Here is a 47,980-nt window from a genome sequence, read left to right as displayed (position 1 = left end):
CCGCACGTCAACGTTGGCACCATTGGTCACGTTGACCACGGTAAAACCACTCTGACCGCTGCTCTGACTCGCGTTTGCTCCGAAGTTTTCGGTTCCGCAGTTGTTGACTTCGACAAGATCGACAGCGCCCCGGAAGAGAAGGCTCGTGGTATCACCATCAACACTGCACACGTAGAGTACGATTCGAACATTCGTCACTACGCGCACGTTGACTGCCCGGGTCACGCCGACTACGTAAAAAACATGATCACCGGTGCTGCCCAGATGGACGGCGCGATCCTGGTTTGCTCGGCCGCTGATGGTCCGATGCCGCAAACCCGTGAGCACATCCTGCTGTCCCGTCAGGTAGGCGTTCCGTACATCGTGGTTTTCCTGAACAAGGCTGACCTGGTAGACGACGCTGAGCTGCTGGAACTGGTCGAGATGGAAGTTCGCGACCTGCTGTCCACCTACGACTTCCCGGGCGATGACACTCCAATCATCATCGGTTCGGCTCGTATGGCGCTGGAAGGCAAAGACGACAACGAGATGGGCACCACTGCCGTCAAGAAGCTGGTAGAAACTCTGGACAGCTACATCCCAGAGCCAGAGCGCGCTATCGACAAGCCGTTCCTGATGCCAATCGAAGACGTATTCTCGATCTCGGGTCGCGGTACTGTTGTGACCGGTCGTGTTGAGCGTGGCATCGTCCGCATCCAGGAAGAAGTTGAGATCGTTGGTCTGCGCGATACTCAGAAAACTACCTGCACCGGCGTTGAAATGTTCCGTAAGCTGCTCGACGAAGGTCGTGCTGGCGAGAACTGCGGCGTTCTGCTGCGTGGCACCAAGCGTGACGACGTTGAGCGTGGTCAGGTTCTGGTCAAGCCAGGTTCGGTTAAGCCGCACACCAAGTTCACCGCAGAAGTTTACGTTCTGAGCAAGGAAGAAGGCGGCCGTCACACTCCGTTCTTCAAAGGCTACCGTCCACAGTTCTACTTCCGTACTACTGACGTGACTGGTAACTGCGAGCTGCCAGAAGGCGTTGAAATGGTAATGCCAGGTGACAACATTCAGATGACTGTCACTCTGATCAAAACCATCGCGATGGAAGATGGTCTGCGTTTCGCTATCCGTGAAGGCGGTCGTACCGTCGGCGCTGGCGTCGTGGCCAAAGTTATCGAGTAAGACTCTTTTAGAGTCTGCTTGATGAGTTGAAAAAGCCCCCGCTCAGCGGGGGCTTTTTTATTGGGTTGACACCTATATGGGGCGTCTATAGAATTGCGCCTCCTTTTAACGGGCGTATTGCGCCCGGTGGGAATAGCAGCCGGAGTCTGAAATCCAATGCAAAATCAGCAAATCCGTATCAGGTTGAAGGCTTTTGACCATCGCCTGATCGACCAATCAACCCAGGAAATCGTGGAAACCGCGAAACGTACTGGTGCTCAAGTGCGTGGTCCAATTCCACTGCCTACCCGTAAAGAGCGGTTCACCGTTCTGGTTTCCCCGCACGTCAACAAAGACGCGCGTGACCAGTACGAAATCCGCACTCATAAGCGCGTTCTGGACATCGTCCAGCCAACGGATAAAACCGTTGATGCACTTATGAAGCTTGATCTTGCGGCCGGTGTGGAAGTGCAGATCAGCCTCGGCTAAGACTCGGTCTTGGTCGTGTAACGCTCTGAAATGGGCGGCCATAGCGGGTGAAAGCCCCGTACACTCATGAGGTTTACAACATGACTATTGGTGTAGTCGGTCGTAAATGCGGTATGACCCGTATTTTCACCGAAGAAGGTGTCTCCATTCCGGTCACGGTCATTGAGATCGAGCCGAATCGCGTCACCCAGTTCAAAACTGAAGAGACCGATGGCTATCGTGCAGTGCAAGTCACTGTCGGCGAGCGTCGTGCTTCGCGTGTAACAGCTGCTCAGGCTGGCCACTTCGCCAAGGCGAACGTTGCCGCTGGTCGTACCGTAATGGAATTCCGCCTTGAAGAAGGCGAGTACCAGGCCGGCGATCTGATCAACGCTGAAATCTTCGCTGCTGGTCAACTGGTTGATGTAACCGGTCAGTCCAAAGGTAAAGGCTTCCAGGGTACGATCAAGCGTTGGAATTTCCGCGGGCAAGATAACACCCACGGTAACTCCGTATCCCACCGCGTCCCAGGCTCTATCGGCCAGTGCCAGACTCCTGGTCGTGTATTCAAGGGCAAAAAAATGTCCGGTCATATGGGCGCTGAGCGCGTGACCGTGCAGTCCCTGGAAGTAGTGCGCGTGGACGCTGAACGCAATCTGTTGTTGGTCAAGGGCGCTGTTCCTGGCGCTACTGGCGGCAACCTGGTTGTACGTCCAGCAGCCAAGGCTCGCGGTTAAGGGGAAGCTGACATGCAATTAAATGTAAATGACGCTCAAGCGATCGAAGTTTCCGAACTGACATTTGGCGGCGAGTTCAACGAGACGCTGGTTCACCAAGCAGTCGTGGCCTACATGGCCGGCGGCCGTCAAGGTAGCAAGCAGCAGAAGACCCGTTCCGACGTTCGTGGTGGCGGCAAGCGCCCATGGCGTCAGAAAGGTACTGGCCGTGCTCGTGCCGGTACTATCCGTAGCCCAATCTGGCGTGGCGGCGGTACCACTTTCGCAGCTCGTCCACAGGATCACTCCCAGAAGCTGAACAAGAAGATGTATCGCGCAGCAATGCGTTCCATCCTTGCTGAGCTGGTGCGTACTGATCGTCTGGTCGTGGTTCAGGATTTCGCAGTCGAAACTCCGAAAACCAAAGATCTGCTGGGCAAACTGAACAACATGAGCCTGACCGACGTTCTGATCGTGTCCGACGCTGTTGATCAGAACCTGTACCTGGCTGCTCGCAACCTGCCGCACGTAGATGTACGTGATGTGCAAGGTTCCGATCCAGTTAGTCTGATCGCATACGACAAGGTGTTGATCACCGTGTCGGCCGTGAAGAAATTCGAGGAGCTGCTGGGATGAACCAGGAACGCGTATTTAAAGTTCTGCTTGGCCCGCACGTTTCCGAGAAGGCTACGGTTCTGGCAGACAAGAAAGGCCAGTTCGTTTTCAAGGTTGCTACCGACGCAACCAAGCTGGAAATCAAGAAGGCCGTCGAAAGCCTGTTCAGCGTGAAAGTTGAGCGTGTTACTACCCTGAACGTTCTGGGTAAGAGCAAGCGCACCGCTCGCGGTCTGGGCAAGCGTAATGACTGGAAGAAGGCAGTTATCTCCCTTCAGCCAGGCCAAGATCTCGATTTCAGCAGCAGTGCTGAGTAAGGAAGGGGTGCATCATGGCAATCGTTAAATGCAAACCGACTTCCCCTGGCCGCCGTTTTGTGGTCAAGGTGGTCAACCAGGAGCTGCATAAAGGCGCTCCTCACGCACCGCTGCTCGAGAAAAAATCGAAGTCTGGTGGTCGTAACAACAATGGCCGTATTACCACTCGTCACATCGGTGGTGGTCATAAGCAGCATTACCGTATGGTCGACTTCCGTCGCAACGACAAAGATGGCATCGCTGCCACTGTCGAGCGTATCGAATACGATCCAAACCGTACTGCTCACATCGCACTGCTGTGCTACGCAGACGGCGAACGCCGCTACATCATCGCCCCTAAAGGCGTGAGTGCTGGCGACCAGCTGATCGCGGGTGCTCTGGCTCCAATCAAGCCAGGCAACGCTCTGCAACTGCGCAACATTCCGGTTGGTTCCACTGTACACGGCATCGAATTGAAGCCAGGTAAAGGTGCACAGATCGCTCGTTCCGCTGGTGCTTCGGCTCAGCTGATCGCTCGTGAAGGTGTGTACGTTACCCTGCGTCTGCGTTCCGGTGAAATGCGTAAAGTCCTGGCTGAATGCCGTGCGACCCTGGGCGAAGTCTCGAACTCCGAGCACAGCCTGCGTTCGCTGGGTAAAGCTGGTGCCAAACGCTGGCGTGGCGTTCGCCCAACCGTTCGTGGTGTTGCCATGAACCCGGTTGACCACCCACATGGTGGTGGTGAAGGTCGTACCTCTGGTGGTCGTCATCCGGTATCGCCATGGGGCTTCCCGACTAAGGGCGCGAAGACTCGTGGTAATAAGCGTACCGACAAAATGATCGTCCGTCGTCGCAAGTAAATAGAGGGATACGACAGTGCCACGTTCTCTGAAAAAAGGTCCTTTTATTGATCTTCACCTACTGAAGAAGATCGAAGTGGCGGCGGAGAAGAATGATCGCAAACCAGTTAAGACCTGGTCGCGTCGTTCCATGATCCTGCCACAAATGGTCGGTCTGACCATCGCAGTACACAACGGTCGTCAGCACGTCCCAGTTCTCGTTAACGAAGACATGGTCGGCCACAAACTGGGCGAGTTCGCCGGTACCCGCACTTATCGCGGGCACGTGGCAGACAAGAAAGCCAAGCGTTAAGGGGTAAGGAAATGGAAGTAGCCGCTAAGTTGTCGGGCGCTCGAATCTCCGCCCAGAAAGCCCGCTTGGTCGCCGACCAGATCCGCGGGAAGAAGGTGGGCGAAGCGCTCAACCTGTTGGCTTTCAGCAGTAAGAAAGCCGCCGAGATCATGAAAAAAGTGCTGGAGTCGGCCGTAGCCAACGCCGAGCATAACGAAGGCGCAGACGTTGATGACCTGAAGGTCAGCACCGTATTCGTCAACGAAGGGCGTTCGCTGAAGCGCATCATGCCACGTGCGAAAGGCCGTGCTGATCGCATCGTCAAGCGGTCTTGCCATATCACTGTCAAGGTTGCTGACAAGTAACGGAGTCGAAGAGATGGGTCAGAAAGTACATCCCATTGGCATTCGCCTGGGAATCGTCAAGGAGCACACCTCCGTCTGGTACGCAGACGGTCGGACTTATGCGGACTATTTGCTCGCAGATCTGAATGTGCGTGAGTACCTCCAAGACAAACTAAAAAGCGCGTCCGTAAGCCGTATCGATATCCATCGTCCGGCTCAAACTGCACGCATCACCATCCACACCGCTCGTCCAGGTATCGTTATCGGGAAGAAAGGTGAAGATGTTGAGAAACTGCGTCAGGACCTGACCAAGCAAATGGGTGTGCCTGTGCACATCAATATCGAAGAGATCCGCAAGCCGGAACTCGACGGTATGCTGGTTGCCCAGAGCGTAGCTCAGCAGCTGGAGCGTCGTGTGATGTTCCGTCGCGCCATGAAGCGCGCCGTACAGAACGCCATGCGCATTGGTGCCAAGGGCATCAAGATCCAAGTGAGCGGTCGTCTCGGCGGTGCTGAAATCGCACGTACTGAATGGTATCGCGAAGGTCGTGTGCCACTGCACACCCTGCGTGCCGATATCGACTATGCCACCTACGAAGCTCACACCACTTACGGTGTGATCGGTGTAAAGGTTTGGATCTTCAAAGGCGAAGTAATCGGTGGTCGCCAAGAAGAACTGAAGCCACAAGCACCAGCGCCTCGTAAAAAAGCTGCTAAGTAAGGGGTACGCAAAATGTTGCAACCAAAGCGTACGAAGTTCCGCAAGCAGATGACCGGCCACAACCGTGGTCTGGCACTGCGCGGTAGCAAAGTCAGCTTCGGCGAGTTCGCGCTGAAGTCTGTTGCTCGTGGTCGTCTCACCGCTCGTCAGATCGAGTCGGCACGTCGTGCTCTGACCCGTCACGTAAAACGTGGCGGCAAGATCTGGATCCGTGTATTCCCGGACAAGCCTATTTCCAAAAAGCCTCTCGAAGTTCGGATGGGTAAAGGTAAGGGTAACGTCGAATACTGGGTTGCCCAGATTCAGCCAGGCAAAGTCCTGTATGAAATCGAGGGTGTTTCTGAAGAGCTGGCGCGTGAGGCTTTCGCCCTGGCTGCTGCAAAGCTGCCGCTCGCCACCTCCTTTGTTAAACGGACGGTGATGTGATGAAAGCGAATGAACTTCGTGAAAAATCCGCACAGCAGCTGAACGAGCAACTGCTCGGCCTGCTGCGCGACCAGTTCAATCTGCGCATGCAGAAAGCAACTGGCCAGTTGGGGCAGTCTCATCTGCTCTCGCAAGTTAAGCGTGACATCGCTCGCGTGAAAACTGTGCTCAACCAGCAGGCAGGTAAGTGATCATGGCTGAAGCCGAAAAAACTGTCCGTACGCTGACTGGCCGTGTTGTCAGCGACAAGATGGACAAAACCATCACCGTTTTGATCGAGCGTCGCGTTAAGCACCCGATCTACGGTAAATACGTTAAGCGTTCGACTAAGCTGCACGCGCACGACGAAACCAATCAGTGCCACATCGGCGACAAAGTCACTATTCGTGAAACTCGTCCGATGGCCAAGACCAAGTCTTGGGCGCTGGTTGAAGTTGTCGAACGCGCTGTGGAAGTCTAAGGGCTAAGGGTCGGAGAAATTATATGATTCAGACTCAATCCATGCTCGATGTGGCCGATAACAGCGGCGCTCGCCGCGTTATGTGCATCAAGGTGCTGGGTGGCTCCCATCGTCGTTACGCTGGTATCGGTGACATCATCAAAGTTACCGTTAAGGAAGCAATTCCTCGCGGTAAAGTGAAAAAAGGCCAAGTGATGACTGCTGTTGTAGTCCGCACTCGTCACGGCGTACGTCGTGCTGATGGCTCCATTATCCGCTTTGATGGCAACGCTGCTGTTCTGCTGAACAACAAGCAAGAGCCGATCGGCACCCGTATCTTTGGGCCAGTGACCCGTGAACTTCGTACTGAGAAGTTCATGAAGATCGTCTCGCTCGCCCCAGAAGTGCTGTAAGGAGATCCGACATGCAAAAGATTCGTCGTGACGACGAGATCATCGTGATCGCCGGCAAAGACAAAGGTAAGCGCGGTAAGGTGCTGAAGGTTCTGGCTGACAACCGTCTGGTTGTTGGTGGTCTGAACCTGGTCAAGCGTCATACCAAGCCTAACCCGATGTCGGGCGTACAGGGCGGTATCGTCGAGAAAGAAGCGCCACTGCACGCTTCCAACGTCGCCATCTTCAACGGCGAAACCAACAAGGCTGACCGCGTTGGTTTCAAAGTAGAAGACGGTAAAAAAATTCGTGTCTTCAAGTCGACCCAAAAAGCGGTTGATGCTTGAACACTGCTAGGTAGAAGACCATGGCACGACTAAAAGAGATTTACCGGAAGGAAATCGCACCGAAACTTAAGGAAGAACTTAAGCTTTCGAACGTGATGGAAGTTCCGCGCGTTACCAAAATCACTCTGAACATGGGTCTGGGCGAAGCGATCGGCGACAAAAAAGTCATCGAGCACGCTGTTGCTGACCTGGAAAAGATCACCGGCCAGAAAGTCGTTGTGACCTACGCTCGCAAATCCATCGCAGGCTTTAAAGTCCGCGAAGGTTGGCCGATCGGCGTCAAAGTGACCCTGCGCCGTGAGCGTATGTACGAGTTCCTGGATCGTCTGCTGTCGATCTCCCTGCCTCGGGTTCGCGACTTCCGCGGCCTGAATGCCAAGTCCTTCGATGGTCGTGGCAACTACAGCATGGGCGTGAAAGAGCAGATCATCTTCCCGGAAATCGACTACGACAAGATCGATGCTCTCCGCGGTCTGGACATTACCCTGACCACCACTGCCAAGAACGATGACGAAGGCCGCGCTCTGCTGCGTGCTTTCAAATTCCCGTTCCGCAACTGATTGGAGTAGGAAAATGGCCAAGAAGAGCATGAAAAACCGTGAGCTGAAGCGTCAGCTCACTGTTGCCAAGTACGCCGTCAAGCGTGCAGCGCTGAAAGCTATCATCGTCGATCTGAACGCAAGTCCAGAAGCACGTTGGGAAGCTACCGTAGCTCTGCAGAAGCAACCACGTGACGCAAGCGCTTCGCGCATGCGTAACCGTTGCCGTCTGACCGGTCGTCCGCACGGCGTTTACCGCAAGTTCGGCCTGGGCCGTAACAAACTGCGTGAAGCGGCAATGCGTGGTGACGTTCCAGGTCTGGTTAAAGCCAGCTGGTAATCGCTGTCAAAGTCTCGACGGTCTGGCTCGCAAGAATCTGACCGTCGGTGCCTTGAGCTTGAATCAAGCCCCTTTTGGGGCTTGATTCATTTCTGGGGTATGTCTAGAATGACCGGCTCGCCTGAGCCCGTGTTTTTTGTACCCGGAATTTCTCGGCGACAAGTAGTAGCCGCAAGGCTAATTTTTCTGTTTTAGGAGCGTCTAGCCCATGAGTATGCAGGACCCGTTAGCGGACATGCTAACTCGAATCCGTAATGCCCAGATGGCTGAAAAGTCCGTCGTAAGCATGCCTTCTTCCACGTTGAAGGTGGCTGTAGCAAAAGTCCTGAAGGACGAAGGTTACATCGCGGGTTTTCAGATCAGCAGCGAATCCAAGCCACTGCTGTCCATCGAGCTGAAGTACTTCGAAGGCCGTCCGGTCATCGAGGAAGTGAAGCGCGTTAGCCGTCCAGGCCTGCGTCAGTACAAGTCCGTTGAAGATCTGCCAAAAGTACGTGGCGGTCTCGGCGTGTCTATCGTCTCCACCAACAAAGGTGTGATGACTGATCGTGCTGCGCGCGCTGCCGGTGTCGGCGGCGAAGTTCTTTGCACTGTGTTCTAAGGGGGGATAAGCATGTCTCGCGTCGCTAAGAACCCCGTTAAGCTGCCAGCCGGTGTCGAAGTCAAATTCGCAGGCCAACAGCTTTCGGTGAAGGGTGCCAAGGGTACTCTTGAACTGAACGTCCATTCGTCCGTTGAGATCGTTGAAGAAGCCGGTGAGCTGCGTTTTGCTGCTCGCAATGGCGATCAACAGACTCGTGCGATGGCTGGTACCACTCGTGCGTTGGTAAACAACATGGTCCAGGGCGTAAGCCAAGGCTTCGAGCGCAAGCTCCAGCTGATCGGTGTTGGTTACAAAGCGCAAGCAAAAGGTCAGGTGCTGAACCTGGCTCTTGGCTTCTCGCACCCAGTGGATTACGAACTGCCGGCAGGCATCACCGCTGAAACTCCTAGCCAGACCGATATCCTGATCAAGGGCATCGACAAGCAGCTGGTAGGTCAAGTGGCCGCCGAGATCCGCGACTTCCGTCCACCAGAGCCGTACAAAGGCAAAGGTGTGCGCTACGCGGACGAAGTCGTCCGTCGTAAAGAAGCCAAGAAGAAGTAGGGCATAGCAAATGACCGACAAAAAAGTTACTCGACTGCGTCGCGCTCGCAAAGCACGCCTGAAAATGCACGAACTCGAAGTCGTGCGTCTCTGCGTGTTCCGCTCTTCGCAGCACATCTACGCCCAGGTCATTTCGGCCGACGGCAACAAAGTCCTGGCAAGCGCCTCGACTTTGGATAAAGAACTGCGTGATGGTGCCACTGGCAACATCGACGCGGCCACTAAGGTTGGCAAGCTGGTAGCTGAGCGTGCGAAAGCCGCCGGTGTATCTCAAGTTGCCTTTGACCGTTCCGGCTTCAAGTACCACGGCCGCGTGAAAGCGCTGGCTGATGCTGCTCGTGAAGGCGGACTGGAGTTCTAAGTTATGTCAAATAACGACCAAAAGCGCGACGAAGGCTACATCGAGAAGCTGGTTCAAGTTAACCGCGTAGCAAAAACCGTTAAAGGCGGCCGTATCTTCACTTTCACCGCGTTGACCGTGGTTGGTGATGGTAAAGGTCGTGTTGGCTTCGGCCGTGGCAAGTCGCGTGAAGTGCCTGCTGCGATCCAGAAGGCAATGGAAGCTGCTCGCCGCAACATGATCCAGGTTGATCTGAACGGCACCACTCTGCAGTACGCAATGAAGTCCGCCCATGGCGCTTCGAAGGTGTACATGCAGCCTGCTTCTGAAGGTACCGGTATCATCGCTGGCGGCGCTATGCGTGCTGTTCTCGAAGTTGCTGGCGTTCAGAACGTCTTGGCCAAGTGCTACGGTTCGACCAACCCTGTAAACGTGGTTCACGCCACTTTCAAGGGTCTGAAAGCCATGCAATCTCCTGAATCCATTGCTGCCAAGCGTGGCTTGCGCGTTGAGGAGATCAAGTAATCATGGCTACCGTTAAAGTTACGCTGATCAAAAGCATGACCGGCCGCATCCCTAACCACAAACTGTGCGTTAAGGGTCTGGGTCTGCGTCGCATCGGTCACACTGTAGAAGTCCAGGATACTCCCGAGAATCGCGGGATGATCAACAAGGCTTACTACATGCTGCGTGTCGAGGGTTAATCGATGAAACTCAATGATCTGAGTCCAGCGCCGGGTTCCCGTCGCGAAAAGCATCGTCCGGGCCGTGGTATCGGTAGTGGTTTGGGTAAGACTGGTGGCCGTGGTCACAAAGGTCAGACCTCCCGCTCCGGTGGCACCATTGCTCCAGGCTTTGAAGGCGGTCAACAGCCGCTGCATCGTCGCCTGCCGAAATTCGGTTTCGTTTCCCTGAAAGCCATGGACCGCGCAGAAGTGCGTCTGTCCGAGCTGGCCAAAGTGGAAGGCGACATCGTCACCGTGCAGTCCCTGAAAGATGCCAACGTGATCAACGTCAACGTACAGCGTGTGAAAATCATGCTGTCCGGTGAAGTGACTCGCGCTGTCACTATCGGCAAGGGAATCGGCGCCACCAAAGGTGCGCGTGCGGCTATCGAAGCAGCTGGCGGCAAGTTCGAGGAATAAATGGCTAAGCAAGGTGCTCTCTCTGCGCTCGGCAAAGGCGGTATGTCTGAACTCTGGGCTCGTCTGCGTTTTCTGTTCCTGGCGATTATCGTCTACCGAATAGGCGCACACATCCCGGTTCCAGGTATCAACCCTGACCGACTCGCGGACCTGTTTCGACAGAATGAGGGGACCATTCTTAGCTTGTTCAACATGTTTTCCGGCGGTGCGCTGGAGCGGATGAGCATCTTTGCACTGGGGATCATGCCGTACATTTCGGCATCGATCATCATGCAGCTGATGACCGCCGTCAGCCCACAGCTGGAGCAGTTGAAGAAGGAAGGTGAAGCTGGCCGTCGCAAGATCAGCCAGTACACCCGCTACGGCACCGTCGTCCTCGCTCTCGTTCAGGCCATTGGCATGTCCATTGGTCTGGCGGGGCAGGGCGTTGCGTTCACTGGTGACTTTGGCTTCCATTTCGTCGCGGTATCCACGTTTGTGGCTGGCGCGATGTTCATGATGTGGCTGGGTGAGCAGATTACTGAGCGTGGTGTAGGCAACGGTATCTCGATGTTGATTTTTTCGGGTATCGTCGCCGGTCTTCCGAGAGCAATCGGGCAGTCTTTCGAGTCTGCGCGTCAGGGTGATATCAACATCTTCGCCCTGGTTGCCATCGGTTTGCTGGCAGTAGCGATTATCGGTTTCGTGGTGTTCATTGAGCGTGGTCAGCGTCGTATCGCTGTTCACTACGCCAAGCGTCAGCAAGGCCGCAAGGTTTTTGCTGCGCAGACTAGCCACTTGCCGCTGAAGGTGAACATGGCCGGTGTTATTCCGGCTATTTTCGCGAGCAGCATTTTGCTGTTCCCGGCTTCGTTGGGTGCCTGGTTCGGTCAGTCTGAAGGTATGGGCTGGTTGCAGGACATCTCGCAGTCGATCGCTCCTGGTCAGCCGTTGAATATTCTGCTGTTTAGTGCAGGGATTATTTTCTTCTGCTTCTTCTATACGGCGTTGATGTTCAATCCGAAAGACGTAGCGGAAAACCTGAAGAAGTCCGGTGCCTTTATTCCGGGCATCCGTCCAGGTGAGCAGTCTGCGCGCTACATTGATGGCGTCCTGACTCGCTTGACCATGTTCGGTGCTCTTTACATGACGGCCGTGTGCCTGTTGCCCCAGTTCCTGGTGGTTGCAGCAAACGTTCCGTTCTACCTTGGCGGGACCTCGTTGCTGATCGTGGTCGTGGTTGTGATGGACTTTATGTCCCAAGTACAATCGCACCTCGTTTCGCACCAGTACGAATCCCTGATGAAGAAAGCCAACCTGAAGGGTTACGGCAGCGGCATGTTGCGCTGAGTACCCATAAGGTTCGAGGAGTTGGTGATGAAAGTTCGTGCATCGGTGAAAAAGCTGTGCCGTAACTGCAAGATTATTCGCCGCGAAGGTGTTGTTCGAGTAATTTGCAGCGCGGAACCGCGTCACAAACAGCGCCAAGGCTGAGTGTGATTGTGCTTCAAGCCCGGCAGCTAGTGTGCTGCCGGGTTGATTATTTGTTATTACAGCGATATTATCTCGCGCCCTATTTCTTGGCTTCCGGGGCGTAGGTAGCTGTCAATTGGAGTCCCACTGAATGGCCCGTATTGCAGGCGTTAACATTCCAGATAACAAGCATACTGTTATCTCGCTGACCTACATCTATGGTGTTGGTCGCACTACCGCACAGAAAATCTGTGCAGTGACTGGGGTAAACCCAGCTGCAAAGATCAAAGATCTGAGCGACGAGCAAATTGAACAGCTGCGTGGCGAAGTGGCGAAGTTCACCACTGAAGGTGACCTGCGTCGCGAAATCAACATGAAAATCAAGCGCTTGATGGACCTCGGTTGCTATCGCGGTCTGCGTCATCGTCGTGGTCTGCCAGTACGCGGTCAGCGTACCAAGACTAACGCGCGTACCCGTAAAGGTCCGCGTAAGCCGATCCGCAAGTAATCGCCCCAGCGAATCGACAGGAATTTAATCATGGCAAAACCTGCTGCTCGTCCTCGTAAAAAAGTTAAAAAGACAGTGGTTGATGGCATCGCCCACATCCATGCTTCTTTTAACAACACCATCGTGACCATCACCGACCGTCAAGGTAACGCTCTTTCCTGGGCTACCTCCGGTGGTTCGGGTTTCCGCGGTTCCCGCAAGTCCACCCCGTTCGCTGCTCAAGTAGCTGCTGAGCGTGCTGGTCAAGCTGCGCTGGAATATGGCCTGAAAAACCTCGACGTAAACGTCAAGGGCCCAGGTCCAGGTCGTGAATCCGCAGTCCGCGCTTTGAACGGCTGTGGCTACAAGATCGCCAGCATCACCGACGTGACGCCAATCCCGCACAACGGGTGCCGTCCGCCGAAGAAGCGCCGCGTGTAATCCAGGAGATCGTAAAGAATGGCTCGTTACATTGGTCCAAAATGCAAACTCGCTCGTCGCGAAGGCACCGATCTCTTCCTGAAGAGCGGCGTGCGCGCGATCGAATCGAAGTGCAACATTGAAGCTGCACCTGGTATCCACGGCCAGCGCCGCGGTCGCCAGTCCGACTACGGCACCCAACTGCGTGAAAAGCAGAAGGTCCGTCGTATCTACGGCGTTCTCGAGCGTCAGTTCAGCGGTTACTACAAGGCTGCTGCCAGCAAGAAAGGCGCAACCGGTGAGAACCTGCTGCAACTGCTCGAATGCCGTCTGGACAACGTTGTATACCGTATGGGCTTCGGTTCGACTCGTGCCGAATCCCGTCAGCTGGTATCGCACAAGTCGATCAGCGTTAACGGTCAGACCGTAAACGTTCCGTCCTTCCAGGTTCGTGCTGGTGACGTGGTTGCTGTTCGCGAGAAGGCAAAGAACCAACTTCGCATTGTCCAAGCTCTCGAGCTGTGCGCCCAACGTGGCCGCGTAGAATGGGTAGAGGTAGATGCTGAGAAGAAGTCGGGCGTTTTCAAGAACGTTCCTGCTCGCAGTGATCTGTCCGCCGACATCAACGAAAGCCTGATTGTCGAGCTCTACTCCAAGTAAGTAAGGGCTAGAAAATAGGTGCATCCATGCAGATTTCGGTAAATGAGTTCCTGACACCCCGTCACATTGACGTGCAGGTTGTCAGTCCAACCCGCGCCAAGATCACTCTCGAGCCTCTCGAGCGTGGTTTTGGCCACACCCTGGGCAACGCGCTGCGCCGCATCCTGTTGTCCTCAATGCCCGGCTGCGCAGTAGTCGAGGCCGAGATTGACGGTGTGCTCCACGAGTACAGCGCCATCGAAGGTGTACAGGAAGACGTAATTGAAATCCTGTTGAACCTTAAAGGTCTGGCCATCAAGCTGCACGGTCGTGACGAAGTTACGCTGACCTTGTCGAAGAAGGGTTCGGGGGTGGTTACCGCTGCCGATATTCAGCTGGATCATGATGTCGAGATCGTTAATCCCGATCACGTAATCGCTAACCTGGCGTCTAACGGCGCCCTGAACATGAAGCTCACCGTAGCTCGTGGTCGTGGTTATGAACCAGCAGACTCGCGTCAGAGCGATGAAGATGAAAGCCGCAGCATTGGTCGCTTGCAGCTCGACTCTTCGTTCAGCCCGGTTCGCCGTATCGCATACGTGGTGGAAAACGCCCGTGTCGAACAGCGTACCAACCTGGACAAGCTGGTTATTGATCTGGAAACCAACGGTACTCTGGATCCTGAAGAGGCTATCCGTCGCGCTGCAACCATCCTGCAACAGCAGTTGGCTGCGTTCGTCGACCTCAAGGGTGACAGTGAACCAGTGGTTGTCGAGCAGGAAGACGAGATCGATCCGATCCTGCTTCGCCCGGTTGACGATCTGGAACTGACTGTACGTTCGGCTAACTGCCTTAAGGCGGAAAACATCTACTACATCGGCGACCTGATTCAGCGTACCGAAGTAGAGCTGTTGAAGACTCCGAACCTGGGCAAGAAATCCTTGACTGAAATCAAGGACGTTCTGGCCTCCCGCGGTCTGTCCCTCGGCATGCGCCTCGACAACTGGCCGCCTGCAAGTCTTAAGAAGGACGACAAGGCGACTGCCTGATCGTCGTAATCACCGAACGTAGTGTTTGGTAAGGAATGAACCATGCGTCATCGTAAAAGTGGTCGTCACCTGAGCCGCACCAGCTCGCACCGCAAGGCCATGTTCCAGAACATGGCGGTGTCGCTGTTCGAGCACGAGCTGATCAAAACTACTCTGCCAAAAGCCAAAGAACTGCGCCGCGTTGCCGAGCCGCTGATCACTCTGGCCAAGACAGACAGCGTTGCTAACCGTCGTCTGGCTTTCGACCGTACTCGTTCGAAAGCTATCGTTGGTAAGCTCTTCAACGACCTGGGCAAGCGTTACGCTACCCGTGAGGGTGGCTACCTGCGCATCCTCAAGTGCGGTTTCCGCGCTGGCGACAACGCGCCTATGGCGTACGTCGAGTTGGTTGATCGTGCTACCGGCGGCGAAGCTGTATCTGCTGAGTAAGACGTCAGTCTGAAACAAAAAGCCGGGCCTAGTGCCCGGTTTTTTGTGCCTGTAAGAAAAGCGCTTTTTGTACAAGCGTGCGACGCCATTCTGTTGTCACCATGTGTTGGGAGTCATCATTAGTAATTTTCTATCGATACCTGAAAATTAATGAATTTGTAGGTGTCACATTGATGATCAATACTCCCAACCAAGCCGACTAGCCGGCAGTTCAAGACCGACAGAGGAAGATGATCGCATGAGCCAAAACAAGACGCTTACGACAGCCAGCGGTGCACCCGTCGCTGACAACCAGAATTCTCGTTCCGCCGGCCCGCGCGGGCCGCTGTTGCTCGATGATTTTCATCTGATCGAGAAACTTGCCCACTTCAACCGTGAAAACATTCCTGAGCGCCGCGTCCACGCCAAGGGCTCGGGTGCCTACGGTACGTTCACCGTAAGCCGTGACATCACTCAATACACCAGTGCCAAGCTGTTTTCCGCTGTCGGCAAGCAGACTCCGACGTTCCTGCGCTTCTCCACTGTGGGCGGTGAGCGTGGTTCGGCTGATACCGAGCGCGATCCTCGTGGTTTTGCCCTGAAGTTCTACACCGAGGAAGGCAACTGGGACATCGTTGGTAACAACACGCCGGTGTTCTTCATTCGTGACCCGCTGAAGTTTCCAGACTTTATCCACACCCAAAAGCGCCTGCCGCAAAGCAACCTGAAAAGCGCGCAGATGATGTGGGACTTCTGGTCGCATTCGCCCGAGGCGCTGCACCAGGTAACTATTCTGTTCTCCGATCGCGGCATTCCTGACGGTTACCGTCACATGCACGGCTTTGGCAGCCACACTTACAGCCTGATCAACGCTCAGGGCGAGCGTCATTGGGTCAAGTGGCACTACAAGACCCTGCAAGGGATCAAGAACCTTGCACCAGCCGATGCGGCGCGTCTCGCCGGCACTGACCCGGACTACGCTCAGCGCGATCTGTTTGAAGCCATTGAGCGCGGTGACTTCCCGAAATGGAGTGTGTGCATCCAGATCATGACCGAAGCCCAGGCTGCGGCTCACTACGAGAACCCGTTCGACGTGACCAAGACCTGGTCGCAGAAGGAGTTCCCGCTGATCGAAGTTGGCGAACTGGAGTTGAACCGTAATCCGCTGAACTACTTCGCCGAGGTCGAGCAAGCTGCGTTTGGTCCGAGCAACATGGTGCCAGGTGTCGGTCTGTCGCCGGATCGCATGCTGCAGGGCCGAGTGTTCGCGTACGCCGATGCCCATCGCTACCGTGTAGGCACCAATCACCAGCAACTGCCGGTCAACGCCCCGCGCAGCCCGGTGAACACCTACCAGCGCGATGGTTCGATGGCGTTCGGCAGCAATGGTGGTGCGACGCCGAACTATGAGCCGAACAGCTATGTGGAGTCGCCGAAACAGGCACCGCACTACGCAGAGCCAGCCCTGGCGTTGAGTGGTGCAGCAGATCGTTACGATCACCGTGAGGACACCGACTACTACAGCCACACAGGTGCGTTGTTCCGCCTGATGAGTGCCGAGCAGAAAGCGCTGTTGGTCAGCAACATTGCTGGTGCCATGGCTGGTGTGTCGAGTGATGTGATCGACCGTCAGTTGCAGCATTTCCACAAGGCCGACCCGGCGTATGGAGAAGCAATCGCAAAGCTGCTCAACGTACAGCTTAACGAAGTCTAAACGAGAAGCAGAACCGCCCTCATTAGGGCGGTTTTTGCGTTATTTAGGCTGCTTTTCTCAGAATATCTTCGCTTTTATTGCGCGAAGTGAGTGACCTTATGGTCAGGTTGGTTCAAACTACAGACTTTCAGGCAGGGAGATGTAGGGCGATGCAAGGCCACCCAGACGTTATCGATTACCTCAACACGTTGCTGACCGGCGAGCTTGCCGCGCGTGACCAGTATTTCGTTCACTCGCGGATGTATGAGGACTGGGGATTCACCAAGCTCTACGAACGAATCAACCACGAGATGGAAGAAGAAGCCGGTCACGCTGATGCGTTGATGCGCCGGATTCTGATGCTTGAAGGCACCCCGCGCATGCGTCCGGATGACCTGGATGTCGGCACCACGGTGGAAACCATGCTCGAAGCGGATCTGCGCCTTGAGTACAAGGTTCGCGCCGCACTGTGCAAAGGCATCGAGCTTTGCGAGAAGCACGGCGACTATGTCAGCCGCGATATTCTCAAGCTGCAGTTGCACGACACCGAAGAAGATCACACTTACTGGCTGGAAAAGCAGCTGGGTCTGATCAAACTGATCGGTATCCAGAACTACCTGCAGTCGCACACTTCCTGATTTCATCAGGTACAAAAAAGCCCCTGTCACTGACAACGTGACAGGGGCTTTTTCATGCCTGGCGATCAGGCCCGATCGCGGATCAACAACGGTTTGAGGTAATGACCGGTGTGAGATTGCTTCATCTCGGCGACTTCCTCCGGTGTCCCGGTCGCAATGATCTGCCCGCCCTTGGAGCCACCCTCAGGCCCGAGATCCACCAGCCAGTCGGCGGTCTTGATCACATCGAGGTTGTGCTCGATCACCACCACGGTGTTGCCGTGGTCGCGCAGGCGATGCAGGACGTCGAGTAGTTGCTGGATATCCGCGAAGTGCAGGCCGGTGGTCGGCTCATCGAGGATGTACAGGGTCTTGCCGGTATCGCGTTTGGACAGCTCGCGGGACAGCTTGACCCGTTGCGCCTCGCCGCCGGACAGCGTCGTGGCTGACTGGCCGAGCTTGATGTACGACAGACCGACATCCATCAGCGTTTGCAGCTTGCGCGCCAGCGCCGGCACCGCATCGAAGAACTCCCGGGCTTCCTCGATGGTCATTTCGAGGGTTTCATGGATGCTCTTGCCCTTGTATTTGATCTCAAGGGTTTCGCGGTTGTAGCGCTTGCTCTTGCACACGTCGCAAGGCACGTAGATGTCCGGCAGGAAGTGCATTTCCACTTTGATCAGGCCGTCACCCTGGCAGGCCTCGCAGCGCCCGCCCTTGACGTTGAACGAGAAACGCCCCGGGCCATAACCGCGTGAGCGCGATTCCGGCACGCCCGCGAACAGTTCGCGGATCGGCGTGAACAGCCCGGTGTAGGTCGCCGGGTTGGAGCGTGGCGTACGCCCGATCGGGCTCTGGTCGATGTCGACGACCTTGTCCAGATGTTCCAGGCCCTTGATGCTGTCGTGGGCGGCGGCTTCGAGGGTGGTCGCGCCGTTCAGTGCGGTGGCGCTCAGCGGGAACAGCGTGTTGTTGATCAGCGTCGATTTGCCCGAGCCGGACACGCCGGTGACGCACGTCAGCAGGCCGATCGGAATTTCCAGGTCGACGTTGCGCAGGTTGTTGCCACGCGCGCCCTTGAGCGCCAGAACCTGCTTCTTGTTGCGTGGGGTACGCTTGGCCGGCACTTCGATCTTGACCCGTCCCGACAGGTATTTGCCGGTCAGGGAGTCCGGGTGAGCCATGACTTCATCCGGCGTACCCTCGGCCACGATCTGCCCGCCATGCACACCGGCGCCCGGGCCGATGTCCACCACGTAGTCGGCCAGACGAATCGCGTCTTCGTCGTGCTCGACCACGATCACCGTGTTGCCGATATCCCGCAGGTGCTTGAGGGTGCCTAGCAGGCGGTCGTTATCGCGTTGGTGCAAGCCGATCGACGGCTCGTCGAGGATGTACAGGACGCCGACCAGGCCGGCGCCGATCTGACTGGCCAGACGAATCCGCTGGGCCTCGCCGCCGGAAAGGGTGTCCGCGCTGCGATCGAGCGACAGGTAATCGAGACCGACGTTGACCAGAAATTGCAGGCGTTCGCGGATTTCCTTGAGAATCTTGTCGGCGATTTCGCCACGGCGGCCGGTCATCTTCAACTCGCCGAAGTAGTCGCAGGCATCGCCGATCGGCAGGTTGGTCACCGCCGGCAGGGTTTTCTCGCCGACCCACACGTGCCGCGCTTCGCGACGCAGACGCGTGCCCCGGCAGTCCGGGCATGACTGGGTGCTGAGGAACTTCGCCAGTTCTTCGCGCACGCTGGCCGACTCGGTTTCGCGGTAGCGCCGCTCGAGGTTCGGCACGATGCCTTCGAACGGGTGCGAGCGTTTGACGATGTCACCCCGATCATTGAGGTATTTGAAGTCGACGTTCTGCGAGCCACTGCCGTGCAGGATGTACTTCTGCTGATCGGCAGGCAGTTCGTTGAACGGCTTCTCCAGGCTGAAGCCATAGTGCGAGGCCAGGGAGCCGAGCATCTGGAAGTAATAGACGTTGCGCCGGTCCCAGCCGCGAATCGCGCCTTCGGCCAGGGTCAGGTCCCCGTTGACCAGGCGTTTGATGTCGAAGAACTGCTTCACGCCCAGGCCGTCGCAGGTCGGGCAGGCACCGGCCGGGTTGTTGAAGGAGAACAGCTTGGGTTCGAGTTCGCTGATCGCGTGGCCGCAGATCGGGCAGGCGAAGCGCGCGGAAAAGATCATTTCCTCGCCCGGTTCGTCGTCCATCGGCGCGACCAGAGCGATGCCATCCGCCAGCTTCAGCGCGGTTTCGAAGGATTCGGCCAGACGCTGCTGCAGATCGGCGCGTACCTTGAAGCGGTCGACCACGACTTCGATGGAGTGCTTCTTCTGTTTATCCAGCTTCGGCAGTTCATCGAGTTCGCATAGCCGGCCATTGACCCTGGCGCGGACGAAGCCCTGGGCGCGCAGTTCTTCGAAGACCGACAGATGCTCGCCCTTGCGCTCGCGGATTACCGGAGCCAGCAGCATCAGCTTGCTGCCTTCCGGTTGTGCGAGCACCAGGTCGACCATCTGGCTGACGGTCTGCGCTTCCAGCGGGATGTCGTGATCCGGGCAGCGTGGCGTGCCGACGCGCGCATAGAGCAGGCGCAGGTAGTCGTAGATTTCGGTGATGGTGCCGACCGTGGAGCGCGGGTTGTGCGAGGTCGACTTCTGTTCGATGGAGATTGCCGGCGACAGGCCTTCAATGGTGTCGACGTCGGGTTTTTCCATCATCGACAGGAACTGCCGGGCATAGGCCGACAGCGATTCGACATAGCGGCGCTGACCTTCGGCATACAGCGTGTCGAAGGCCAGGGAAGACTTGCCGGATCCGGACAGGCCGGTGATGACGATCAGCTTGTCCCGTGGCAGGGTCAGGTCGATGTTCTTCAGGTTGTGGGTACGGGCCCCACGTATCAGGATCTTGTCCAAAGTGGCCTCGCTCGGCGGGCGTCGAAAACGTAGGAGTATACGACCAACTACTGGATGGATGCACACTATCGAATGAAGGTTTTTTTGCCGTTCATGAAGAGAGTTTCATCTGTACGCGTCAAAGCGTCGCGATATACCCCGTCTTCCGATGGGACTGGTAGAATCGCCGCCGGTTCACACGAGGTTTTTCCATGCACGATCCCCACAGCGAACGCATGAGTGGCAGCGAGACCCGCGCGGCGAGCGGTCTGGCTCTGGTGTTCGCTTTCCGTATGCTTGGCATGTTCATGGTGTTGCCGGTGCTGGCGACCTACGGCATGGATCTGGCGGGAGCGACCCCGGCCCTGATCGGGCTGGCGATTGGCGCTTACGGCCTGACCCAGGCGATTTTCCAGATTCCGTTCGGGATCATTTCCGACCGCATCGGCCGGCGTCCGGTGATTTACCTGGGGCTGATCGTCTTCGCGCTGGGCAGTGTGCTGGCGGCCCAGGCCGACTCGATCTGGGGCGTGATCGCCGGGCGGATCCTGCAAGGTGCCGGGGCGATTTCCGCGGCGGTCATGGCCCTGCTGTCCGACCTGACCCGCGAACAGCACCGGACCAAGGCGATGGCCATGATCGGCATGACCATCGGCCTGTCGTTTGCCGTGGCGATGGTGGTCGGCCCGCTGCTGACCCGCGCGTTCGGTCTGTCCGGCTTGTTCCTCGCCACCGGCGGCATGGCGCTGTTCGGCATCGTGATCGTGATGTTCATGGTGCCCAAATCCACCGGGCCTCTGAGCCATCGCGAATCCGGCGTGGCCCGTCAGGCGTTGATGCCGACGCTCAAACATCCGGATCTGCTGCGTCTGGACCTGGGCATTTTTGTGTTACATGCGATGTTGATGTCGAGCTTCGTCGCCTTGCCTCTGGCGCTGGTGGAAAAGGCCGGCCTGCCCAAGGAGCAGCACTGGTGGGTGTACCTCACCGCGCTGCTGATTTCGTTCTTCGCCATGATCCCTTTCATCATCTATGGCGAGAAGAAACGCAAAATGAAACGAGTTTTGCTCGGCGCCGTGCTGACGCTGATGCTCACTGAGCTATTCTTCTGGCAGTTCGGCGACAGCCTGCGGGCTCTGGTGATTGGCACGGTGATCTTCTTTACCGCGTTCAATCTGCTGGAAGCCTCCTTGCCGTCGCTGATCAGCAAGGTTTCACCGGCGGGTGGCAAGGGCACGGCCATGGGCGTGTACTCCACCAGTCAATTCCTCGGTTCGGCACTCGGCGGGATTCTCGGCGGCTGGATGTTCCAGCATGGCGGTCTGTCGGTTGTGTTCCTTGGATGTGCGGGACTGGCTGCACTTTGGCTGGCCTTTGCTGTTACCATGCGCGAACCTCCCTACGTGACGAGCCTGCGCCTGCCGTTGTCGCCTGAAGCGATACGCGAAGCGGGTCTGGTCGAGCGCCTCAAGGCCCTTGTAGGGGTAACGGATGCTGTGATTGTTGCCGATGAAGCGGCCATCTACATCAAACTGGACACCGAATTAATGGATCGCACCACTCTTGAACGCCTGGTGAACAACCCGGCGCAGACTGCGTGCGAAGCCTAGGAGAACGTTATGGCCCGTGGGGTTAACAAAGTCATCCTGGTCGGCACTTGCGGCCAGGACCCCGAAGTACGCTACCTGCCTAACGGTAACGCCGTGACCAACCTGAGTCTGGCGACCAGCGAGCAGTGGACCGACAAGCAGACCGGTCAGAAGGTCGAGAAGACCGAATGGCACCGTGTATCGATGTTCGGCAAGGTTGCCGAAATCGCCGGCGAATACCTGCGCAAGGGTTCGCAGGTCTACATCGAAGGCAAACTGCAGACCCGCGAGTGGGAAAAAGACGGTATCAAGCGTTACACCACTGAAATCGTGGTCGACATGCAAGGCACCATGCAACTGCTCGGCGGCCGTCCACAACAGGGCGACCAACAAGGTGGCGGCAACAACTATCAGCAGCAGGCGCCACGCCAGCAGGCTCCGCGTCCGCAGCAGTCGGCTCCGCAACAGCGTCCTGCGCCGGCTCCACAGCAGGCCGCACCGCAACCGGCTCCGGATTTCGACAGCTTCGATGACGATATTCCGTTCTGATCCGGCGCTACCGCCGATCTGAATGAAAAAGGCCCGTCGTTCGCACGACGGGCCTTTTTTGTGGGCGAGGTTTTTTCAATCCAGAATCAGATGCGGCAAAAACCGGCTCGAATCCTTGGTGATCAGACTGTTGTCCTCGCGCACGCCAATCCCCGCCGCCTGATCGCCAATCACCCAGGAACCGATCAGGGTGTAGCTGTCATCGAACTTCGGCAGCGGTGCCAATTCCTGCAGGATGAAGGGCGCGTCGGTGTAGGGGCCATCCTCTTTCACCGTCAGACCTTCGGCCGTCTGCAATTCGATGTTGGCGCCTTCCCGGGAGAAATACGGCTTTCGCACCCAGCCATTGGGTACGGAAGAATCAGGGTTCGGATCGAGATGCGCAGCGAGCAGGTTTGGATGGCCCTTGTGCATTTCCCACAACAGCGGCAGAACGCCCTTGTTCGACAGGATGGCTTTCCATGCCGGTTCAAAAAACTGTGTATCGCACTGGGCGATCGCCGGGCCGAACGGTTCGTGGAAGATGAACTCCCAGGCATGCAGCTTGAACAGGTGCGGGATCCAGCGGTCTTCGAGGTCGACGAAGCGCCCTTCGGCGGTCAGGCCGATGTCTTCGATGTCGATGTGGCGTGATTCGATGCCGACGGCTTCTGCAATCAGTCGCAGATAATCCGTGGTGCCCTTGTCTTCGACCGAGCCTTTCATCGAGGCGAAGTAGAACGGCCGCTTCAACTGCAACTCGGCGAAGGCCTGATGCAGCTTGGTGTCGATGCTGTTGAACTGATCGGCGCGGGCCGGCAGCAGGCCGCGTTCGATGCATTGTTCCAGCCAGCCCCACTGGAATGCCGATGCTTCGTAGAGGCTGGTCGGCGTGTCGTAGTTGAGTTCCAGCAGCTTGGCCGGGCCATTGCCGCTGTAGGAAAAGTCCATGCGCCCGTACAGATGCGGATGACCTTCCAGCCAGGATGTGCGGATCATGTCGTAGTACGGTGCGGGGATGCTCAGGCGATCCAGCAGTTCCTCGCTGTGCACCACGCGGTCGACCAGATCCATGCACATCTCATGCAGTGCGGTGGTCGGATCCTCAAGATCGTTTTCAATCTGCGCGAGCGAGAACTGGTAGTAGGCGCGCTCGTCCCAATACGGCTCGTTATCGATGGTGTGGAACATGAAACCGAGGCTTTCGGCGGTCTGCTTCCAGTCGTGGCGTTCGGCACAGGGTATCTTTTTCATGGTCAGCTGCTCGAGCGGCCCCAGCCACCCCAGCCGCTGCGGGCACTGGACTGGCTGCCAAAGCCGCCACGGGACGTCGAAGAGGCGACGTTGACCGGTTTGCTTTTGCTGCTCTCGTAATCCTGGCTGCGCGGTGCCGATTCGATTTTTCGGTATTGGGTCGAGGTGTTGTAGGTCTGGCGGGTATCGCGGTCACGATAAACCGTGCGGTTCGAGCTGTTATTGCTCATCGCATTGCCAATCAGCCATCCGGTCAGCCAGCCGCTGCCGGCACCACTGGAGGAGTGCGAGGTGCTCTGTGTGGTCTGGGTTGTTTGCGCGGCACTGGTATCGCCCGCCGGCATTTGCGCATCGGCGATCGCGTCGAGATCCTGCGCAGGCTCACCGTTCTGCGGGATCTTGAAGCCGCCGAGTTTCGGCACGAAACGGCCGGCGGAATTTTTCTGACACCAGTCGGCGGCAAAGTCCGCGTCGCACGCAGCCTTGTCGTCGTAGGCCGGCGCGACGCGCCGATGTTCGGCGAGGGCGGCGACGTAGGCGTTGGAGCAGACGTCGGCCGCGACCTCGGCATCCACGCACTGTTCCACGCTCTGGAAGCTGCGCTGCTGCTCCTGCGCTGCCGCTTCGCCGGAAATCGCCAGCGCCACCGAAGCGGCCAGCGACAGTTGAACGTATTTGCTTCGTTTCATCACAGGCTTCCTGCCGGTCAGTTGGACGGTGTCATGCACGCGGCATTGAGCATGCCGACGCTGATTGCCACGGCCGCAACGTAGATGCCGGAAGCGACCTCACCGTTGGCGATACGCTGAGAGGTGCCCTTGAGTACCAGCCCGGTCGCGAGGAATGCCAGCAGTTGCACCACGGCAGCGATCACCGCCCACAGCACGAAATCGAGGACGTTGATCGAGTAGGCGATCACGTTGCTCGCCGGAATCGCGAAACCGATGATCGCGCCGGACAGGGCGATGGCGGCGGCGCTGTTGCCGGAGCGGATCAGCTCGAATTCCTTGTGCGGGGTGATGCGGGTGTAGACGAACTGAAACAGCATGAACAGCGCAACGGCGCCGATCAGGTAGACGACAAAACCGACCAGCGCGGTCTTGTTCAAGGAGACGGCAAGCATTTCCAGCATGAAAAACTTCCTTATTCAAATGGTGCTCAGGTCGGTCGTGTACAGCGAAATGCCCAGCGAAGTGCTCAGGCTGACCGTGCCTTCTTCGTCCTGTTCGACCGAGAACAACAGCAATTCGCGGCGGTCGGTCAGGCCGCTGTCGCGGGCATAGAGCATCGAATGGTGTTCGATGGTGTAGGACTCGTCCGGGTTGATCACCTGTTCGGTCAGCGGCACCAGTTCGGTCTGGCCCTGTTCGGTGCCCCATTCGCGCGTGAACACAACGCCATCGTGGGTGTAGGAGGGCAGGCCGATCAGGCTGTTGGGACCGGCCAGGCGCTGCAATTCGGCGTCACTGTTGACGGTCACGTAGCTGAGGTAATTGAACAGCGTCACCGACTCGACCTGATCGTCACCGGTGACATGGATCTGCACCCAGAAATCTTCGTTGTTCAGGTAGTAGCGATGCAGTTTGTTCGACTGGCCGAGGTCGATCCAGCCTGCGCTCCAGATGGCCTGGGCGTCGGGAACCTGTACCGATGTGCTGCCGTCGAGCAGCAGGCCCAGGGTCGAGTCGAACCGGATCGCCTTGCCTTGCGCCAGGCCGAGCGGGCCACCGGCAACCTCGGGTGTCGGCGCGGAAGTCTGCCAGTTGCTGGTGCCCAGCAAGTCTTTAAACCATCCCATGGGTACGTTCCTTGAAGCGGGTGGAGGTGTTCGTCGGCAAAAACGCCGCTAGTGTACCGGGCGGCGGGCTGAACGAGCAGCAGGATTTGCGCGATGGAAAGCAAGTGGGAGCGGGCTCGCCCGCGAAGGCAATTTATCGGCCGACAGGAATGTCGACTGACGCACCGCCTTCGTGAGCAAACCCGCTCCCACAGACTTTTCCTTCCAGTGATTACTGGGCGGACTTTTGCTTCAGACGCTCAAGGATCGCGTTGGCGCTGCCTTCGTTCGGGGTGATGCCGGCTTCGCGCAGTTTGCGGTCCAGGTCATTGCCGGTCGAGGCATCAGCCAGTTCGTCCGCAGCACTCAGTTCGGCGGCGCGTTGCTGTTGCTTGGCTTGCAGACGGTTCAGGGTGCCGACGGCGGTTTCCAGTTTGCCGTTGGCACCGCCGCTGGCGATGGAGGCACTGACCTGGGCTTTCTGCACGCTTTCACGGGCCTTGGCCATGTCCACTTGCTGGCGCAGGCTCTTGATGCGCGCTTCGGCCTTGTTGATGTCCTTGCGCATGTTTTCGGCGTAGGTGCCGAACTCGTCGCTCTGCTTTTTCTCGGCGTCGAGGTCGTTGGTCAGGGTCGAAATCGCTTCGGCCACTTCCAGCGCCAGGTCTTCGCGGCCGGCGTTCAGGGCGGAAACAGCCTTGGCTTCCAGGTCCTTGATCTTGGCGTCGTACTCGCTCACGCGGTCGGCGGACAGCTTGTGCTTGGCCATGATGGTGACCAGTTCGCGGCGGGCGTTGGAGAGTGCGCCGTCGGCGTCGCGGATTTCCTGGTCGAGGATGCGCAGGGCCTGTTGGTCGACGATCGCTTCGCCGACTTCATTGGCGCCGCCGCGCAGTGCGGTGAACAACTTGCTCCAGATGGACTGAGTCATTGGATTTTCCCTGTTGATTACTTGAAGAAGTGTTCGAAGGCTTCGCTGGCGCGCTGCACGTTGTCGACCAGGGTTTTGACCTCTGTGACCACGTTGGTCAGGCTCGAATCTGCGCTCAGCGCGCCGAACATGTTGTAGACGGTCTGGCCGTTGGGCATCGACTCGATGCCGATCGACGACAGGGGGAACATTTCCCGGCTGCGCAGCACGGCGTCGTTGAAGGCGCGCACGTCGGAGATCGAATCGATGTCCACCAGCACGGTGTCGACGATGATCTGCTGACCGGCGATGGCGATGTGAATCGGCAGGCCGCCGAATTCGTTCATCTCCAGTTTCAGGCTGGGCTCGGAACTCTGGATCAGGGACAGCGTGATGTCTTGCGAAGCCACCTCGTCCAGCGCCTTGAGTGCGGTGTAGAGGCTATCGATGTTCCAGTTGTTGCCTGCGCTCATGTAATTCTCCGACATGAAAGAGCCAGCCAGAATCGGTTGGCGTAGCTGTTGCTCCATTTGCTTGAGCAAGCTTCGGTTTTCGGGAAGCACCCAAGTTTCGTGTTTCACATAACCGGCGGCCGCCAGGCCCGCGCGCATCTGCTTCATATAGAAGCTCGACGGTTTTTTCGCGGACGGTGTCGAGCGCACTCCCTTCGGGTTGTCTGACGCAGCGGCCGGGGAGCGGCTTTTCATGGCAATGACTCCGTTATGAACATCTCACGCGTGGGCCACACTACAACCAATCCAAAACCTCAGCAATGACTCACGCGTGAGATTTTTATGACACACGCAAAAAGGCCCGCAGCGAGGCGGGCCGGAGGTGTTGCGAAGTTTTTCCAAGCCGTGATTAACGGCTGGCGGCGAGGAATTCCCGGGTGGAGACCACGCTGGCGTAAGCAAAACCCAGAGCCGACATGAACGCGGCGTGAACCTGAGCAGCGGGTACGCTGACGCCGTTGAATTCCAGATCACGGGTGGCGCAGGCATCGTGGATCACCGTGACGGTGTAACCCAGATCCGCCGCCGCCCGGACGACGCTGTCGACGCACATGTGGCTCATGCTGCCGACCACCACCAGTTCCTTGATGCCTTGCTCGTCGAGGATCGCTTGCAGCTCGGTCTCGCGGAACGAGTTGACGAAATGCTTGAGCACCACCGGTTCGTCGGCCCGGTTGAGCACTTTGGGGTGCAGCTTCGCACCGTCGGAGCCGGGGGTGAAAAACGGTGCATCCGTGGAGGTGAATTCGTGGCGGATGTGAACCACTGAATCACCTGTCTCACGGAAGGCTGCGATCAGGTGCGCGGCGTTGTCGGCGGCGGCATCGGCGCCGACCAGCGGCCACTTGCCTTGGGGGAAGTAGTCGTTCTGGATATCGACTACGATGAGCGCTTGCTTGGCCATGGGTGTGTCCTCGAAGTGTGGATGGGTGTGGCGCCAGTATTGGCGCCGGTCGCTGTTTCGAGGATTGGCCGCACCGACAATAGACAGGGGAAAACTGACAATGGGCGCAGAAAGGGCCGTTGCCGAACTGGGCGTGCTGATTTATCCCGGCGCGCAGATGGCGGCGGTGCATGGCTTGACCGACCTGTTCGGGGTGGCCAACCGGATCGCTTCCGAGCACGAGGCGGCGCAGTTGCCGTTGCTGCGGATCAGTCACTGGCAGGTCGAAGGCGATCAGCCGCCGGTGCGGGTCTACGACAGTCATCCCGCTACGGAAACCGGTTTGCTGGCGGTACTGATTCCGCCGTCCATCGCCGGGTTTTCCGCTGCGCACATGCCGGCCGGTCTGGTGCCCTGGCTACGCGAGCAACACGCTCGGGGCGCAACCCTTGGCGGGGTTTGTGTCGGCTCGTGGCTGCTGGCCGAAAGCGGTCTGCTCGACGGCCGCAGCGCGACCACTCACTGGACCTCGGTCAAGGCCTTCGCCGAGTGTTATCCGAAGATCCACCTCAAGGCCGATACGCCGATAGTCGATGACGGCGACCTGATCACCACCGCCGGGCTGATGGCCTGGTCGGAGTTGGGATTGCGTCTGGTCGACCGCTTGCTCGGGCCGAGCATCGCCAGCGGCACCGCGCGCTTTCTGGTGGTGGAACACAGCGACAGCGCCAGCGAGTGCGGGAGCAATTTTGCGCCGATCCTCAACCATGGTGACGGGGCGATTCTCAAGGTTCAGCATTGGCTGCAAGGCACCGGTGCGACCGATGTTTCGCTGACGGCCATGGCCGAGCGGGCAGGGCTGGAAGAACGGACGTTCCTGCGCCGCTTCCGTGCCGCGACCGGCCTGAAACCCACCGAGTATTGCCAACACCTGCGGGTCGGCAAGGCGCGGGAGCTGCTGGAGTTCACCAACGGCACCATCGACCACATTGCCTGGACGGTGGGCTATCAGGATCCAGGGGCGTTTCGCGCGACGTTCAAGAAAATCACCGGGCTGGCGCCGAGTGATTATCGCGGGCGGTTTGGCGTGACTCCGTCGAAGTCCTGAATGGACTGCACTGGTGTGAGCGTTTTGTACATCAGCCGGATCGTGCAAATTGCCGGAGTCCTGCGTCCGGTCGTGCAGATTGAAACAGGCGCGATGCCATCAGGATTTTGCCAAGCGATTGATTCGCTGACGTTTTCCACAGATTCCCGATTGGCCTGATCTCTGCACCCCTCTTCCCACATTCATCAAGCCGCTGGAAGGGGGACGCATGACCCCGACATCCCGCAGGAAACTGGTGGTAGCGCATTCGGTGCGTGCCGACGCGCCGCAGCATGAAGTGCAGACCAACAAAGCCCTGGCCCGTTGGCTGGCGCAGATTCTCGGGCTCAACTTCGGCGGCCGTTACGAGCCGGAAAAACATCGCGGTCGCGAGCTGTATCTGCTGCCAACTCAAACCATTGTCGGCGCGGCCCACGCGAAAGCGCTGGGCATCAACGGCCCGGACGACTTGTGGGGCGGTTACGTCGAGCACGATTTCATCTGCACCAAGGCCATCAGCCACGGCCTGCGAAGTTATCAGGCCCGCGCGCCGCAAGGCTGGTCGCCGCTGTTTTCCGAGCGGGTACGCAATGTGGTGCTCGACGGCCTCAGCGTATTTGCCCTGGAGGACGCGCGGCCCGCTGCCGAGCATCTGTTGTACAGCGGCCCGATCCGGCTCAAGCCGATTCACGCCTGCGCCGGTCGTGGCCAGGAAGTGATCGACAGCCTCGACGCCTTCGACGAAATCCTCGCCCGCCCGGACGCTGAAAAACTGTTCGGCAACGGCGTGGTGCTGGAGCAGGATTTGCGCGAGGTGGTCACGCACAGCGTCGGTCAGTCGTTCATCGGCGATCGGGTGTTGAGTTACTGCGGCGATCAATACCTGACGCAGGACGGGCAGGGCGAAGAGGTCTATGGCGGCTCCAATCTGCTGGTGGTGCAGGGTGGCTATGCCGAGCTGCTGGCGCTGGAGCTGCCCGACGACGTGCGCCTGGCGATCGAGCAGGCGCAGGTGTTCGACAGCGCCGCCGATGAGGCCTACCCGAATTTCTTCGCCTCGCGCCGCAACTACGACATCGCCCAAGGCCTGGACAGCGACGGCAAACCGCGCAGCGGCGTGCTCGAACAATCGTGGCGCATGGGTGGCGCCAGCAGCGCGGAAGTCGCGGCGCTGCAAAGTTTCGTCAACGACCCGGCGATGCGCGCGATCCGTGTGTCGTCGGTGGAAACCTACATCGACGAGTCCCTGCCGGCCGATGCCATCGAGGTGTATCGCGGCCCGGCCGAGAACAGCGAATTTCTCCTCAAATACGTAACGGTCAAATCCTATGACGGCTAGAAGCGAAAGCGTTCAAATCGACATTGATGACGAACAGATGAGCGGGACGTTTCTCAGTCCCAAATCGAAAGTCCCCGGCGTGCTGTTCGTACACGGTTGGGGTGGCAGTCAGGAGCGTGATCTGGAGCGGGCAAAAGGTATCGCCGGTCTGGGTTGCGTGTGCCTGACCTTCGACCTGCGCGGGCACACCGGCGGCACCGGGATTCCGTTGACCCGGGTGACCCGCGAGGACAATCTGCGTGACCTGTTGGCGGCCTATGATCGACTGCTCGCGCACCCGGCGCTCGACACTTCGGCCATCGCCGTGGTCGGCACCAGTTATGGCGGTTACCTCGCATCGATCCTCACCTCGCTGCGTCCGGTGCGCTGGCTGGCGTTGCGGGTGCCGGCGCTGTATCGCGACGAACAATGGCACACGCCCAAGCGTGATCTGGACAAGTCCGACCTGCGCGACTATCGCGGCACTCTGGTGCGCGCCGACAGCAATCGCGCGTTGCACGCCTGTTCACAGTTCACCGGGGACGTGTTGCTGGTGGAGTCGGAAACCGATGACTACGTGCCCCACGCGACGATCATGAGTTACCGCGCGGCGTGCCAGCAGACCCACTCGCTGACCCACCGTATCATCGACGGCGCCGACCATGCGCTGAGCGAACCGGTATCGCAGCAGGCCTACACATCGATTCTGGTGGACTGGATCACCGAGATGGTGGTGGGCGAGCGGTTGAGCATCATTCAAGCCCAGTGACGGCAGTCGTGGGGGCTGGCTCGCTCGCGAGGGCGCTCGCGAAGGGCGCCGCGATCAGCCGGGTTTCTTCTCGATGCGCAACGCCTTGGCCTTGGCCTCCACCAGCAGATACATCACCACCGTGATCAGCAGCGGCAGCAGAAAATAGATCGCCCGATACGCCAGCAACCCGGCCACCAGGCTGCCCCGCGACGCCTCGTGTTGCAGCAGCGCGACGAACACCGCTTCCAGCACCCCGAGGCCCGCCGGAATGTGCGTGATGACTCCGGCGATCGCGCTGATCAGCAGCACGCCGAGCACCAGCGGATAATCGAGTTTGCTCGGCAGCAAGGTGAAGATCACCGCCGCCATCAATGACCAGTTCAGTGCGCCGAGCAGCAATTGCAGCACCGCCATGCGCAGCGACGGCAGGTTGATTTCCACGCCGCGAATCGACCATTCCCGACGCCGGGAAAACCGGCACGCCGCGAGATAGCCGGCACTGAGCAACAGCAACAGCACGCCGATTCCCTGCAACGCCGTGCTGTTGATTTTCCACCCCGGCGGCATGCTCACCAGACCACTGGCGAACACCGCCCCGGCGATGGTCATGTAGCCGAACCAATTGGTCGCCAGACTCAGCCCGAGGATCTTGGCGATGTTGCTTTTGCTCACTCCGAGCCGCGAGTACAGGCGATAACGCATGGCGATCCCGCCGACCCAGGCACTGAGGTTGAGATTGAACGCGTAGCTGATGACGCCCACCGGCAGGATCTGTTTCCAGGTCAGATCCTGGCGGATGTAGGTGCGGCCGATCAGGTCGAAACTGGCGTACACCAGAAAACTCACCAGGGTCAGGCTGGAGGCGATGATCAGCGTGCGCACCTTGAAGTCGGCGAGGGTCTGCAACACTTCGGCCCACTCGATGCGCCGGGCAAACATCGTCAGCAGCACGATCAGCGCGAGGAAAAACAACAGGGTCAGCGGCCGCTTCCAGCGGCTCCAGCGCGAGTGGCTGGTCGCCGGTGAATGGGCGGCGGCACGGGCTTCGGAACGGCTCATGAAGGATCACCCCCTGCAGCACGGAAAAACGGTTTCAGCCGAGGTTTATGCGCCGGCAGCCAACCGGCCATGGCCGGAAAGTGACGCAGAAAGTGGAACACCAGAAAGCCCACCGTCATGTGCCAGATCCGCCCCCGTGGCGCGCTGGCCGGGTCCATCGCCTTGCAATGATTGAGGCTGAGGTCTTCCAGGCGTTGGAACAGTTGGCGGTTGAATGTGCGATCGCGGATCAGCACGTTGGCTTCCAGGTTCAGCGCCAGGCTCAACGGGTCGAGATTGCTTGAGCCGACCGTGCTCCATTCGTCATCCACCAGCGCCACTTTGCCGTGCAATGGACGGTCGCAATATTCGTAGATCCGCACCCCGGCCTTGAGCAGATAGTCGTAGGTCATGCGCGCCGCGAGTTTGGCCACCAGCATGTCCGGCTGGCCTTGCAGAATCAGCCGCACATCGACGCCACGCCGTGCCGCGTTGCGCATTTCGCGCAGCAATCGGTAGCCGGGAAAGAAGTAGGCGTTGGCGATCACCACCCGGCGTCGGGCGTTGCGCAGCACCTGCAAATACACGTCCTCGATGTCGGTGTTGTGCTGGTCGTTATCGCGAAACACCAGGCGTACCTGGCCGTCGTGATCGTCGACGGCCATCTGCTCCCGCCGCTGGCGCCGACGCTGCCACCAGAACCGCGCCCGGCCGGGACGGCCGCTTTGCAGCAGGGCGAAGTGGTGGATGTCGGTCACCGCCGGACCCTGGACTTGCACCGAGTAATCCTGCTTGGCCTCGGGGCCGAAATCGGCCAGGTGGTCGCCGGAAAAATTGATCCCCCCAATGAACGCGACGAGGCCGTCGACCACCACGATCTTGCGGTGCAGGCGGCGGAACCAGTTGGTGCGAATGCCCAGGTGTTTGGGCGCCGGATCGAAAATTTGCAGATGCACCCCGGCGTCGCTCAGGGCAGTGAGGTAACCGGCGCTCAATTCGCCGCAACCGAAGCCGTCGAAGCTGACGGTGGTGCGCACGCCGCGCCGGGCGGCGTCGATCAGGATCTGCTGCAATTCGCGGCCGACCTTGTCTTCGAAAACGATGAAGGTTTCCAGGAGGATTTCACTCTTGGCCGCGCGCATCGCCTCGAACACCCGAGGGAAATATTCCTCGCCATTTTCCAGCAGCTCGACCCGGTTGCTGCCGTGCCAGCCGTATTGGACATCGACGTGTCCCGGCTCGCGGATCGGCGGGGTAATGGTCAGCGGTTCCCCGGCGGATTTTTCCAGCGGTGCGCTGCTCATATTTCGATCTCCACCGATAACGGCGCGTGGTCGGAAAGGTGCGACCACGGTCGGTTCGCCAGGACTTTCGGCTGACGGGCCTTGAGGTTGCGCACGTAGATGCGGTCCAGCCGCAGGGTCGGCAGGCGCGCCGGAAAACTGCGTGCCGGTTTGCCCTGATGGGCCGCGAACACTTCGCGCAGACCGCTAGGTTTGAGCAAGGCATCGGCGCGCTGGCGCCAGTCGTTGAAGTCACCGGCCACGATCACCGGGGCGTCATCCGGCAGCTCCGCCAAGCGTTTGCCGAGCAGTTTCAGTTGCGCGTTGCGGTGGCTCTCGCGCAGGCCCAGATGCACGCAGATCGCGTGCAGCTCGCGGTCATCGCCCGGCAGTCGCAACACGCAATGCAGCAGGCCACGGTTTTCGTGTCCACTGATCGATACGTCGAGATTGTCGTGGCGGATGATCTGGAATTTCGACAGCAGCGCATTGCCGTGATCGCCATCCGGATACACCGCGTTGCGCCCGTAGGCGAACTGCGGCCAGAGGCTGTCGGCGAGGAATTCGTATTGCGGCATCGTCGGCCAATTGAGGTAGCGCTTGGGATGGTGTTCGTGGGTGCCGTGGACTTCCTGGAGAAACACCACGTCGGCGGACACGCTGCGCACCGCTTCGCGCAGTTCCGGCAGGATGAAGCGCCGGTTCAGCGCGGTGAAACCCTTGTGGGTGTTGATCGTCAGCACGGTGAAACGGTTGATGGTGCTGATGACTTCGGTTTGCTCGTCGGTGACGCCGATGGGCTCGCGGATGCTCATGACAGCACTCCTTCGTTGGCCGGCTCGCCGGGGGTGGTGGCGAGGTCTTTATCGAGGTCGAAGCGATGCAGCAGGCTGCGGGCATCGAAAGGCGCGCGGACTTTGATGTCGTTGTCGAAGTAGCAGAACACCTCGCGGGATTGGCGTGCCCGGGGTTTCAGGCGTGGTGCGATCAAGTGTGCATCGCGGGGCTGCCGGCCGTGGTGCCAGGCGTCGATGCGCTCGGCCCAGCTCTTGAGTGCTGTTTCCGAGTAGCCGCTGGCGTAGAGCTCTTCGGCACCGTGCAGGCGCAGGTAGACGAAGTCGCTGGTGAGGTCTTCGCGGTACGGCCACTTTCCGGCGGTGTCGGCGATCACCAGGGCGGTGTTGTAGCGTTTGAGCAGGCGCACGAAATCAGTATCGAGAAAACTGTCGTTGCGGATCTCAACGGCGTGGCGCAGCGGTTTTTTTCCGTACGCCTTGAGGCTGGCGTGGCCGTGCAGATGCGAGTCGTGCTGGCGGGCGAGGGCGGCAGCCGCTTCGGTGTCGTGGGGCAACAGAGCGAGGAAGTGTTCGAACAGTTCGGCGTCGAATTTGAAACTCGGCGGAAACTGCCAGAGGATCGGCCCGAGTTTTTCTTTCAGTTCCAGCACCCCGGAGGCGAAAAAGTTGGCCAGGGGTTTCTCGATGTCGCGCAGGCGACGGATGTGCGTGATGAACCGCGGAGCCTTGACGCTGAAAATGAAGTCGTCCGGGGTTTCGGCATACCACTGGGCGTAGCGTTCCGGCCGTTGCAGGGCGTAGAACGAACCGTTGATTTCGATGCTGTTGACCGCCCGTGAGGCGAACTGCAATTCGCGTTTCTGCGTCAGCCCCTTGGGGTAGAAACCGCCCCGCCACGGGGCGTAGCGCCAGCCTGAAATACCAATGTGAATCGCCGCCATGCCGCCCTCCCGTGGAATGTCCTCGCGCTGCCTCTGTTTGTGGATGACTGTGGGCGGGGCGGGAAAGTTTCGGTGGGGGTACGGGTGGTCGCTGAGGGGCTTTGATTTCCATTCAAAACCGAACTTGTCCGCCATTCACCGATCAGTTCCTTACAGGTTCACCCAAAGGGAGATCGGAGTTTTGATCAAGTTCAGGATCGTCATTCTGCTGGGAGCACTGCTGTTTCTCGGCGCCAGTGAACTGGATGCCGCCACGCTGCCGGGCGTTCCGGCCACTGCGCAAAAGCCCGCCGAACCCGAGCCGCTGGTACAGGGCGGACTACTCGGCGCCATCAGTTCCAGCATCGACGACGTACAGGACAAACTCGATCTCAATGAACATCTGGTCGATGCCTGGCGCCTGCGTGCCGATCGGGCGGCGGATGAAGTCGACAGGCTGGTCAATCAACCGTCGGACCGCTCGGCGTGGAGCGTGGCCGGCGATTTCCTGATGCTGTCGGGGGTGTGGCTCGGCACCTTCGCCCTGTTGACCGTGCTGGGCAGTTTGCTCGGCAAGCGTCTGCGCGAAGGCCGCTGGTTGCGCAGTCGCCAGCGCAGCCAGGATCTGCTCGGCTACCTGCTGCCCTACACCTTGCCGGCACTGATCTGCCTGCCGCTGACCCTGTACGTCAGCCATTTCCTGCCGGTCTCGGTCGGCCGCGCGCTGGCGCTGTGTTTTGCCTACGCCACCAGCAGCGGGATCTTTTCCACCTCGATGCTGTTGTGTGTGGTGGTGATGTTCAACGTCGGCCATAAGCGCCGGGCGGTGCAGATCATTCGTGACTACTGCCCGAAACCGCTGTTCCTGATCGGCTTCCTGGCCGCCCTCAGCGATGCCCTGACCAGTCCGCAGATCGCCCGGCAACTGGGCGGCAATATCACCAGCAGCATCGCTGTGTTCACGGGCTTGCTGGCGTCGATCATCTTCGGTCTGCTGGTGATCCGCCTGCGCCGGCCGGTGGCGCATCTGATCCGCAACCGCTCGCTGGCGCAGCGTCTGAAACAACCGTCGTTGCAGGAGTCGCTGCGGATTTTTTCCGGACTCTGGTACTGGCCGATCGTGCTGATGGTGCTGGTGTCGGCGGTCAATCTGATCGGCATCGGCGAGGACAACCAGAAAGCCTTGCGCTGCGCGTTGTTCACCACGGTGCTGCTGATCGGCACGGTGTTTCTCAGCACCGTCCTGCAACACCTGTTCAAGTCGCGCCGGGCCGAGGCGATCCAGCGCAGCAGCGCCTACAAGGAACGCTTTCTCAGTCTGCTGCATGCCTTGCTGCGGATCGTCATCGCAATTGCATTCATCGATATTCTCGGGCGGATCTGGGGCGTGTCGCTGATCGACTTCGCCCAGAGCAGTACCGTCGGCCGGGCGATCAGCAATGCCTTGAGCAGCATCGGCCTGATCTTTCTGGTGACGTGGCTGCTGTGGGTGGTGCTCGACACAGCAATCCAGGAAGCGCTGAAACCACCGCTCAACAAACGTGCATCGCGCCAGCCGAGTACGCGGGTGAAAACCATCCTGCCGTTGCTGCGCAATGCGATCAAAATCATTCTGGTGGTGATCTGCGCGATCACCACCATGGCCAATCTGGGGATCAACGTCGCGCCGCTGCTGGCGGGTGCCGGGGTCGTGGGGCTGGCCATCGGTTTCGGTTCGCAGCAACTGGTGCAGGACGTGATCACCGGGCTGTTCATCATCATCGAAGACACCCTGTCGATCGGCGACTGGGTGGTGCTCGACTCCGGGCATGCCGGCACGGTCGAAGGCCTGACCATTCGCACCCTGCGCCTGCGTGACGGCAAGGGGTTCGTGCATTCGGTGCCGTTCGGCCAGATCAAGGCCGTGACCAATCAATCGCGGCAGTTTGCGTTCGCGTTTTTCTCGGTGCAGTTCACCTATGACACCGATGTCGAGAAGGCCATCGAGCTGATCCGCCAGGCCGGGGACTCGATCCGCGAAGACCCGTTTCTCAAGTACAACCTGCAAGGGCCGCTGGATGTGTTCGGGGTGGACCGGATGGACCTCAACGGTGTGGTGCTGACGGCGCAGTTCCGTACCGTGTCGGGCGGGCAATATGCGGTGAGCCGGGCGTTCAACCAGCGTTTGAAAAAGCTTGTGGATAACAGCCCGTGGGTGCATTTCGCGCAGACTTATCCACAGCAGGTTCTGTTGCCGAAGCGGCAAGGTGTGGACGTTGAAGACCCAGTGCCTGAGTCATCGCCGGTTGTGTTGCCGCAGCAGGCTCGGACTCCATAGATCAATGCCGAATCAGTTTGCCGCGCACCTCGGCCATCACCGATTGCTCCAGCTCCACCCAGAATTGTGGTTTGCCGGCAATTTCCGCCGCCACCGGCAAGCCGTCCCGATACACCAGCCGATTGCTCGCCAGCGCCGGTACTTTTGCGCCCGGCAACAAGGTGCCGGCGAGGTTCAGCGGATCTACCCCGCACACGGCGATCAGGCTGCCGTCATGGGGGCGGCGACGGACTTCGCGCAGCAACGGGATCGCTTCGGGCAGGGCAAATTGCTCACCCGCCAGGCCGCTGACAAACCGCCCGCCCCGGATCTCGCCACGGGCCTCCAGGCGATGGAACGTGCGCAGCAGTTCGCGCCAGTTCGGCAGCCAGTCCGCCTCGCGTTCGAGCAAGCGCCAGAACACCACGCCGTAACGCCGCAACAGAGTCATGGCGATGTGTTCCAGGGTTTCCGGAGCGGGTTTGTCCACCACCGCAACCGATCCTCGGCGCAGCAACGCCCAACGCCCGGCATCATCCATTCCGCCGACAAACGCCCCGCGTCCGCGCCGACTGCTGCGTTGCTGGCGTTTGCTCGCCGGGGTGATCAGCGCCCGCAGTCCGGCGAAGCTGTCGGCGTTGACCAAGCCGGCGCCGACCAGTTCCTGCAAGGCGATTTCCAGCTCCGTGCGCAGCAGGTGTGCCTCATGCACCAGTTCGTCGAAAAACAGTGCGCCGTGTTGGCTGAGCGCCTCGAAAACCTTCTGCGCTTTTGGTGTCAGTTCGTTCTCCGGTGTTTGTTCGGCCAGCGTGCTCCACAGGCCGACGTGAGTGCGTGGCAGCAACACGATGGGCGTGCTGCGCAACGCCGTGCCGCCGCTCTTCTGTCGGGCGCTGAGGCGCGTCCATACCAGTTTGCCGTTGCGACACAGATCATCCAGCCAGCCCGGCGAGTAGTCCTTGAGCCGCGCCGGGAGGATGTCGCTGTCCCACGCCGAAGCCGCTGCCGGGTAGCCTTCGAACTGGCCGACAATCGTCGGCAACACGGCGCTGCCCTGGCCTCGGGTCGCTGTAGATAAGTGCTGCCAGTCGAACAGGAAACGCATGAAATCCTGCAACGCCACCGGCTCGATTTCCCGGCGCAGGCGCTTGACCGTGTAGCGATGAATTCGCGCCAGCAAATGCCGCTCGCACCATTCCTCGACATCCAGCCCCGGTGTGAAGTGGCCGCGCAGTACATAGCCTTCGCGCTCCAGTTGCGCGAGGGCCTGATTGACACGGGTTGTGGCCAGCGCCAACGGTGCGGCAATGGCGGGCAGCGGCAACGGGCCGAACGCACCGAGCCGTGCGCGGATCACTTCCAGCAGCGCTTCCTCGGCTGTCCACGCCTCGTCGAATCCGCGCAGCGCTTGCAGCGCGGGCTCAACGGCAGCCTGTGGATACAGCGCTTGCAGGCAAGTCAGGCGCTCCCGGGGCAACCAGAACGAATGCGCCGGGTCGACCCGCAAGCGACACGCGCGGCCAGTGTCGGCCAGGGTTTGCAGCCATTCAGGCCAGTGTTCGTTGGCCGCCACTTCGGTAGCGCTGATGCACGCCAGGCTCATCAGCGCTTCGTGCATTTCATCGACGTTGCCCGGCGTCGGCCAGGCCTCTTCCCGCACGGCGCTGATCGCGTCGGCGTCCAGCGCGCCGAGGTCATCGGTGGATTGCGGATCGCTCCAGCGACGGTTGAGCACGGCTTGGGTGCGGCGTTCTTCCAGCGGTGCGTCGTCGAGAAAGGTGTAGGGGCGGGCGCTGAGGATTTCTGCCGCCAGCGGTGACGGCGCGGGGAGGTCGCGGCTGATCAAACGCACGTCGCCGCGCTCCATGCGCCGCAGCAGATCGAGCCAGCCTTCGCTGTCCATCGCCTCATGCAGGCAATCGTCGAGGGTTTGTTCCACTAGCGGATGCTCGGGGATTTCCCGTTCGCCGGCGAGGTTTTCCAGGCAGGCGATCTGGTCGGGAAACACGCTGGCGATCAGGTCTTCGCTTTTCATTCGCTGCAGTTGTGGCGCGACTTTGCGCCCGCCGGTAAAACGCGGCAGCGCCAGCGCGACACCGGCATTCCAGCGCCAGCGCACGCCGAACAGCGGCGCCTCCAGCACGGCTTGAATCAGGATGTGTTCGGCGCTGTGGCTGTGCAGGTAGCGCCAGACTTCGTCGAGTTCGAAGCTGTGGCTGGTGGACAGCGACAGCACGATCGCATCTTCGCTGGCGGCGGCCTGCAATTCGAAGTTGAACGTGCGGCAGAAACGCTTGCGCAGGGCCAGGCCCCAGGCGCGGTTGATGCGGCTGCCAAACGGCGAGTGGATGATCAACTGGGTGCCGCCGGACTCGTCGAAAAAACGCTCCATCAGCAGCGTGTCTTGCGAGGGCAGCGCGCCGAGGGCCTGGCGGGCGCGGGCGAGGTAGTCCACCAGTTGTTCGGCGCTGGCCGGGTTCAGGCCGAGGGTGCCGGTCAGCCAGTCGAGGGCCGGTTGCAGATTGCCGGGGCTGGCGCCGAGCAATTCATCGAGTTGCGCTTGCAGGCGGGCCACCGCCGCCGACAGCTCATCGCTGCGTCCCGGCGCTTCGCCGAGCCAGAACGGAATGGTCGGCGACTGGCCCTGGGCATCCTCGACCCGGACCTTGCCGGTTTCCACCCGCAGGATGCGATAGGAGGTGTTGCCGAGCTGGAACACATCGCCGGCAATGCTTTCCACGGCGAAGTCTTCGTTGACACTGCCGATGTTCAGGCCCTGGGGCTCCAGCAGGACGCTGTAGTCGGCGTTGTCCGGGATGGTGCCGCCACTGGTCACCGCCGTCAGTCGCGCGCCGCGTCGACCGCGCAGGGTTCGGCTCACGGCGTCGCGGTGCAGGTAGGCGCTGCGGATGCCCTGGCGACCGTTGTAGCCCTCGGCAAGCATGCTCAGCAGGGCCTGGTAGTGACGCTCGTCGAGAACGGCGTAGGGTTCCGCCTGACGGAACAGCGCCAGCAGCGCGTCTTCCGCCCATTCCTGGCAACTGACTTCGGCGATGATCTGTTGCGCCAGCACGTCCAGGGGCGCCTGGGGAATGTGCAGGGTGTCGAGTTCGCCCCGGCGCACGCAGTCGAGCAGGGCGGCGCATTCGATCAGGTCGTCGCGGGTGGTGGCGAACAGGCGGCCCTTGGGCGTACCGCCGACCTGGTGCCCGGAGCGGCCGACCCGTTGCAGAAAACCGGCAATCGAACGCGGCGAGGCGATCTGGCAGACGAGGTCGACTTCGCCGATGTCGATCCCCAGCTCCAGCGAGGCAGTGGCGATCAGAACCTGCAGTTCGCCGCGCTTGAGCCGTTGTTCGGCATCGAGGCGAAATTCCTTGGCCAGACTGCCGTGGTGGGCGGCGACCGCGTGCTTGCCGAGGCGCTCGCTCAGGTGTCGGCTCAGGCGTTCGGCGAGGCGTCGGGTATTGACGAAAATCAGCGTGGTGCGGTGTTCGCGGGCCAGCACGGCGAGGCGGTCGTAAACCAGTTCCCAGACATCATTGGCCATCACTGCCGACAACGGCACCGGCGGCACTTCGATGCCCAGATCCCGTGGCCGGGCGTGGCCGATGTCGACGATTTCGCAGGGGCGTCGATGACCGACGAGAAACCGTGCCACCGCGTCGATCGGTTTTTGCGTGGCTGACAGACCGATCCGGGTCAGCGGTTCCGGACACAGGGCTTGCAGCCGTTCCAGGCTTAACGCCAGGTGACTGCCGCGCTTGCCGGCGGCGATGGCGTGGATCTCATCGACGATTACCGTGCGCGTGGTGCCGAGCATTTTGCGGCCGGATTCCGAGCCCAGCAGCACGTAGAGCGATTCCGGGGTGGTCACCAGAATGTGCGGCGCGCGCTTGCGCATGGCGGTGCGGTCTTTCTGCGCTGTGTCGCCGGTGCGCACGGCGGTGGTGATTTGCAGCTCCGGCAAATCGAGCTGGCGCAATTGTCCGGTGATTCCCGCCAACGGGGTCTGCAGGTTGATGCGGATGTCGTTGGACAGCGCCTTGAGCGGCGAAACGTAGACCACCAGGGTTTCATCCGGCAGACCGTCCGGGGTTTCCAGGCCACGGTGGACGAGGTCGTCGATGACGGCGAGGAAGGCGGTGAGGGTCTTGCCCGAGCCTGTAGGGGCGGCGATCAGCGTCGAACGGCGCTGGCGGATCAACGGCCATGCGCGGGCCTGGGCGGCGGTGACCGTCGCGAAGGTCTGGCTGAACCAGGCGCTGACGGCAGGATGGAAGCCTGCCAGGGCGCTGCCGGCGGGGAGGGGCAGATTCATGGGTTCAGTTATGCGGGCGCGGGCGGGAAGATGCAAGTACCGCTCGGGGCGCCGTAAAAATTGACGATCTACACTTTACGGGTGACGGTTGCGCACTAAACCCGCAAAATGCAACGATTCCGGCAATTATCGACGTCGGTGCCACAAGCGCCGTCGCCAAAGCCATCGTTCCAATCAGACTGGGCCTGCTGACTCTATGCGAATGCGCCTTATGTTACTGGGCGGCGGAAATGCCCTTGGGCAGGCGCTGATTCGCCTCGGTGCGGAGGAAGACATCGGTTTCCTCGCCCCCCGCCCCCCGGAAGACGGCTGGGATGCCGCGAGCCTGACACAACTGCTCGACGACACCCGTCCCGATGCGTTGATCAACCTTGCCTATTATTTCGACTGGTTCCAGGCCGAGACTGTCAGCGAAAGCCGTCTGTCCGGGCAGGAACGAGCGATCGAGCGTCTGGCCGAGCTGTGCCAGCACCACAACATCGTGCTGGTGCAACCGTCCAGCTATCGGGTGTTCGACGGCTCGCGCGCCACCGCCTACAGCGAAAAAGACGAACCGGTGCCGCTCGGCCTGCGCGGTCAGGCGCTGTGGCGGATCGAGCAAAGCGTCCGCGCGACCTGCCCGCAACACGTGTTGCTGCGTTTCGGCTGGCTGCTCGACGACAGCCCGGACGGCACCCTCGGGCGCTTCCTCGCCCGTGCCGAGCAACCCGACGAACTGCTGCTGGCCGATGATCGCCGGGGCAATCCGACGCCGGTCGACGACGCGGCACGGGTGATCATCTCAGTGCTCAAGCAACTCGATTGCGCGGCGCCGCTGTGGGGCACTTACCACTACGCCGGACACGAGGCGACCACCCCGCTGGCACTTGGGCAGGCGATCCTCACCGAGGCGCGCAGCCTGCATCAGCTGGCCATCGAGGAACCGACCGCCCAGGCCCACGCCGCGCGACCGGACGCCGCCGAAGAGCCGCAGCATGCAGTGCTCGCCTGCAAGAAAATTCTGCACACCTTCGGGATCAAGCCGCGCGCCTGGCGTGCCGCACTCCCGGGCTTACTGGATAGGTTTTATCGCCATGGCTGACGGCCCTGTTTTAATCACCGGCGGCGCCGGTTTCATCGGCTCGCACCTGGCTGATGCCTTGCTGGCCAAGGGATATTCGGTACGGATTCTCGATGACCTGTCGACCGGCAAGCGCAGCAACCTGCCGCTGGACAATCCCAAGGTCGAACTGATCGTCGGCGATGTCGCCGATGCCGCATTGGTCGCCCAAGCGATGCAAGGTTGCAGCGCGGTCGCGCACCTGGCGGCCGTGGCCTCGGTGCAGGCCTCGGTGGACGACCCGGTGAAGACTCATCAGAGCAACTTTATCGGCACCCTCAACGTCTGCGAAGCGATGCGCCAGGCCGGCGTGAAGCGTGTGCTGTTCGCCTCGAGTGCAGCGGTCTACGGCAACAACGGCGAGGGCGAGTCGATCGACGAGGACACACCAAAGGCGCCTCTGACGCCTTACGCTTCGGACAAACTGGCCGGTGAGCACTACTTCGATTTCTATCGCCGCCAGCATGGCCTGGAGCCGGTGATTTTCCGTTTCTTCAACATCTTCGGCCCACGCCAGGATCCATCCTCGCCGTACTCCGGGGTCATCAGCATCTTCAGCGAACGCGCGCAGAAAGGCCTGCCGATCAGCGTGTTCGGCGATGGCGAGCAGACCCGGGATTTCCTCTACGTCGAAGACCTGGTGGATGTGCTGGTGCAGGTGTTCGAAAAGCCTGAAGTGGAAATCGGTGCGGTGAACGTCGGCTGGAATCAGGCGACCAATCTCAAGCAGATGCTTGAAGCGCTGGAGAAGGTCATCGGTGAATTGCCACCGGTCAGTTATGGCCCGGCGCGGGCCGGCGACATTCGTCATTCGCGGGCGAACAATGCGCGGTTGCTGGAGCGTTTTGTGTGTCCGCAGCCGACGCCGCTGAGCGTGGGGCTGGCGCGGTTGTTGGGACGCTAGCGTCAAAAGCCCCTGTCCCGGAGGGAACAGGCCGGGGTGAGGGACCGATTCGCAACGCATTTGCAGCAGACATGAAAAAGGCGCCCTTCAACAGGCGCCTTTTTCACGGCCGGAATTCCGTTACAACCCTGGAAAATCCTGTGGCAAGGGAAATTATCCCCGTGCGACCGCAGAGCCGTCGCCGTCAGTTCTAAGCCTGCTCACCATTGAGCCTCATTCACCACCACGTGAACGTTCTTTTGAATCGAGGCTTAGAACTTGTAGCCCAGACCGACCATGTACACAAATGGATCGACATCCACATTCACCTTGGCGCGGGTGCCGGGGGCGACCGCGTTGTTCTCGACGGTGGCGCGGGTGTCGATGTCGATGTAGCGCACCTGGGCGTTGAGCATGATGTTGTCGGTCAGCATGTAGTCGGCGCCGACCTGCCAGGCCAGGCCCCAGGAGTTTTTCGCCTTGAAGTTGCTGAAACCGTTGGACTGGGCTTCGCTGCCGACGTGTTCGTCGTAGATCCAGGTGTAGTTGATGCCACCGCCGATGTACGGCTGGAACGCCGACTTCGAGTCCAGCGGGTAGTAGACGACGCTGAGGGTCGGCGGCAGGTGTTTCAGGGTGCCGAGCTTGCCGTTGGCAGCCGGCAGGGCGGTGCCCTTGAGCTTCACGTCATGCTCGAATGGCGTGGCAGCCAGCAACTCGATACCGATGTTGTTGGTGAGCATGTAGGCGAAGTTGAGGCCCAGTTGGGTGTCGCTGCTCATGGTCGCCTTGCCGCCCAGGTTGGTGCCGCTCAGCGGACCCTGATCGACCTTGACGCTGGAGCTGTCGGCCTTCGGGTTGACGGTGATTGCACCGGCGCGAACGATGATATCGCCGGCTTCGTGGGCATGGGCGAGCGGGGCTGCAAGCGCGAGGGCAAACAGCGAGGCGCTGAGCAAGGACTTGTTCATGGAAGCTCCCAAAGGACGTTAAAAATGTTTGATGTCCTATGGTACGAATCCGTCTGATACGGTCTTTTGACTCAGCTCAATGAAACAGTGATGACAGGTTTTTCGCTGGAACTTTGTGGGTTTGCCCGCGAACTCGACGGATCACACAGCACAAAACTGCCGGATCACTCCGGCAGCTCATACACATAAATCTTGTCCGCCTCCATCTGATACCCGGCATCGGCCAGTTCGCTGGTGGACTGCTTGACCTGCAACGGTCCCTCGACCCAATACGGCTGATACAGCTCGTCGAGTTTCACCCCCAGCTCGCTTTTCACATGCACGATCTGGTTCGACGGCGGTGGCGGTACGTGGATGCAGGCGCCGAAATACGGCACCAGCAGGAAATCGGTGGTGCGGCCTTCTTCGCTGACTTCCAGCGGCACGATATAGCCTGGCAGACGGACGTTCTGCCCGTCCAGGCTCTGCACCACCGGGGCGTTGGGCATGTCCTGCTTGGCCGCTGGTGCCGACTCGGCGGACAGCGCATCGCCCATCTTCGACAGGTCGTGCAGCGGGGTCATGTTCGGCACTTCCGGCGCGGCGTCCGGCGGGATCATCTCCGACCAGGTCAGGTCTTTCGGTGCGGCCGCCCACACGGGCAGGGCGACCAGCAGCAACAGCGCGAGCACGGCGCGGGGCATGGTGAACATCCTCATAAACGGATCGACAGGCCATCGGCCAGGGATTGGCGATACGCGCGCCAGGCCGGTACGCTGCCCATCAGCAGCGCGGCCGCCAGAATGCCACCGAGCAGCGTCCATTCATACTCGCTCGGCCATGCCAGCGGCAGATACAGACCGTAATTGGCCTGCACATAACCCTGGGCGGCGGCGATGCCGATGTACAGCAACCCCAGCCCGGCGATCACCCCGGTCAGCGCCAGGGCAAAGGCTTCCAGCACCAGCAGGCTCGCGATGTGCCAAGGGCGTGCACCGACCGAACGCAGAATCGCCATCTCCCGCCGGCGCTCATTGAGGCTGGTGAGAATCGCCGTGAGCATGCCGATCAACCCGGTCAGCACCACGAACAGCGACACCACGAACAACGCTTTTTCGGCGGTGCTCATCAGGCTCCACAACTCCTGCAAGGCCACGCCCGGCAGAATCGCCAGCATCGGCTCGCCACGGAACTCGTTGATCTCCCGTTGCAGGGCGAAGGTGGAAATCTTGCTGTTGAGACCAAGCATGAACGCGGTGATCGCTTGCGGGGTCAGGTCCATGTTGCGCGCCTGATCGGCAGTGATCCGGCCATTGCCCCGGGCCGGCACACCGTTGTGCCAGTCGATGTGAATCGCCTCCATGCCGCCGAGACTGATGTGCAGCGTGCGATCCACCGGCGTGCCGGTGCGTTTGAGAATGCCGACCACGGTGAACGGCTTGTCGTCGTGCTTGACCAGACTGATCGCCGCCACGCCATGGGCCAGCACCAGTTTGTCGCCGAGCTTGTAGTGCAGCGCGTCGGCGACTTCGGCGCCGAGCACCACTTCGAACGGATCGCTGGCGAACGCGCGGCCGTCCGCCAGTTCCAGATGTTGCTGGCGGCCGTACTGGTAATGCTCGAAATACGCTTCGGTGGTGCCCATCACCCGGTAGCCGCGATGGGAGTCGCCGAGGGACATCGGAATTGCCCACTTCACCTTCGGATCGTTGGCGAAGTGTTCGAAGCTGTCCCAGCGGATGTTGTTGGTGGCGTTGCCGATGCGGAACACCGAGTACAGGAGCAGGTTCACCGAGCCCGAGCGGGCGCCGACGATCAGGTCGGTGCCACTGATGGTGCTGGCGAAACTCGCCTTGGCCTCGGTGCGTACCCGTTCCACCGCGAGCAGCAGGCACACGGAAAGGGCGATCGCGAAGGCAGTCAGCAGTGCGGTGAAACGGCGGTTGGCCAGGCTGGCCATGGCCAGACGGAGCAAATACATCTCAGACCTCGGCAGACGTGGCGGCGCGATTGAGCTCGGCCAGGGACAGGTGACGGTCGAACAGCGGCGCCAGGCTCTGGTCGTGGCTGACGAACAACAGGCTCGAACCTGCCTCGCGGCATTCGGCGAACAGCAGGCGGATGAAGTTTTCCCGGGCGTCGTAATCCAGCGCCGAAGTCGGCTCGTCGGCGATCACCAGTTCCGGTTGGCCAATCAGCGCACGGGCCGCAGCGACCCGTTGTTGCTGGCCGATCGACAGCGAGTCGGCGCGGCGCCCGAGGATGTTTTCATCCTGCAGACCGAGGTGGGCGAGCAGGGTGGCCGCCGCCTGATCGACACTGCCATGACGCTGCTTCGCCCGCTCGGCGCGCAGTTTCGAGAAGTGGCACGGCAGCTCGACGTTCTCGCGCACCGAAAGAAACGGCAGCAAGTTGAACTGCTGGAAGATGTAGCCGGTGTGATCGACCCGAAAGCGATCGCGCGCGCCGGCACCGAGTTCGGTCAGCTCCTGGCCGAGCAGGCGGATGCTGCCGCGACCGGGCTTCTGCACCCCGCCGAGCAGGCCGAGCAGGGTGGTCTTGCCACTGCCGCTCGGGCCTTTGAGGAACAGGGTTTCGCCCGGTTCCAGGCGAAACGCCGGGATATCCAGCAGCGGCGGGTGACCGGGCCAGTTGAAGCCCAGGTCGGACAGTTCGATGAGTGCTTGGGTCATGGCGCGGTTTTCATGGGATCGGGTGGTGTCTCACTCAACATAATCCCCTGTGGGAGGGGGCAGTCCCTTCCCACAGGGAGTCTTCATGCCGTTCAGAACTTCAGGGCTGGTGCCTTGGAGGTGACTTCCGTGCCCTGCTGGCCGCTGGCGCTGATCAGTTGTACCTGGACTTTCTGGGTCGCCGGGAAAGTGTTGAAGATGTTCGCCAGATCCAGCGTCTTCAACGCGCCCGGAGTCGCGCAACTGAACTGGTAATGCGCGTGGATTTCGCTGTGGTCGTGGTGATGCTCGTGACCGTCCTTGTTCGCTTCTTCATCGTCATGGTCGTCGGCGTCCGGCTTGTCGCCGAACAGCGGGCTCTCCAGTTCCTGACTGACGACCTTGCAACCGGCGGCGGCTGGCAAGTTGAACAGCGCCAGCGGCTTCTCCAGTTGCGCACGGGCGGCGGCGACCTTGGCTTTGTCGGCGTCGCTGGTGGCGGCATGTTCGAAGCCGACAAGGTTCATCGCCGGACTTTCCAGCTCCAGCTCCAGGGTTTGCCCATCCAGCGCGGCATTGAGGCGACCGACGCCATGTTCATGGGCGCCGAGGCTGCCGTGTTCATGATCGTGGTCATGTTCGTCGACGGCATGGGCAACGGCCAGCGGCAACAGGGCAAACGGCAAAGCGAGCAGCAGACGACGCATGGCGGTCTCCGGGAAGTAAAGTGAAGAGTTTGTTATGTAATCTTATAACGAAAGTGCGCAGAGTTTGCCCGCCTGTCCCACTTTGCGCAAGACGTGACTAGGCACCGCCCGGAAGCTTGCGGGGCGGCGCGTAGATTGGAGGTCACGATTTTTGAGTCAGTAGCCTGCGCCGGGGTAGTCGAACCAGTAGT

The 47,980-nt window shown here is 59.9% G+C and carries 58 protein-coding genes (1 of these 58 running past the window's edge); 39 read left to right on the top strand and 19 right to left on the bottom strand.

Translation table 11 applies throughout. The annotated features are described in order from the left end of the window. The 31 genes from tuf to bfr form a co-directional block, all read left to right on the top strand. Window positions 1–1,164 (top strand): elongation factor Tu (gene tuf / locus KVQ74_RS07115; RefSeq protein WP_217830286.1); only part of this gene is annotated, 1,164 nt, incomplete at its 5' end. A gap of 156 nt (window positions 1,165–1,320) precedes the next feature. Further along, window positions 1,321–1,632, top strand: a complete 312-nt coding sequence (rpsJ, locus tag KVQ74_RS07110; protein WP_003186070.1) for a 30S ribosomal protein S10 — start codon at window positions 1,321–1,323, stop codon at window positions 1,630–1,632. Between the two features lie 80 nt (window positions 1,633–1,712). After that, entirely contained in the window at window positions 1,713–2,348 is a 636-nt protein-coding gene (gene rplC / locus KVQ74_RS07105) for a 50S ribosomal protein L3 (protein ID WP_003186059.1), read from the top strand. A 12-nt stretch (window positions 2,349–2,360) separates the two neighbouring features. Then, a complete protein-coding gene (gene rplD / locus KVQ74_RS07100) occupies window positions 2,361–2,963 on the top strand; it encodes a 50S ribosomal protein L4 (RefSeq protein ID WP_003228735.1) in 603 nt (200 codons plus the stop codon). Next, entirely contained in the window at window positions 2,960–3,259 is a 300-nt protein-coding gene (rplW, locus tag KVQ74_RS07095; protein ID WP_002555488.1) for a 50S ribosomal protein L23, read from the top strand. Before rplD ends, rplW begins: the two co-directional genes overlap by 4 nt. Before the next feature lie 14 nt (window positions 3,260–3,273). Continuing rightward, window positions 3,274–4,098, top strand: coding sequence for a 50S ribosomal protein L2 (gene rplB, locus KVQ74_RS07090; protein WP_217830283.1), 825 nt, complete (start codon window positions 3,274–3,276; stop codon window positions 4,096–4,098). Window positions 4,099–4,114: 16 nt separating this feature from the next. Then, a complete protein-coding gene (rpsS, locus tag KVQ74_RS07085; RefSeq protein WP_002555486.1) occupies window positions 4,115–4,390 on the top strand; it encodes a 30S ribosomal protein S19 in 276 nt (91 codons plus the stop codon). Window positions 4,391–4,401: 11 nt separating this feature from the next. After that, window positions 4,402–4,734, top strand: coding sequence for a 50S ribosomal protein L22 (rplV, locus tag KVQ74_RS07080; protein ID WP_003103908.1), 333 nt, complete (start codon window positions 4,402–4,404; stop codon window positions 4,732–4,734). A 13-nt stretch (window positions 4,735–4,747) separates the two neighbouring features. Beyond that, the gene (rpsC, locus tag KVQ74_RS07075) at window positions 4,748–5,434 is read left to right on the top strand and encodes a 30S ribosomal protein S3 (protein ID WP_007924192.1); all 687 of its coding nucleotides are present in this window, start codon (window positions 4,748–4,750) and stop codon (window positions 5,432–5,434) included. 12 nt (window positions 5,435–5,446) lie between these two features. Then, window positions 5,447–5,860 carry a 50S ribosomal protein L16 gene (gene rplP, locus KVQ74_RS07070; RefSeq protein WP_003228729.1) on the top strand — a complete coding sequence of 138 codons (414 nt, stop codon included), beginning with the start codon at window positions 5,447–5,449 and terminating at the stop codon, window positions 5,858–5,860. After that, window positions 5,860–6,051, top strand: coding sequence for a 50S ribosomal protein L29 (gene rpmC / locus KVQ74_RS07065; RefSeq protein WP_002555481.1), 192 nt, complete (start codon window positions 5,860–5,862; stop codon window positions 6,049–6,051). The genes rplP and rpmC overlap by 1 nt, the downstream gene beginning before the upstream one ends. A 2-nt stretch (window positions 6,052–6,053) precedes the next feature. Continuing rightward, on the top strand, window positions 6,054–6,320 hold the full coding sequence (gene rpsQ, locus KVQ74_RS07060) for a 30S ribosomal protein S17 (protein WP_217830279.1): 267 nt from the start codon (window positions 6,054–6,056) through the stop codon (window positions 6,318–6,320). A gap of 23 nt (window positions 6,321–6,343) precedes the next feature. After that, window positions 6,344–6,712 carry a 50S ribosomal protein L14 gene (gene rplN, locus KVQ74_RS07055; RefSeq protein ID WP_002555479.1) on the top strand — a complete coding sequence of 123 codons (369 nt, stop codon included), beginning with the start codon at window positions 6,344–6,346 and terminating at the stop codon, window positions 6,710–6,712. 11 nt (window positions 6,713–6,723) lie between these two features. Continuing rightward, complete coding sequence (gene rplX / locus KVQ74_RS07050; RefSeq protein WP_003186046.1) at window positions 6,724–7,038, top strand: 50S ribosomal protein L24; 315 nt, start codon at window positions 6,724–6,726, stop codon at window positions 7,036–7,038. A gap of 20 nt (window positions 7,039–7,058) precedes the next feature. After that, entirely contained in the window at window positions 7,059–7,598 is a 540-nt protein-coding gene (rplE, locus tag KVQ74_RS07045) for a 50S ribosomal protein L5 (protein WP_003210069.1), read from the top strand. Between the two features lie 13 nt (window positions 7,599–7,611). Beyond that, on the top strand, window positions 7,612–7,917 hold the full coding sequence (gene rpsN, locus KVQ74_RS07040) for a 30S ribosomal protein S14 (protein ID WP_007955639.1): 306 nt from the start codon (window positions 7,612–7,614) through the stop codon (window positions 7,915–7,917). A 208-nt stretch (window positions 7,918–8,125) separates the two neighbouring features. Further along, window positions 8,126–8,518, top strand: a complete 393-nt coding sequence (rpsH, locus tag KVQ74_RS07035) for a 30S ribosomal protein S8 (RefSeq protein WP_217830277.1) — start codon at window positions 8,126–8,128, stop codon at window positions 8,516–8,518. Window positions 8,519–8,530: 12 nt separating this feature from the next. Continuing rightward, window positions 8,531–9,064, top strand: a complete 534-nt coding sequence (rplF, locus tag KVQ74_RS07030; protein ID WP_217830275.1) for a 50S ribosomal protein L6 — start codon at window positions 8,531–8,533, stop codon at window positions 9,062–9,064. Between the two features lie 10 nt (window positions 9,065–9,074). Beyond that, complete coding sequence (gene rplR, locus KVQ74_RS07025) at window positions 9,075–9,425, top strand: 50S ribosomal protein L18 (protein WP_217830274.1); 351 nt, start codon at window positions 9,075–9,077, stop codon at window positions 9,423–9,425. Between the two features lie 3 nt (window positions 9,426–9,428). Beyond that, the gene (gene rpsE / locus KVQ74_RS07020; RefSeq protein WP_007955637.1) at window positions 9,429–9,929 is read left to right on the top strand and encodes a 30S ribosomal protein S5; all 501 of its coding nucleotides are present in this window, start codon (window positions 9,429–9,431) and stop codon (window positions 9,927–9,929) included. A 2-nt stretch (window positions 9,930–9,931) separates the two neighbouring features. Continuing rightward, the gene (gene rpmD / locus KVQ74_RS07015) at window positions 9,932–10,108 is read left to right on the top strand and encodes a 50S ribosomal protein L30 (RefSeq protein ID WP_003176408.1); all 177 of its coding nucleotides are present in this window, start codon (window positions 9,932–9,934) and stop codon (window positions 10,106–10,108) included. A gap of 3 nt (window positions 10,109–10,111) precedes the next feature. Continuing rightward, complete coding sequence (rplO, locus tag KVQ74_RS07010; RefSeq protein ID WP_003228720.1) at window positions 10,112–10,549, top strand: 50S ribosomal protein L15; 438 nt, start codon at window positions 10,112–10,114, stop codon at window positions 10,547–10,549. Continuing rightward, the gene (gene secY / locus KVQ74_RS07005; protein WP_003228718.1) at window positions 10,550–11,878 is read left to right on the top strand and encodes a preprotein translocase subunit SecY; all 1,329 of its coding nucleotides are present in this window, start codon (window positions 10,550–10,552) and stop codon (window positions 11,876–11,878) included. It begins immediately after the preceding gene. Between the two features lie 27 nt (window positions 11,879–11,905). Then, window positions 11,906–12,022: a 50S ribosomal protein L36 gene (gene rpmJ, locus KVQ74_RS07000; RefSeq protein ID WP_002555468.1), complete on the top strand. Its 117-nt coding sequence runs from the start codon at window positions 11,906–11,908 to the stop codon at window positions 12,020–12,022. Between the two features lie 130 nt (window positions 12,023–12,152). After that, window positions 12,153–12,509, top strand: coding sequence for a 30S ribosomal protein S13 (rpsM, locus tag KVQ74_RS06995; RefSeq protein ID WP_003186020.1), 357 nt, complete (start codon window positions 12,153–12,155; stop codon window positions 12,507–12,509). A 30-nt stretch (window positions 12,510–12,539) separates the two neighbouring features. After that, window positions 12,540–12,929 carry a 30S ribosomal protein S11 gene (rpsK, locus tag KVQ74_RS06990; protein WP_002555466.1) on the top strand — a complete coding sequence of 130 codons (390 nt, stop codon included), beginning with the start codon at window positions 12,540–12,542 and terminating at the stop codon, window positions 12,927–12,929. An 18-nt stretch (window positions 12,930–12,947) separates the two neighbouring features. After that, window positions 12,948–13,568 (top strand): 30S ribosomal protein S4, encoded by a 621-nt coding sequence (gene rpsD, locus KVQ74_RS06985; protein ID WP_217830272.1) that lies wholly within the window; start codon window positions 12,948–12,950, stop codon window positions 13,566–13,568. Between the two features lie 26 nt (window positions 13,569–13,594). After that, window positions 13,595–14,596: a DNA-directed RNA polymerase subunit alpha gene (locus KVQ74_RS06980; RefSeq protein ID WP_003186012.1), complete on the top strand. Its 1,002-nt coding sequence runs from the start codon at window positions 13,595–13,597 to the stop codon at window positions 14,594–14,596. A gap of 42 nt (window positions 14,597–14,638) precedes the next feature. After that, a complete protein-coding gene (gene rplQ / locus KVQ74_RS06975; protein WP_110965127.1) occupies window positions 14,639–15,025 on the top strand; it encodes a 50S ribosomal protein L17 in 387 nt (128 codons plus the stop codon). A gap of 238 nt (window positions 15,026–15,263) precedes the next feature. Further along, the gene (locus KVQ74_RS06970; RefSeq protein WP_217830271.1) at window positions 15,264–16,718 is read left to right on the top strand and encodes a catalase; all 1,455 of its coding nucleotides are present in this window, start codon (window positions 15,264–15,266) and stop codon (window positions 16,716–16,718) included. A gap of 149 nt (window positions 16,719–16,867) precedes the next feature. Next, entirely contained in the window at window positions 16,868–17,335 is a 468-nt protein-coding gene (gene bfr, locus KVQ74_RS06965; RefSeq protein ID WP_065259514.1) for a bacterioferritin, read from the top strand. Window positions 17,336–17,400: 65 nt separating this feature from the next. Here the strand turns inward: bfr and uvrA are convergent, their stop codons facing one another. After that, window positions 17,401–20,235, bottom strand: coding sequence for an excinuclease ABC subunit UvrA (uvrA, locus tag KVQ74_RS06960; protein WP_217830270.1), 2,835 nt, complete (start codon window positions 20,233–20,235; stop codon window positions 17,401–17,403). 191 nt (window positions 20,236–20,426) lie between these two features. On the opposite strand from uvrA, the gene KVQ74_RS06955 reads away from it, so the two are divergent. Next, complete coding sequence (locus KVQ74_RS06955; protein ID WP_217830269.1) at window positions 20,427–21,824, top strand: MFS transporter; 1,398 nt, start codon at window positions 20,427–20,429, stop codon at window positions 21,822–21,824. 9 nt (window positions 21,825–21,833) lie between these two features. After that, window positions 21,834–22,352 carry a single-stranded DNA-binding protein gene (locus tag KVQ74_RS06950; protein ID WP_007966163.1) on the top strand — a complete coding sequence of 173 codons (519 nt, stop codon included), beginning with the start codon at window positions 21,834–21,836 and terminating at the stop codon, window positions 22,350–22,352. Between the two features lie 75 nt (window positions 22,353–22,427). Here KVQ74_RS06950 and KVQ74_RS06945 read toward each other — a convergent pair whose 3' ends face one another. From KVQ74_RS06945 to KVQ74_RS06915, 7 genes are all read right to left on the bottom strand, one after another. Next, a complete protein-coding gene (locus KVQ74_RS06945; RefSeq protein WP_217830268.1) occupies window positions 22,428–23,585 on the bottom strand; it encodes a glutathionylspermidine synthase family protein in 1,158 nt (385 codons plus the stop codon). Between the two features lie 2 nt (window positions 23,586–23,587). Next, window positions 23,588–24,274 (bottom strand): DUF1190 domain-containing protein, encoded by a 687-nt coding sequence (locus KVQ74_RS06940; RefSeq protein WP_217830267.1) that lies wholly within the window; start codon window positions 24,272–24,274, stop codon window positions 23,588–23,590. Between the two features lie 17 nt (window positions 24,275–24,291). Next, window positions 24,292–24,717 carry a DUF350 domain-containing protein gene (locus tag KVQ74_RS06935; protein WP_217830266.1) on the bottom strand — a complete coding sequence of 142 codons (426 nt, stop codon included), beginning with the start codon at window positions 24,715–24,717 and terminating at the stop codon, window positions 24,292–24,294. Window positions 24,718–24,732: 15 nt separating this feature from the next. Further along, a complete protein-coding gene (locus tag KVQ74_RS06930) occupies window positions 24,733–25,383 on the bottom strand; it encodes a DUF2491 family protein (protein WP_217830264.1) in 651 nt (216 codons plus the stop codon). A 211-nt stretch (window positions 25,384–25,594) separates the two neighbouring features. Beyond that, window positions 25,595–26,293: a PspA/IM30 family protein gene (locus tag KVQ74_RS06925; RefSeq protein ID WP_217830260.1), complete on the bottom strand. Its 699-nt coding sequence runs from the start codon at window positions 26,291–26,293 to the stop codon at window positions 25,595–25,597. 17 nt (window positions 26,294–26,310) lie between these two features. Then, window positions 26,311–26,979 (bottom strand): YjfI family protein, encoded by a 669-nt coding sequence (locus tag KVQ74_RS06920; RefSeq protein WP_217830258.1) that lies wholly within the window; start codon window positions 26,977–26,979, stop codon window positions 26,311–26,313. Window positions 26,980–27,133: 154 nt separating this feature from the next. Next, window positions 27,134–27,688: a cysteine hydrolase family protein gene (locus KVQ74_RS06915; RefSeq protein ID WP_217830257.1), complete on the bottom strand. Its 555-nt coding sequence runs from the start codon at window positions 27,686–27,688 to the stop codon at window positions 27,134–27,136. Window positions 27,689–27,788: 100 nt separating this feature from the next. Between KVQ74_RS06915 and KVQ74_RS06910 the strand changes: the two genes are divergently transcribed. From KVQ74_RS06910 to KVQ74_RS06900, 3 genes are all read left to right on the top strand, one after another. Then, window positions 27,789–28,775, top strand: coding sequence for a GlxA family transcriptional regulator (locus tag KVQ74_RS06910; RefSeq protein ID WP_217830255.1), 987 nt, complete (start codon window positions 27,789–27,791; stop codon window positions 28,773–28,775). 208 nt (window positions 28,776–28,983) lie between these two features. Continuing rightward, on the top strand, window positions 28,984–30,093 hold the full coding sequence (locus tag KVQ74_RS06905; protein WP_217830253.1) for a DUF3182 family protein: 1,110 nt from the start codon (window positions 28,984–28,986) through the stop codon (window positions 30,091–30,093). Further along, window positions 30,083–30,841 carry an alpha/beta hydrolase family protein gene (locus KVQ74_RS06900; RefSeq protein WP_217830252.1) on the top strand — a complete coding sequence of 253 codons (759 nt, stop codon included), beginning with the start codon at window positions 30,083–30,085 and terminating at the stop codon, window positions 30,839–30,841. Before KVQ74_RS06905 ends, KVQ74_RS06900 begins: the two co-directional genes overlap by 11 nt. 54 nt (window positions 30,842–30,895) lie before the next feature. On the opposite strand, the gene KVQ74_RS06895 is transcribed toward KVQ74_RS06900, so the two are convergent. From KVQ74_RS06895 to KVQ74_RS06880, 4 genes are read right to left on the bottom strand one after another with little or no spacing between them, the layout of a single operon-like run. After that, window positions 30,896–31,882 (bottom strand): lysylphosphatidylglycerol synthase domain-containing protein, encoded by a 987-nt coding sequence (locus KVQ74_RS06895; RefSeq protein WP_217830250.1) that lies wholly within the window; start codon window positions 31,880–31,882, stop codon window positions 30,896–30,898. Continuing rightward, the gene (gene clsB, locus KVQ74_RS06890) at window positions 31,879–33,165 is read right to left on the bottom strand and encodes a cardiolipin synthase ClsB (protein ID WP_217830249.1); all 1,287 of its coding nucleotides are present in this window, start codon (window positions 33,163–33,165) and stop codon (window positions 31,879–31,881) included. The genes KVQ74_RS06895 and clsB overlap by 4 nt, the downstream gene beginning before the upstream one ends. Continuing rightward, window positions 33,162–33,959 (bottom strand): endonuclease/exonuclease/phosphatase family protein, encoded by a 798-nt coding sequence (locus KVQ74_RS06885; protein WP_217830247.1) that lies wholly within the window; start codon window positions 33,957–33,959, stop codon window positions 33,162–33,164. The genes clsB and KVQ74_RS06885 overlap by 4 nt, the downstream gene beginning before the upstream one ends. Beyond that, window positions 33,956–34,882, bottom strand: coding sequence for a DUF72 domain-containing protein (locus tag KVQ74_RS06880; RefSeq protein WP_217830246.1), 927 nt, complete (start codon window positions 34,880–34,882; stop codon window positions 33,956–33,958). Before KVQ74_RS06880 ends, KVQ74_RS06885 begins: the two co-directional genes overlap by 4 nt. 181 nt (window positions 34,883–35,063) lie before the next feature. On the opposite strand from KVQ74_RS06880, the gene KVQ74_RS06875 reads away from it, so the two are divergent. Next, complete coding sequence (locus tag KVQ74_RS06875) at window positions 35,064–37,178, top strand: mechanosensitive ion channel family protein (protein ID WP_217830244.1); 2,115 nt, start codon at window positions 35,064–35,066, stop codon at window positions 37,176–37,178. A gap of 1 nt (window position 37,179) precedes the next feature. Here the strand turns inward: KVQ74_RS06875 and KVQ74_RS06870 are convergent, their stop codons facing one another. Then, on the bottom strand, window positions 37,180–41,478 hold the full coding sequence (locus KVQ74_RS06870; protein ID WP_217830243.1) for a DEAD/DEAH box helicase: 4,299 nt from the start codon (window positions 41,476–41,478) through the stop codon (window positions 37,180–37,182). Between the two features lie 196 nt (window positions 41,479–41,674). On the opposite strand from KVQ74_RS06870, the gene KVQ74_RS06865 reads away from it, so the two are divergent. After that, on the top strand, window positions 41,675–42,559 hold the full coding sequence (locus KVQ74_RS06865; RefSeq protein WP_217830241.1) for a sugar nucleotide-binding protein: 885 nt from the start codon (window positions 41,675–41,677) through the stop codon (window positions 42,557–42,559). Beyond that, window positions 42,552–43,481 carry an NAD-dependent epimerase/dehydratase family protein gene (locus KVQ74_RS06860; protein ID WP_217830239.1) on the top strand — a complete coding sequence of 310 codons (930 nt, stop codon included), beginning with the start codon at window positions 42,552–42,554 and terminating at the stop codon, window positions 43,479–43,481. The genes KVQ74_RS06865 and KVQ74_RS06860 overlap by 8 nt, the downstream gene beginning before the upstream one ends. Window positions 43,482–43,732: 251 nt before the next feature. Here the strand turns inward: KVQ74_RS06860 and KVQ74_RS06855 are convergent, their stop codons facing one another. The 6 genes from KVQ74_RS06855 to KVQ74_RS06830 form a co-directional block, all read right to left on the bottom strand. Then, on the bottom strand, window positions 43,733–44,431 hold the full coding sequence (locus tag KVQ74_RS06855; RefSeq protein ID WP_065259536.1) for an OmpW/AlkL family protein: 699 nt from the start codon (window positions 44,429–44,431) through the stop codon (window positions 43,733–43,735). Between the two features lie 164 nt (window positions 44,432–44,595). Further along, a complete protein-coding gene (locus KVQ74_RS06850) occupies window positions 44,596–45,114 on the bottom strand; it encodes a DUF3299 domain-containing protein (protein ID WP_217830237.1) in 519 nt (172 codons plus the stop codon). 11 nt (window positions 45,115–45,125) lie between these two features. Continuing rightward, window positions 45,126–46,391 (bottom strand): ABC transporter permease, encoded by a 1,266-nt coding sequence (locus KVQ74_RS06845; RefSeq protein ID WP_217830235.1) that lies wholly within the window; start codon window positions 46,389–46,391, stop codon window positions 45,126–45,128. Between the two features lies 1 nt (window position 46,392). Further along, on the bottom strand, window positions 46,393–47,103 hold the full coding sequence (locus KVQ74_RS06840) for an ABC transporter ATP-binding protein (RefSeq protein WP_217830233.1): 711 nt from the start codon (window positions 47,101–47,103) through the stop codon (window positions 46,393–46,395). A 92-nt stretch (window positions 47,104–47,195) separates the two neighbouring features. Continuing rightward, entirely contained in the window at window positions 47,196–47,789 is a 594-nt protein-coding gene (locus KVQ74_RS06835; protein WP_217830232.1) for a DUF2796 domain-containing protein, read from the bottom strand. A 156-nt stretch (window positions 47,790–47,945) separates the two neighbouring features. After that, window positions 47,946–47,980 carry the 3' portion of a hypothetical protein gene (locus KVQ74_RS06830; RefSeq protein ID WP_217830231.1) on the bottom strand. Its footprint extends 532 nt past the window's final position, so only the last 35 of its 567 coding nucleotides appear in the window; its start codon lies off the right edge, out of view — the gene reads right to left on this strand; the stop codon is at window positions 47,946–47,948.

The organism is Pseudomonas botevensis (assembly GCF_019145475.1).
GTDB lineage: Bacteria > Pseudomonadota > Gammaproteobacteria > Pseudomonadales > Pseudomonadaceae > Aquipseudomonas > Aquipseudomonas botevensis.
Note: the sequence above shows the minus strand (reverse complement) of the source record. Positions and strands in the feature narration are given on the sequence as shown.

Coding starts and splice junctions, on each gene's coding strand:
- KVQ74_RS06885 (WP_217830247.1), bottom strand. CDS start 33,959: ATGAGCATCCGCGAGCCCATCGGCGTCACCGACGAGCAAACCGAAGTC.
- KVQ74_RS06950 (WP_007966163.1), top strand. CDS start 21,834: ATGGCCCGTGGGGTTAACAAAGTCATCCTGGTCGGCACTTGCGGCCAG.
- rplD (WP_003228735.1), top strand. CDS start 2,361: ATGCAATTAAATGTAAATGACGCTCAAGCGATCGAAGTTTCCGAACTG.
- rpmC (WP_002555481.1), top strand. CDS start 5,860: ATGAAAGCGAATGAACTTCGTGAAAAATCCGCACAGCAGCTGAACGAG.
- rplX (WP_003186046.1), top strand. CDS start 6,724: ATGCAAAAGATTCGTCGTGACGACGAGATCATCGTGATCGCCGGCAAA.
- KVQ74_RS06910 (WP_217830255.1), top strand. CDS start 27,789: ATGGGCGCAGAAAGGGCCGTTGCCGAACTGGGCGTGCTGATTTATCCC.
- secY (WP_003228718.1), top strand. CDS start 10,550: ATGGCTAAGCAAGGTGCTCTCTCTGCGCTCGGCAAAGGCGGTATGTCT.
- KVQ74_RS06915 (WP_217830257.1), bottom strand. CDS start 27,688: ATGGCCAAGCAAGCGCTCATCGTAGTCGATATCCAGAACGACTACTTC.
- rplE (WP_003210069.1), top strand. CDS start 7,059: ATGGCACGACTAAAAGAGATTTACCGGAAGGAAATCGCACCGAAACTT.
- rpsJ (WP_003186070.1), top strand. CDS start 1,321: ATGCAAAATCAGCAAATCCGTATCAGGTTGAAGGCTTTTGACCATCGC.
- KVQ74_RS06980 (WP_003186012.1), top strand. CDS start 13,595: ATGCAGATTTCGGTAAATGAGTTCCTGACACCCCGTCACATTGACGTG.
- rplW (WP_002555488.1), top strand. CDS start 2,960: ATGAACCAGGAACGCGTATTTAAAGTTCTGCTTGGCCCGCACGTTTCC.
- rplR (WP_217830274.1), top strand. CDS start 9,075: ATGACCGACAAAAAAGTTACTCGACTGCGTCGCGCTCGCAAAGCACGC.
- rplQ (WP_110965127.1), top strand. CDS start 14,639: ATGCGTCATCGTAAAAGTGGTCGTCACCTGAGCCGCACCAGCTCGCAC.
- KVQ74_RS06935 (WP_217830266.1), bottom strand. CDS start 24,717: ATGCTGGAAATGCTTGCCGTCTCCTTGAACAAGACCGCGCTGGTCGGT.
- rpmJ (WP_002555468.1), top strand. CDS start 11,906: ATGAAAGTTCGTGCATCGGTGAAAAAGCTGTGCCGTAACTGCAAGATT.
- KVQ74_RS06865 (WP_217830241.1), top strand. CDS start 41,675: ATGCGAATGCGCCTTATGTTACTGGGCGGCGGAAATGCCCTTGGGCAG.
- rpmD (WP_003176408.1), top strand. CDS start 9,932: ATGGCTACCGTTAAAGTTACGCTGATCAAAAGCATGACCGGCCGCATC.
- rplV (WP_003103908.1), top strand. CDS start 4,402: ATGGAAGTAGCCGCTAAGTTGTCGGGCGCTCGAATCTCCGCCCAGAAA.
- KVQ74_RS06920 (WP_217830258.1), bottom strand. CDS start 26,979: ATGAAAAGCCGCTCCCCGGCCGCTGCGTCAGACAACCCGAAGGGAGTG.
- KVQ74_RS06895 (WP_217830250.1), bottom strand. CDS start 31,882: ATGAGCCGTTCCGAAGCCCGTGCCGCCGCCCATTCACCGGCGACCAGC.
- KVQ74_RS06835 (WP_217830232.1), bottom strand. CDS start 47,789: ATGCGTCGTCTGCTGCTCGCTTTGCCGTTTGCCCTGTTGCCGCTGGCC.
- rplO (WP_003228720.1), top strand. CDS start 10,112: ATGAAACTCAATGATCTGAGTCCAGCGCCGGGTTCCCGTCGCGAAAAG.
- KVQ74_RS06880 (WP_217830246.1), bottom strand. CDS start 34,882: ATGGCGGCGATTCACATTGGTATTTCAGGCTGGCGCTACGCCCCGTGG.
- rpsN (WP_007955639.1), top strand. CDS start 7,612: ATGGCCAAGAAGAGCATGAAAAACCGTGAGCTGAAGCGTCAGCTCACT.
- KVQ74_RS06860 (WP_217830239.1), top strand. CDS start 42,552: ATGGCTGACGGCCCTGTTTTAATCACCGGCGGCGCCGGTTTCATCGGC.
- KVQ74_RS06840 (WP_217830233.1), bottom strand. CDS start 47,103: ATGACCCAAGCACTCATCGAACTGTCCGACCTGGGCTTCAACTGGCCC.
- KVQ74_RS06905 (WP_217830253.1), top strand. CDS start 28,984: ATGACCCCGACATCCCGCAGGAAACTGGTGGTAGCGCATTCGGTGCGT.
- KVQ74_RS06955 (WP_217830269.1), top strand. CDS start 20,427: ATGCACGATCCCCACAGCGAACGCATGAGTGGCAGCGAGACCCGCGCG.
- KVQ74_RS06925 (WP_217830260.1), bottom strand. CDS start 26,293: ATGACTCAGTCCATCTGGAGCAAGTTGTTCACCGCACTGCGCGGCGGC.
- rplC (WP_003186059.1), top strand. CDS start 1,713: ATGACTATTGGTGTAGTCGGTCGTAAATGCGGTATGACCCGTATTTTC.
- KVQ74_RS06945 (WP_217830268.1), bottom strand. CDS start 23,585: ATGAAAAAGATACCCTGTGCCGAACGCCACGACTGGAAGCAGACCGCC.
- bfr (WP_065259514.1), top strand. CDS start 16,868: ATGCAAGGCCACCCAGACGTTATCGATTACCTCAACACGTTGCTGACC.
- KVQ74_RS06970 (WP_217830271.1), top strand. CDS start 15,264: ATGAGCCAAAACAAGACGCTTACGACAGCCAGCGGTGCACCCGTCGCT.
- KVQ74_RS06870 (WP_217830243.1), bottom strand. CDS start 41,478: ATGAATCTGCCCCTCCCCGCCGGCAGCGCCCTGGCAGGCTTCCATCCT.
- rpsK (WP_002555466.1), top strand. CDS start 12,540: ATGGCAAAACCTGCTGCTCGTCCTCGTAAAAAAGTTAAAAAGACAGTG.
- KVQ74_RS06855 (WP_065259536.1), bottom strand. CDS start 44,431: ATGAACAAGTCCTTGCTCAGCGCCTCGCTGTTTGCCCTCGCGCTTGCA.
- rpsM (WP_003186020.1), top strand. CDS start 12,153: ATGGCCCGTATTGCAGGCGTTAACATTCCAGATAACAAGCATACTGTT.
- clsB (WP_217830249.1), bottom strand. CDS start 33,165: ATGAGCAGCGCACCGCTGGAAAAATCCGCCGGGGAACCGCTGACCATT.
- rpsH (WP_217830277.1), top strand. CDS start 8,126: ATGAGTATGCAGGACCCGTTAGCGGACATGCTAACTCGAATCCGTAAT.
- KVQ74_RS06940 (WP_217830267.1), bottom strand. CDS start 24,274: ATGAAACGAAGCAAATACGTTCAACTGTCGCTGGCCGCTTCGGTGGCG.
- rpsC (WP_007924192.1), top strand. CDS start 4,748: ATGGGTCAGAAAGTACATCCCATTGGCATTCGCCTGGGAATCGTCAAG.
- rpsE (WP_007955637.1), top strand. CDS start 9,429: ATGTCAAATAACGACCAAAAGCGCGACGAAGGCTACATCGAGAAGCTG.
- KVQ74_RS06845 (WP_217830235.1), bottom strand. CDS start 46,391: ATGTATTTGCTCCGTCTGGCCATGGCCAGCCTGGCCAACCGCCGTTTC.
- KVQ74_RS06900 (WP_217830252.1), top strand. CDS start 30,083: ATGACGGCTAGAAGCGAAAGCGTTCAAATCGACATTGATGACGAACAG.
- rpsQ (WP_217830279.1), top strand. CDS start 6,054: ATGGCTGAAGCCGAAAAAACTGTCCGTACGCTGACTGGCCGTGTTGTC.
- rplP (WP_003228729.1), top strand. CDS start 5,447: ATGTTGCAACCAAAGCGTACGAAGTTCCGCAAGCAGATGACCGGCCAC.
- rplF (WP_217830275.1), top strand. CDS start 8,531: ATGTCTCGCGTCGCTAAGAACCCCGTTAAGCTGCCAGCCGGTGTCGAA.
- rpsD (WP_217830272.1), top strand. CDS start 12,948: ATGGCTCGTTACATTGGTCCAAAATGCAAACTCGCTCGTCGCGAAGGC.
- rplN (WP_002555479.1), top strand. CDS start 6,344: ATGATTCAGACTCAATCCATGCTCGATGTGGCCGATAACAGCGGCGCT.
- rplB (WP_217830283.1), top strand. CDS start 3,274: ATGGCAATCGTTAAATGCAAACCGACTTCCCCTGGCCGCCGTTTTGTG.
- KVQ74_RS06850 (WP_217830237.1), bottom strand. CDS start 45,114: ATGCCCCGCGCCGTGCTCGCGCTGTTGCTGCTGGTCGCCCTGCCCGTG.
- KVQ74_RS06930 (WP_217830264.1), bottom strand. CDS start 25,383: ATGGGATGGTTTAAAGACTTGCTGGGCACCAGCAACTGGCAGACTTCC.